This is a genomic window from Citrobacter sp. 506 (genome assembly GCF_050434985.1).
GTDB lineage: Bacteria > Pseudomonadota > Gammaproteobacteria > Enterobacterales > Enterobacteriaceae > Citrobacter > Citrobacter braakii.
Map to the genome: position 1 here is coordinate 1 of NZ_JBNDJN010000005.1, position 57671 is coordinate 57671.

Annotated in this window: 57 protein-coding genes and 2 pseudogenes (1 of these 59 running past the window's edge); 23 read left to right on the forward strand and 36 right to left on the reverse strand. The window is 53.0% G+C overall.

All coding sequences use genetic code 11. The features are described from left to right. The 9 genes from ABIE10_RS17745 to fkpA all read right to left on the reverse strand — a co-directional run. A partial coding sequence (locus ABIE10_RS17745) for an elongation factor Tu (RefSeq protein WP_143089777.1) occupies positions 1–698 on the reverse strand: 698 nt, incomplete at its 3' end. A 69-nt stretch (positions 699–767) separates the two neighbouring features. Next, positions 768–2882: an elongation factor G gene (gene fusA / locus ABIE10_RS17750; protein ID WP_016154762.1), complete on the reverse strand. Its 2115-nt coding sequence runs from the start codon at positions 2880–2882 to the stop codon at positions 768–770. A 96-nt stretch (positions 2883–2978) separates the two neighbouring features. Then, entirely contained in the window at positions 2979–3449 is a 471-nt protein-coding gene (gene rpsG, locus ABIE10_RS17755) for a 30S ribosomal protein S7 (protein WP_016154763.1), read from the reverse strand. Between the two features lie 95 nt (positions 3450–3544). Next, positions 3545–3919 (reverse strand): 30S ribosomal protein S12, encoded by a 375-nt coding sequence (gene rpsL / locus ABIE10_RS17760; RefSeq protein WP_003023654.1) that lies wholly within the window; start codon positions 3917–3919, stop codon positions 3545–3547. Positions 3920–4044: 125 nt separating this feature from the next. Then, positions 4045–4332 (reverse strand): sulfurtransferase complex subunit TusB, encoded by a 288-nt coding sequence (tusB, locus tag ABIE10_RS17765; RefSeq protein ID WP_016157620.1) that lies wholly within the window; start codon positions 4330–4332, stop codon positions 4045–4047. 7 nt (positions 4333–4339) lie between these two features. Further along, positions 4340–4699, reverse strand: a complete 360-nt coding sequence (gene tusC / locus ABIE10_RS17770; protein WP_049041316.1) for a sulfurtransferase complex subunit TusC — start codon at positions 4697–4699, stop codon at positions 4340–4342. Further along, the gene (gene tusD / locus ABIE10_RS17775; RefSeq protein WP_047501481.1) at positions 4699–5085 is read right to left on the reverse strand and encodes a sulfurtransferase complex subunit TusD; all 387 of its coding nucleotides are present in this window, start codon (positions 5083–5085) and stop codon (positions 4699–4701) included. Before tusD ends, tusC begins: the two co-directional genes overlap by 1 nt. Beyond that, on the reverse strand, positions 5085–5807 hold the full coding sequence (locus ABIE10_RS17780; protein WP_003023643.1) for a helix-turn-helix transcriptional regulator: 723 nt from the start codon (positions 5805–5807) through the stop codon (positions 5085–5087). Before ABIE10_RS17780 ends, tusD begins: the two co-directional genes overlap by 1 nt. A 167-nt stretch (positions 5808–5974) precedes the next feature. Next, complete coding sequence (gene fkpA / locus ABIE10_RS17785; RefSeq protein WP_016154767.1) at positions 5975–6793, reverse strand: FKBP-type peptidyl-prolyl cis-trans isomerase; 819 nt, start codon at positions 6791–6793, stop codon at positions 5975–5977. Positions 6794–7025: 232 nt separating this feature from the next. Here fkpA and ABIE10_RS17790 point away from each other — a divergent pair, with 232 nt between their 5' ends. Further along, positions 7026–7244, forward strand: a complete 219-nt coding sequence (locus ABIE10_RS17790; protein WP_003023639.1) for a protein SlyX — start codon at positions 7026–7028, stop codon at positions 7242–7244. A gap of 49 nt (positions 7245–7293) precedes the next feature. On the opposite strand, the gene slyD is transcribed toward ABIE10_RS17790, so the two are convergent. The 4 genes from slyD to kefG form a co-directional block, all read right to left on the reverse strand. Next, entirely contained in the window at positions 7294–7899 is a 606-nt protein-coding gene (gene slyD, locus ABIE10_RS17795) for a peptidylprolyl isomerase (protein WP_003023634.1), read from the reverse strand. 94 nt (positions 7900–7993) lie between these two features. Further along, positions 7994–8194, reverse strand: a complete 201-nt coding sequence (locus ABIE10_RS17800) for a YheV family putative zinc ribbon protein (RefSeq protein WP_016154768.1) — start codon at positions 8192–8194, stop codon at positions 7994–7996. 8 nt (positions 8195–8202) lie between these two features. Continuing rightward, positions 8203–10008, reverse strand: a complete 1806-nt coding sequence (gene kefB / locus ABIE10_RS17805; RefSeq protein ID WP_016154769.1) for a glutathione-regulated potassium-efflux system protein KefB — start codon at positions 10006–10008, stop codon at positions 8203–8205. After that, complete coding sequence (kefG, locus tag ABIE10_RS17810) at positions 10008–10559, reverse strand: glutathione-regulated potassium-efflux system ancillary protein KefG (RefSeq protein WP_181627430.1); 552 nt, start codon at positions 10557–10559, stop codon at positions 10008–10010. Before kefG ends, kefB begins: the two co-directional genes overlap by 1 nt. A gap of 132 nt (positions 10560–10691) precedes the next feature. Here kefG and ABIE10_RS17815 point away from each other — a divergent pair, with 132 nt between their 5' ends. The 4 genes and pseudogenes from ABIE10_RS17815 (at position 10692) to ABIE10_RS17830 (ending at position 14904) form a co-directional block, all read left to right on the forward strand. Continuing rightward, positions 10692–12593, forward strand: a complete 1902-nt coding sequence (locus ABIE10_RS17815; protein WP_053388946.1) for an ABC transporter ATP-binding protein — start codon at positions 10692–10694, stop codon at positions 12591–12593. Positions 12594–12697: 104 nt separating this feature from the next. Further along, positions 12698–13766 (forward strand): annotated as a pseudogene (locus tag ABIE10_RS17820) (hydrolase). Then, positions 13763–13981 carry a YheU family protein gene (locus ABIE10_RS17825; protein WP_003023615.1) on the forward strand — a complete coding sequence of 73 codons (219 nt, stop codon included), beginning with the start codon at positions 13763–13765 and terminating at the stop codon, positions 13979–13981. The pseudogene ABIE10_RS17820 and the gene ABIE10_RS17825 overlap by 4 nt, the downstream one beginning before the upstream one ends. Positions 13982–14034: 53 nt before the next feature. After that, positions 14035–14904: a phosphoribulokinase gene (locus tag ABIE10_RS17830; protein WP_003827751.1), complete on the forward strand. Its 870-nt coding sequence runs from the start codon at positions 14035–14037 to the stop codon at positions 14902–14904. A gap of 93 nt (positions 14905–14997) precedes the next feature. On the opposite strand, the gene ABIE10_RS17835 is transcribed toward ABIE10_RS17830, so the two are convergent. Next, positions 14998–15405, reverse strand: coding sequence for an OsmC family protein (locus tag ABIE10_RS17835; RefSeq protein ID WP_016154773.1), 408 nt, complete (start codon positions 15403–15405; stop codon positions 14998–15000). Between the two features lie 308 nt (positions 15406–15713). Here ABIE10_RS17835 and crp point away from each other — a divergent pair, with 308 nt between their 5' ends. Continuing rightward, a complete protein-coding gene (crp, locus tag ABIE10_RS17840; RefSeq protein ID WP_000242758.1) occupies positions 15714–16346 on the forward strand; it encodes a cAMP-activated global transcriptional regulator CRP in 633 nt (210 codons plus the stop codon). A 51-nt stretch (positions 16347–16397) separates the two neighbouring features. Further along, positions 16398–18485 carry a YccS/YhfK family putative transporter gene (locus tag ABIE10_RS17845; RefSeq protein ID WP_016154774.1) on the forward strand — a complete coding sequence of 696 codons (2088 nt, stop codon included), beginning with the start codon at positions 16398–16400 and terminating at the stop codon, positions 18483–18485. 42 nt (positions 18486–18527) lie between these two features. Here ABIE10_RS17845 and argD read toward each other — a convergent pair whose 3' ends face one another. The 5 genes from argD to ppiA form a co-directional block, all read right to left on the reverse strand. After that, positions 18528–19745 (reverse strand): bifunctional acetylornithine/succinyldiaminopimelate transaminase, encoded by a 1218-nt coding sequence (gene argD / locus ABIE10_RS17850; protein WP_429156468.1) that lies wholly within the window; start codon positions 19743–19745, stop codon positions 18528–18530. Between the two features lie 85 nt (positions 19746–19830). Beyond that, positions 19831–20394: an aminodeoxychorismate synthase component 2 gene (pabA, locus tag ABIE10_RS17855; RefSeq protein ID WP_047501474.1), complete on the reverse strand. Its 564-nt coding sequence runs from the start codon at positions 20392–20394 to the stop codon at positions 19831–19833. 31 nt (positions 20395–20425) lie between these two features. Continuing rightward, complete coding sequence (locus ABIE10_RS17860) at positions 20426–21028, reverse strand: putative adenosine monophosphate-protein transferase Fic (RefSeq protein ID WP_047501472.1); 603 nt, start codon at positions 21026–21028, stop codon at positions 20426–20428. Then, on the reverse strand, positions 21018–21185 hold the full coding sequence (locus ABIE10_RS17865; RefSeq protein WP_016157626.1) for a YhfG family protein: 168 nt from the start codon (positions 21183–21185) through the stop codon (positions 21018–21020). The genes ABIE10_RS17860 and ABIE10_RS17865 overlap by 11 nt, the downstream gene beginning before the upstream one ends. Positions 21186–21291: 106 nt before the next feature. Then, complete coding sequence (gene ppiA, locus ABIE10_RS17870; RefSeq protein ID WP_003023595.1) at positions 21292–21864, reverse strand: peptidylprolyl isomerase A; 573 nt, start codon at positions 21862–21864, stop codon at positions 21292–21294. Between the two features lie 264 nt (positions 21865–22128). On the opposite strand from ppiA, the gene tsgA reads away from it, so the two are divergent. The 6 genes from tsgA (at position 22129) to ABIE10_RS17900 (ending at position 29364) form a co-directional block, all read left to right on the forward strand. Then, positions 22129–23310 carry an MFS transporter TsgA gene (gene tsgA / locus ABIE10_RS17875; protein WP_016154778.1) on the forward strand — a complete coding sequence of 394 codons (1182 nt, stop codon included), beginning with the start codon at positions 22129–22131 and terminating at the stop codon, positions 23308–23310. A 327-nt stretch (positions 23311–23637) separates the two neighbouring features. Beyond that, positions 23638–26181, forward strand: a complete 2544-nt coding sequence (gene nirB, locus ABIE10_RS17880; RefSeq protein WP_016154779.1) for an NADPH-nitrite reductase large subunit — start codon at positions 23638–23640, stop codon at positions 26179–26181. Further along, positions 26178–26504 carry a nitrite reductase small subunit NirD gene (gene nirD, locus ABIE10_RS17885; RefSeq protein ID WP_016154780.1) on the forward strand — a complete coding sequence of 109 codons (327 nt, stop codon included), beginning with the start codon at positions 26178–26180 and terminating at the stop codon, positions 26502–26504. The genes nirB and nirD overlap by 4 nt, the downstream gene beginning before the upstream one ends. A 187-nt stretch (positions 26505–26691) precedes the next feature. Then, entirely contained in the window at positions 26692–27501 is an 810-nt protein-coding gene (gene nirC, locus ABIE10_RS17890) for a nitrite transporter NirC (protein WP_047501468.1), read from the forward strand. A gap of 11 nt (positions 27502–27512) precedes the next feature. Next, complete coding sequence (cysG, locus tag ABIE10_RS17895; protein WP_016157628.1) at positions 27513–28886, forward strand: siroheme synthase CysG; 1374 nt, start codon at positions 27513–27515, stop codon at positions 28884–28886. A gap of 307 nt (positions 28887–29193) precedes the next feature. Beyond that, entirely contained in the window at positions 29194–29364 is a 171-nt protein-coding gene (locus ABIE10_RS17900) for a YhfL family protein (protein ID WP_016154783.1), read from the forward strand. 77 nt (positions 29365–29441) lie between these two features. On the opposite strand, the pseudogene ABIE10_RS17905 reads toward ABIE10_RS17900, so the two are convergent. The 13 genes and pseudogenes from ABIE10_RS17905 to ABIE10_RS17965 all read right to left on the reverse strand — a co-directional run. Then, positions 29442–29519, reverse strand: a pseudogene (locus tag ABIE10_RS17905) (hypothetical protein); the annotation flags it as partial. A gap of 159 nt (positions 29520–29678) precedes the next feature. Next, on the reverse strand, positions 29679–30683 hold the full coding sequence (gene trpS, locus ABIE10_RS17910) for a tryptophan--tRNA ligase (protein WP_429156473.1): 1005 nt from the start codon (positions 30681–30683) through the stop codon (positions 29679–29681). Next, positions 30676–31434, reverse strand: a complete 759-nt coding sequence (gph, locus tag ABIE10_RS17915) for a phosphoglycolate phosphatase (protein ID WP_016154785.1) — start codon at positions 31432–31434, stop codon at positions 30676–30678. Before gph ends, trpS begins: the two co-directional genes overlap by 8 nt. Then, positions 31427–32104, reverse strand: a complete 678-nt coding sequence (rpe, locus tag ABIE10_RS17920) for a ribulose-phosphate 3-epimerase (RefSeq protein WP_003023561.1) — start codon at positions 32102–32104, stop codon at positions 31427–31429. The genes gph and rpe overlap by 8 nt, the downstream gene beginning before the upstream one ends. A gap of 17 nt (positions 32105–32121) precedes the next feature. Continuing rightward, the gene (gene dam / locus ABIE10_RS17925) at positions 32122–32958 is read right to left on the reverse strand and encodes an adenine-specific DNA-methyltransferase (protein ID WP_016154786.1); all 837 of its coding nucleotides are present in this window, start codon (positions 32956–32958) and stop codon (positions 32122–32124) included. 117 nt (positions 32959–33075) lie between these two features. Beyond that, on the reverse strand, positions 33076–34362 hold the full coding sequence (damX, locus tag ABIE10_RS17930; protein ID WP_235117021.1) for a cell division protein DamX: 1287 nt from the start codon (positions 34360–34362) through the stop codon (positions 33076–33078). A gap of 96 nt (positions 34363–34458) precedes the next feature. Beyond that, positions 34459–35547, reverse strand: a complete 1089-nt coding sequence (gene aroB, locus ABIE10_RS17935) for a 3-dehydroquinate synthase (RefSeq protein WP_235117020.1) — start codon at positions 35545–35547, stop codon at positions 34459–34461. 57 nt (positions 35548–35604) lie between these two features. Next, entirely contained in the window at positions 35605–36126 is a 522-nt protein-coding gene (gene aroK / locus ABIE10_RS17940; protein WP_003023552.1) for a shikimate kinase AroK, read from the reverse strand. Positions 36127–36530: 404 nt separating this feature from the next. Beyond that, entirely contained in the window at positions 36531–37778 is a 1248-nt protein-coding gene (gene hofQ, locus ABIE10_RS17945) for a DNA uptake porin HofQ (RefSeq protein WP_103766936.1), read from the reverse strand. Beyond that, complete coding sequence (locus ABIE10_RS17950) at positions 37681–38094, reverse strand: HofP DNA utilization family protein (RefSeq protein WP_049283087.1); 414 nt, start codon at positions 38092–38094, stop codon at positions 37681–37683. The genes hofQ and ABIE10_RS17950 overlap by 98 nt, the downstream gene beginning before the upstream one ends. Next, positions 38084–38539, reverse strand: a complete 456-nt coding sequence (locus tag ABIE10_RS17955; protein WP_049283088.1) for a hypothetical protein — start codon at positions 38537–38539, stop codon at positions 38084–38086. The genes ABIE10_RS17950 and ABIE10_RS17955 overlap by 11 nt, the downstream gene beginning before the upstream one ends. Next, on the reverse strand, positions 38523–39062 hold the full coding sequence (locus ABIE10_RS17960; RefSeq protein ID WP_429156789.1) for a PilN domain-containing protein: 540 nt from the start codon (positions 39060–39062) through the stop codon (positions 38523–38525). The genes ABIE10_RS17955 and ABIE10_RS17960 overlap by 17 nt, the downstream gene beginning before the upstream one ends. After that, the gene (locus ABIE10_RS17965; protein WP_235117019.1) at positions 39062–39841 is read right to left on the reverse strand and encodes a DNA utilization protein HofM; all 780 of its coding nucleotides are present in this window, start codon (positions 39839–39841) and stop codon (positions 39062–39064) included. Before ABIE10_RS17965 ends, ABIE10_RS17960 begins: the two co-directional genes overlap by 1 nt. 120 nt (positions 39842–39961) lie before the next feature. On the opposite strand from ABIE10_RS17965, the gene mrcA reads away from it, so the two are divergent. After that, positions 39962–42514 carry a peptidoglycan glycosyltransferase/peptidoglycan DD-transpeptidase MrcA gene (mrcA, locus tag ABIE10_RS17970; RefSeq protein ID WP_181220928.1) on the forward strand — a complete coding sequence of 851 codons (2553 nt, stop codon included), beginning with the start codon at positions 39962–39964 and terminating at the stop codon, positions 42512–42514. Between the two features lie 58 nt (positions 42515–42572). Here mrcA and nudE read toward each other — a convergent pair whose 3' ends face one another. Further along, a complete protein-coding gene (nudE, locus tag ABIE10_RS17975) occupies positions 42573–43133 on the reverse strand; it encodes an ADP compounds hydrolase NudE (protein WP_016157636.1) in 561 nt (186 codons plus the stop codon). Positions 43134–43455: 322 nt separating this feature from the next. On the opposite strand from nudE, the gene igaA reads away from it, so the two are divergent. The 4 genes from igaA to hslO all read left to right on the forward strand — a co-directional run bounded on the left by igaA (position 43456) and on the right by hslO (position 47637). Further along, complete coding sequence (gene igaA, locus ABIE10_RS17980; protein ID WP_279265449.1) at positions 43456–45591, forward strand: intracellular growth attenuator protein IgaA; 2136 nt, start codon at positions 43456–43458, stop codon at positions 45589–45591. Positions 45592–45653: 62 nt separating this feature from the next. Then, complete coding sequence (yrfG, locus tag ABIE10_RS17985; protein WP_429156482.1) at positions 45654–46322, forward strand: GMP/IMP nucleotidase; 669 nt, start codon at positions 45654–45656, stop codon at positions 46320–46322. 10 nt (positions 46323–46332) lie between these two features. Next, a complete protein-coding gene (gene hslR / locus ABIE10_RS17990) occupies positions 46333–46734 on the forward strand; it encodes a ribosome-associated heat shock protein Hsp15 (RefSeq protein WP_016157639.1) in 402 nt (133 codons plus the stop codon). 24 nt (positions 46735–46758) lie between these two features. Then, positions 46759–47637 (forward strand): Hsp33 family molecular chaperone HslO, encoded by an 879-nt coding sequence (gene hslO, locus ABIE10_RS17995; protein ID WP_016157640.1) that lies wholly within the window; start codon positions 46759–46761, stop codon positions 47635–47637. 82 nt (positions 47638–47719) lie between these two features. Here the strand turns inward: hslO and ABIE10_RS18000 are convergent, their stop codons facing one another. After that, a complete protein-coding gene (locus ABIE10_RS18000; RefSeq protein WP_141875801.1) occupies positions 47720–49438 on the reverse strand; it encodes a DUF4153 domain-containing protein in 1719 nt (572 codons plus the stop codon). A 378-nt stretch (positions 49439–49816) separates the two neighbouring features. Between ABIE10_RS18000 and pckA the strand changes: the two genes are divergently transcribed. Further along, positions 49817–51439 (forward strand): phosphoenolpyruvate carboxykinase (ATP), encoded by a 1623-nt coding sequence (gene pckA / locus ABIE10_RS18005; RefSeq protein WP_016154801.1) that lies wholly within the window; start codon positions 49817–49819, stop codon positions 51437–51439. Between the two features lie 74 nt (positions 51440–51513). Here pckA and envZ read toward each other — a convergent pair whose 3' ends face one another. Beyond that, on the reverse strand, positions 51514–52866 hold the full coding sequence (gene envZ / locus ABIE10_RS18010; protein ID WP_029139732.1) for a two-component system sensor histidine kinase EnvZ: 1353 nt from the start codon (positions 52864–52866) through the stop codon (positions 51514–51516). Beyond that, the gene (ompR, locus tag ABIE10_RS18015) at positions 52863–53582 is read right to left on the reverse strand and encodes a two-component system response regulator OmpR (protein WP_001157751.1); all 720 of its coding nucleotides are present in this window, start codon (positions 53580–53582) and stop codon (positions 52863–52865) included. The genes envZ and ompR overlap by 4 nt, the downstream gene beginning before the upstream one ends. Before the next feature lie 225 nt (positions 53583–53807). On the opposite strand from ompR, the gene greB reads away from it, so the two are divergent. The 4 genes from greB to feoB form a co-directional block, all read left to right on the forward strand. Next, positions 53808–54281 carry a transcription elongation factor GreB gene (gene greB, locus ABIE10_RS18020; protein ID WP_016154802.1) on the forward strand — a complete coding sequence of 158 codons (474 nt, stop codon included), beginning with the start codon at positions 53808–53810 and terminating at the stop codon, positions 54279–54281. Positions 54282–54379: 98 nt separating this feature from the next. After that, positions 54380–56713, forward strand: coding sequence for a Tex family protein (locus tag ABIE10_RS18025; RefSeq protein ID WP_429156485.1), 2334 nt, complete (start codon positions 54380–54382; stop codon positions 56711–56713). 431 nt (positions 56714–57144) lie between these two features. Continuing rightward, on the forward strand, positions 57145–57372 hold the full coding sequence (feoA, locus tag ABIE10_RS18030; RefSeq protein WP_003023519.1) for a ferrous iron transporter A: 228 nt from the start codon (positions 57145–57147) through the stop codon (positions 57370–57372). An 18-nt stretch (positions 57373–57390) separates the two neighbouring features. Continuing rightward, a protein-coding gene (feoB, locus tag ABIE10_RS18035) for a Fe(2+) transporter permease subunit FeoB (protein ID WP_016157644.1) crosses the window boundary here: on the forward strand, positions 57391–57671 show its 5' end (the start). 2038 nt of this gene lie beyond the right edge of the window; 281 of the gene's 2319 nt are visible here — the first part of the coding sequence; it begins with the start codon at positions 57391–57393; the stop codon falls past the right edge of the window.

Sequence of the window (57671 nt, forward strand, 5' to 3'; positions counted from 1 at the left end):
TCTACACGACCGGTAACAACGGTACCACGACCGGAGATGGAGAATACGTCTTCGATAGGCAGCAGGAACGGCTTGTCAATCGCACGCTCTGGTTCCGGGATGTAAGAATCCAGGAAGCCAGCCAGTTCGATGATTTTCGCTTCCCACTCTGCTTCGCCTTCCAGCGCTTTCAGAGCAGAACCACGAACGATTGGAGTGTCGTCGCCCGGGAAATCGTACTGAGACAGAAGTTCACGAACTTCCATTTCTACCAGTTCCAGCAGCTCTTCGTCATCAACCATGTCGCATTTGTTCAGGAACACGATGATGTACGGAACGCCTACCTGACGACCCAGCAGGATGTGCTCACGAGTCTGCGGCATCGGGCCGTCAGTCGCAGCAACAACCAGGATCGCGCCGTCCATCTGCGCAGCACCGGTGATCATGTTTTTAACATAGTCGGCGTGGCCCGGGCAGTCTACGTGTGCGTAGTGGCGAGTCGGGGTGTCATATTCAACGTGAGAAGTGTTGATGGTGATACCACGAGCTTTTTCTTCCGGCGCGTTATCGATCTGGTCGAATGCACGAGCAGCACCGCCGTAGGTTTTAGCCAGTACGGTGGTGATTGCAGCGGTCAGGGTAGTTTTACCGTGGTCAACGTGGCCGATGGTGCCGACGTTAACGTGCGGTTTTGTACGTTCAAATTTTTCTTTAGACACGGCTATATTCCTTACTATAGTGCTCTCCCCTGGGGAGAGAGCACGGGACTTAGGTTTTAATCCTGTGGTTTATTTACCACGGGCTTCAATAACGGCCTGAGCAACGTTGTTCGGCGCATCGTCGTACTTCAGGAACTCCATGGAGTAAGAAGCACGGCCTTTGGTCAGAGAACGCAGTTGGGTTGCATATCCGAACATTTCGGACAGCGGAACTTCAGCATGGATAACAACGCCAGTGACGTTGGATTCCTGACCACGAAGCATACCACGACGGCGGCTCAAGTCACCGATTACGTCACCGGTGTTCTCTTCCGGAGTCTCTACTTCAACCTTCATGATAGGCTCAAGCAGAACTGGTTTCGCTTTCTTAAAGCCATCTTTGAAGGCGATAGAAGCGGCCAGTTTAAACGCCAGCTCAGAGGAGTCAACGTCATGGTAAGAACCGAAGTGCAGACGCACGCCCAGATCAACAACCGGGTAACCAGCCAGCGGGCCAGATTTCAGCTGTTCCTGGATGCCTTTATCAACGGCCGGGATGTATTCGCCAGGAATTACACCACCTTTGATGTCGTTGATGAACTCGTAGCCTTTCGGGTTTGAACCCGGCTCCAGCGGGTACATGTCGATAACAACATGACCGTACTGACCGCGACCACCAGACTGCTTAGCGTGTTTACCTTCGATATCGGTAACTTTCGCGCGAATCGCTTCACGGTAAGCAACCTGAGGTTTACCGACGTTCGCTTCAACGTTGAATTCACGCTTCATACGGTCAACGATGATGTCGAGGTGCAGCTCACCCATACCGGCGATAATGGTCTGGTTAGATTCTTCGTCAGTCCAAACGCGGAATGACGGGTCTTCTTTAGCCAGACGGCCCAGAGCCAGACCCATTTTTTCCTGGTCAGCTTTGGTTTTCGGTTCTACCGCGATGGAGATTACCGGCTCAGGGAATTCCATACGCTCCAGAATGATCGGGTGATCCGGGTCACACAGAGTGTCACCAGTGGTCACGTCTTTCAGACCGATAGCAGCAGCGATATCGCCCGCGCGAACTTCTTTGATCTCTTCACGTTTGTTAGCGTGCATCTGTACGATACGGCCAAAACGCTCGCGTGCAGTTTTCACTGAGTTCAGGATGGTGTCACCGGAGTTAACCACACCAGAGTACACGCGGAAGAAGGTCAGGTTACCCACGAACGGGTCGGTAGCGATTTTGAATGCCAGAGCAGCAAACGGCTCTTCATCGCTAGCATGACGCTCAGCCGGAGTATCTTTACCGTCGTCCAGAATACCGTTGATCGCAGGTACGTCGACTGGGGATGGCAGGTAATCAATTACCGCATCCAGCATCGCCTGAACACCTTTGTTCTTGAACGCAGAACCACAGGTTACCAGGATGATTTCGTTGTTCAGAACGCGCTGACGCAGAGCTTTTTTGATCTCTTCTTCAGTCAGTTCTTCACCACCCAGGTATTTCTCCATCAGCTCTTCTGAAGCTTCCGCAGCGGACTCGATCAGGTTCTGGTGCCATTCTTCAGCCAGTTCCTGCATGTCAGCCGGGATATCTTCATAAGTGAAGGTTACGCCTGCATCTTCTTCGTTCCAGTTGATGGCTTTCATTTTCACCAGGTCAACAACACCGGTGAACGCTTCTTCAGCGCCAATCGCCAACTGCAGCGGAACAGGGTTCGCGCCCAGACGGGTTTTGATCTGACCAACAACTTTCAGGAAGTTCGCACCCATACGGTCCATTTTGTTAACGAACGCAATGCGTGGAACTTTATATTTGTTTGCCTGACGCCATACGGTTTCAGACTGAGGCTGAACACCACCAACTGCGCAGTAAACCATTACTGCACCATCAAGCACACGCATGGAACGTTCTACTTCGATAGTGAAGTCAACGTGCCCCGGGGTGTCGATGATGTTTACGCGATGCGGTTCATACTGCTTAGCCATACCAGACCAGAATGCAGTAGTCGCTGCGGAGGTGATAGTAATACCACGCTCCTGCTCCTGTTCCATCCAGTCCATGGTGGCTGCGCCGTCATGAACTTCACCGATTTTATGGTTTACACCGGTGTAGAACAGAATACGTTCGGTAGTAGTGGTTTTACCGGCGTCGATGTGCGCACTGATACCGATGTTACGGTAGCGCGCGATGGGTGTTGTACGAGCCATTTGATTCCTCGTTTATCTTTTAGGCGTTCAATTTAAGTAGCCCAAAGCGGGCTGCTTACTAGAAGCGCCCGCCTGGTGACTAAAACTCCGAAGGGATTACCAACGGTAGTGTGCGAACGCCTTGTTGGCTTCTGCCATACGGTGAACGTCTTCACGTTTCTTAACTGCAGTACCTTTGTTTTCTGCAGCATCAGAAAGTTCGTTCGCCAGGCGCAGAGCCATGGATTTATCACCGCGTTTACGAGCAGCTTCAACGATCCAACGCATTGCCAGGGCATTACGGCGAACCGGACGGACTTCAACTGGAACCTGATAAGTAGAACCACCAACGCGGCGAGACTTAACTTCGACAGTCGGACGCACGTTTTCAAGGGCTACTTCAAAAGCTTCCAGGCCATCTTTACCAGAACGCTGAGCCAGGGTCTCCAGCGCGCTGTATACGATGGTTTCTGCAGTAGATTTTTTACCATCTACCATCAGGATATTTACAAATTTAGCCAGCAGCTCTGATCCGAACTTAGGATCCGGCAGAATTTTACGCTGACCAATGACGCGACGACGTGGCATGGGAATACTCCGTTGTTAATTCAGGATTGTCCAAAACTCTACGAGTTTAGTTTGACATTAATATAAAACGTTTGGCCTTACTTAACGGAGAACCATTAAGCCTTAGGACGTTTCACGCCATACTTGGAGCGTGATTGCTTACGGTCTTTAACGCCGGAGCAGTCAAGCGCACCGCGAACGGTGTGGTAACGAACACCCGGGAGGTCTTTTACACGACCGCCACGGATCAGGATCACGGAGTGCTCCTGCAGGTTGTGACCTTCACCACCGATGTAGGAAGTCACTTCAAAACCGTTAGTCAAACGCACACGGCATACTTTACGCAGTGCGGAGTTTGGTTTTTTAGGAGTGGTAGTATATACACGAGTACATACGCCACGTTTCTGCGGGCATGCTTCCAGTGCAGGCACGTTGCTCTTTGCAACTTTGCGTGCGCGTGGTTTGCGTACCAGCTGGTTAACTGTTGCCATTAAATAGCTCCTGGTTGTAGCTTTCGCTTCGTAAACACGTAATAAAACGACCTCATACAATATGAGGACGCAGAATTTTAGGTCGGTGTCGAAAAGGTGTCAAGAAATATACAACGATCCCACAATTACCAGGACATCTGGCTGGGATGCTTCACCGTAAGTCTGACGAAGTCAGTATAGCTAACCCTGACGACACTGTCTGAAATTTGACCACCTAAGCCGCGAGCTTTAATGTCTTCTTCCAGTACATAGACCTTAATGGAGGCATTTTGCAGACTTTCAAGGAAACGGCTTCCTTCTATTGCCGCGGTCACGCCATCCTGAAGCAATAAAAGTTCATCGTCTTTATCAATCAGGCGAAGAAGAGAGGAGAAATCGGTAAGCCACGCGGAACGATGTAATGTGTGCAGCATGAGTATCTCAAAACCTTAAAATGACGTCATAGTTGCCTAGCTCACGGCGTAAATCTTCCGGCTCTAACGCTGTCGCATCGACCACAAAATTAACCCCCTGCTGGAGGCCCCGCTCGCGTAATGAGGCGGCACAAAGCCAACATTGATCGATATCGTACAACCCTAACAGCTTGAAGGTTGCGATATAGTCGCGAGCCAGCACGACATCCGGCTGTTGTCCCTGGAGGATTTGAAAAACGCCATCGCCGATAAAAAATACGCCGAGGTCTTCCGTTAATGCCGATGTCGCCAGTAAGGCATCTAACCCTTCGCGGCCAGACGAACTGCCATGCGGCACGGTAGAAAAGACAAAAGCAACACGTTTCATTAAAACTGCACCACGCGATCGCAGGTCAGGGATGCCTCAGCCAGCGAACCCAGTCCGCTGAGGTTAAAACCTGATTGTAAATTAGCCCCTGCCAGTCCCAGTCGCTTCGCTTCTGTTTCATCGACGACGCCGCGACGCAGCGCCGCAGCTACGCAGATATTCAGCGTCACGCCATGCTGCTGGTTCAGCTGTTGCCAGGCCCGCACCAGATCATATTCATCACTGGCAGGTGAAGTCAGGAAGTTGGCGTTATACACACCTTCACGATAGAAAAAGACGCTGCATAGGTCATGCCCTTCTTTGAGTAACGCATGAGCAAATTGCAACGCGCTGCTCGCCTGCTGCGTGCCATAAGCTGGCCCCGTCACCATAATGGCAAAACGCATTACTTGTCTTGCCCCTGGAAATCGCCGCTTTTGAACTGACGAATATAGAGGTAAACCGTGTGCTTGGAGATGTTCAGCCGATCGGCGACCTGGTTAATGGCATCTTTAATATCGAAGATACCTTTCTCATACAGATTCAGGACAATCTGGCGATTCTTGGCATTGTTGGAAACATTACGATCGGCATTCACTTCTTCAATCGTGAATTCCAACGTTTGGGTAACCAGGTCTTCCACCGAAGAAGCGAAGTTAACGGCAGAACCCACTTCCGGGGTTTCCGGTGGGATAAAGGTATTCATTATCTGCGAGAATGGAACATCAAGGTTCATGTTGATGCACAGCAGACCAATCACGCGATGCTCACGGTTGCGAATGGCAATCGTCACCGACTTCATCAAGACACCGCTTTTCGCACGTGTGAAGTAACACTTCGACACGCTGCTATCCGCACCCGTCATATCATGCAGCATACGCAACGCAAGGTCAGTAATCGGCGAGCCAATTTTGCGGCCCGTGTGTTCACCGTTAGCAATGCGGATGGCCGAGCATTTCAAATCCTGCAAAGAGTGCAATACGATTTCACAATGGGAACCAATGAGCATCGCCAACCCGTCCACAACCGCTTCGTAGGATTTGAGGATATCGAAATCGGTTTGATCGAAAGGACGTTGATCCAGTAAATCTAGCTCACTGGTTTCGTTGGTTAAAAGCGACCTGGACATGAAAAAAAGCACTCCTTTTCAGGAGCCTGTCGTTATGTTGTCAGGGCAGGCTCATCACTATTATAGGGGCATCTAAAGTAATACAGCGCACAAGGCGCTTTCCAGTATTAATTATATCCTGTCGATAATAAAAAACCGCCGCCCTGTGGGCGGCGGTGTCTGGTTACTTACTTTTTGCTGCTGTCCGCAGCTTTAGCAGCCGGTGCAGCATCTGGCTGCGCATCGGCTTTCGGTGCCGGTTTGATGTCTAACAGTTCAACATCAAAGACCAGCGTAGAGTTAGCCGGAATGCCCGGTACGCCGGTTTTGCCGTAAGCCAGATCCGGCGGGATAACCAGCTGGATTTTGCCGCCTTTCTTGATGTTTTTCAGGCCTTCGGTCCAGCCTGGGATAACACCGTCAAGACGGAAAGAGAGCGGCTCACCGCGGGTATAAGAGTTATCAAACTCTTTACCATCAATCAGCGTACCTTTGTAGTTGACTACCACGGTATCGCTATCTTTCGGTGCAGCGCCGGTACCTTCTTTCTCTACTTTATAGACCAGGCCAGTAGAAGAGGTTTTAACGCCCTTCTCTTTAGCAAATTTCTCGCGGTAAACTTTACCTTTGGCTTCATTGTCAGCCGCGTCTTTTTCCATTTTCGCCTGAGCGGAGCTCTTCACGCGTGCTTCAAACGCCTGCAGAGTTTGTTCGATTTCCTGGTCAGACAGTTTGCTCTTGTCTGCAAACGCATCCTGAACGCCAGCGATCAGCTGATCTTTATCCAGTTTGATGCCCAGTTTTTCCTGCTCTTTCAGAGAGTTTTCCATATAACGACCCAGGGACGCGCCCAGCGCGTAAGCGGCTTTTTGGTCGTCATTCTTGAATGCTGCTTTGCTGTCAGCAGTAGCGGCTGGTTTCGCAGCGTCAGCAGCGAAGGTGATCGGGGCATGCAGAGCAACAGCCATTGTGGTCGCCAGCAGCGTTACTTTAAACAGTGATTTCATCCATATCTCCAGGGCCGGGGCATCTCACCCCAAGGTTAGCTAACATAAAAATGTACTATAAAGCGTTGCAGAACAAATCAACATACGGGCACGCCCTATTATCACCACTTTTCAGACTCTTTTTGTTTAAATTAGTTTCGTGACCGAAGATTGAGTGCTGTGCAAACAGGCAAAGTTAAGTAGAATTCGCCGCAGTCCGCGATCTGCCGGAGAAAAAAGAAAGAGGTGAATCATGCAGGATACAACAATGGAAACTCGCCTGGCTGAACTGGAAAGTCGCCTGGCATTTCAGGAGATAACCATTGAAGAGCTCAACGTGACGGTGACCGCGCATGAACTGGAAATGGCAAAACTCCGCGACCATCTGCGTTTATTGACGGAGAAGCTCAAGGCCACGCAGCCGTCCCACATCGCGTCGCAGTCTGAAGAGACCCCGCCGCCACATTATTGAGACATAAAAAAAGCGGGATATTCCCGCTTTTTTTTATGCCGTATAACGATTAGTGGCAACCGCAACCGCCGCCGTTACCTTTACCGCCACCGCCGCAGCAGCCTTCGCCACCGTGCTCGTGACCATGGTCGTGACCGTGACCACCGCAGCAACCGTCATGACCGTGGTCATGATCGTGGTCGTGACCGTGCGCACCGTGAACGTGGCCGTGAGCCAGCTCTTCTTCGGTCGCTTCGCGGATAGCGACAACTTCTACGTTGAATTTCAGATTCTGGCCAGCCAGCATGTGGTTACCGTCAACCACCACGTGGTCGTCTTCCACTTCGGTAATTTCTACCGGTACTGGCCCCTGGTCAGTTTCAGCCAGGAAACGCATGCCAACCTGCAGTTCGTCAACGCCCATGAAGACGTCTTTAGGAACGCGCTGCACCAGGTTTTCGTCGTACTGACCGTATGCGTCGTTTGCGCCAACAGCAACATCGAATTTGTCGCCAACTTCATGACCGTCCAGCGCTGTTTCCAGGCCAGAAATCAGGGAACCGTGACCATGCAGGTAGTCCAGCGGTGCACTCACCGGAGACTCATCAACCAACACACCGTCTTCTGTACGTACCTGATAGGCCAGGCTGACCACCAGGTCCTTTGCTACTTTCATGATATCTCCTGAGCATGGAAAGAATAGTGGCGCAGATTGTAGCGGAATTCTGCACCCGTGTACCCTCTAGCTTAAAAAAAGCTGCGCCATATCGCTAGTCCGGATGAAAAATCCCGATCACTTGCTCTTCTTTGCGAACGTGCTCGCGCGCCTCTTTATCCGCTTCCCGCATCTGATGACCGCACTTAACACACTCAACAATATCGATATTATTTTCGCGCCACATCGCCAGCGTATCCTGCGCCTGGCAGGACGGACATTTTGCGCCTGCGATAAAACGTTTACGAATTGCCATGGTTTCCTCTACTCAAATTCATCCCAGCCATCCAGTTGACGTCGCTCTTGCTGCATCTCTCGTTGGAAAATCTCCTCAAGCTCGCGCCGGGCTTCCCTGGCTCGGGAGATTTGTACCGTATCCGTGTGCATGGGGATCAGTTCCCGCAACATGCGCATATCCAGCCGCCGAAAATGCAGCTGAGCGCGCTGAGCCTGGTGCGGATGCATCCCTAGCGTAACCAGCGTTTTTCGCCCTAACTCCAGCGCACTGGAAAACGTTTCGCGGGAAAACTGCGTCACACCAGCCTGTAATAACTCATGCGCCTCTACACGTCCGCGCGCACGCGCAAGAATATGCAAATGCGGAAAATACTGTTGGCACAGCTCCACCAGCTTCATGGTGTCTTCAGGTTCATTACAGGTAATAACAATAGACTGTGCGGCTTCTGCACCCGCGGAACGCAACAGATCCACCTGCGTGGCATCACCGTAATAGACCTTATAGCCATATTTGCGCATTAGATTCACTGCGCTGATATCTCTTTCCAGGACGGTAATACGCATTTTATTGGCCATCAACAGACGACCAATAACCTGACCAAAGCGCCCGAAACCCACCACAATTACCTGCGGTTTATCATCTTCCACCCAGGGTTTTTCATCTTCTTCATCCGTGCCATTAAACTGGCGGGAGAGCCATTTATCAATCAACTTCATCACCAGCGGCGTGGTCATCATCGACAGCGTGACGGTCACCAACAACAGCGCCATTTGGTCACCCTGGAACAGCCGTTGGGAAGAGGCCGTTGAAAACAGCACGAAAGCGAATTCACCGCCCTGACTTAAAACCCCGGCAAACTGCATCCGTTCTGAGCTTCTCATGCCGTTAAGACGCGCCAGTACATACAGCACCAGCATTTTTACGACCACCAGCACCATCACGCTCGCCGCCACCCATAAAATATGGGTATAGAGCACGCCAAGGTTAAGCGACATACCTACGGAGATAAAAAACAGGCCAAGCAACAAGCCTTTAAACGGATCGATTGCCGTTTCCAGCTCATGTCGGTATTCGCTTTCCGCCAGCAGAACGCCCGCGATAAAGGTCCCCAGCGCCATCGACAGACCCAGCGCATCCATAAATAAAGCAGAACCCAGCACTAACAGCAGCGTGGCGGCGGTGAACACTTCCCGCACGCCAGAATCCGCAATAAAGCGGAAAACCGGACGCAGCAAATAGCGCCCGCCAATCAGCATGCCGGCAAAGGCCAGCACCTTCATCCCTACTTTGATCCAGTCAAAATGTTCGTCAGCAGACCCCGCCAGCAGCGGAACCAGCGCCAATGCGGGGATCACCGCCAGATCCTGAAATAGCAGCACCGAAAAGCCCAGTTGTCCGGATTCACTGCGATTCATGCCTTTTTCGCGCATCAACTGTAGCGCCATAGCGGTGGATGACATCGCCAGACCAATGCCGCCAACCACTGCCGCCTGCCAGGAGAACGCTGTAAGCATCAGTAGCCCTGCCAGCACGACCGCACTTAGCATCACCTGCGCGGCGCCGACGCCAAAAATTGAACGCCGCAATTGCCACAATTTGGCTGGATTAAGTTCCAGCCCAATGATGAACATCAGAAAAACTACGCCCAGTTCGGAAAAGTGTAAGATTTCATCCACATCGCTGATGAACCCTAATCCCCATGGGCCAATAGCAATCCCCGCCAGCAAGTAACCCAGCACCGGACCGATACCCAGTTTTGAGGCCAGAGGAACTGCAGCCACCGCCGCGAAGAGGAACAACACGCCGGCTGTCAATAAATCAGAACCTTCCATCAGCGGCCTCCCACAGGGATCGGATTCGCCAGCCAGTCACCATACGCTTTCGCATGGCTGCCCAGCTCCTGCTTCGTTTGCCGTCTGGCCCAGTAGACAATGATAGGGCTCATCCAGTGCATGCGGCACATACCGGCCGTTAGCTCAAAAGGGCGCAGTACATCGCTCATTGGATAACGGTTTAGCGCGTCATAGCGGTAGGCGCTTTCCGGCTCGCCGGTAGTGATAACGCTCCGCCAGTACTTTCCCGCCAGTTGATTCCCCCCGGGGCCGCTGGCAAATCCTCGGCTCAGTACGCGGTCAAGCCACTCCTTTAACAAAGCCGGGCAGCTATAGGTGTAGAGCGGATGCTGAAAAACAATCACATCATGCTCGCGCAGCAGCGCCTGCTCATGCGGAATGTCGATAAAAAAGTCAGGATAGTGCGCGTACAGGTCGTGCACGGTAACATTGCTGAGCTGCATGGCCGGTTTAAGCAGTACCCGGTTCGCGACCGAGTCCTGAGATTCCGGATGGGCATACAGCAGCAAGACTTTCGCTGGCTGGAACATCATCCCCCTCCCGGTTTTGTCTTTTGTCTATTTTCGACGTTTTGGGCTACCATTGCGCCTCGGTGCGGCAAATGGCCCACACATTACATTATCATAATGATAAATTAACATAGTCTGAACATACGGCGCCTTATGATTGTTTTCTCATCGTTACAAATTCGTCGCGGCGTGCGCGTCTTGCTGGAAAATGCCACGGCCACCATTAATCCAGGGCAGAAAGTTGGCCTGGTAGGTAAAAATGGCTGCGGTAAATCTACCCTGCTGGCATTGCTGAAAAATGAACTCAGCGCCGACGCCGGAGGATTTACCTATCCGGGAAACTGGCAGCTCGCGTGGGTTAATCAGGAAACGCCTGCGTTGCCACAGCCGGCGTTGGAGTATGTGATTGACGGCGACCGCGAGTATCGTCAACTGGAAGCACAGTTGAACGATGCCAACGAACGTAACGATGGACACGCCATTGCCACCGTCCATGGCAAGCTGGATGCCATCGACGCCTGGACTGTGCGCTCACGCGCCGCCAGCCTGCTGCATGGCCTCGGCTTCTCCAACGAACAGCTTGAACGTCCCGTCAGCGATTTTTCCGGTGGCTGGCGTATGCGTCTCAACCTGGCTCAGGCGCTGATTTGCCGTTCAGACCTGCTGCTGCTCGATGAACCGACCAACCACCTCGATCTCGACGCGGTGATCTGGCTGGAAAGATGGCTGAAAAGCTATCAGGGCACGCTGATTTTGATCTCCCACGACCGCGACTTCCTCGACCCGGTGGTGGATAAAATTATTCATATCGAACAGCAAACGATGTTCGAGTACACCGGCAACTACAGCGCGTTTGAAATCCAGCGTGCGACCCGCCTCGCACAGCAACAGGCAATGTACGAAAGCCAGCAGGAGCGCGTGGCGCATCTGCAAAGCTATATCGATCGTTTCCGCGCTAAAGCCACCAAAGCAAAGCAGGCGCAGAGCCGTATCAAAATGCTGGAACGCATGGAGCTGATTGCCCCTGCGCACGTGGACAACCCGTTCCACTTCAGCTTCCGCGAGCCGGAAAGCCTGCCGAACCCGCTGTTAAAGATGGAAAAGGTCAGCGCCGGCTACGGCGACCGCGTCATTCTCGATTCGATCAAACTGAATCTGGTGCCGGGGTCTCGCATCGGCCTGCTCGGACGCAACGGCGCGGGTAAATCTACGTTGATTAAGCTGCTGGCCGGCGAACTGGCCCCCATCAGCGGCGAGATTGGCCTGGCAAAAGGCATCAAGCTGGGTTACTTCGCACAGCACCAGCTGGAGTTTTTACGCGCCGATGAATCACCTATTCAGCACCTGGCGCGCATGGCGCCGCAGGAGCTGGAGCAGAAACTGCGAGACTACCTCGGCGGATTCGGCTTCCAGGGCGATAAAGTCAGCGAAGAGACTCGCCGCTTCTCCGGAGGTGAAAAAGCGCGTCTGGTGCTGGCATTGATCGTCTGGCAGCGCCCGAACCTGCTGCTGCTTGATGAACCGACCAACCACCTGGATTTGGATATGCGTCAGGCGCTGACCGAAGCGCTGATCGATTTCGAAGGCGCACTGGTTGTGGTCTCGCACGACCGTCACCTGATTCGCTCCACTACCGATGACCTCTATCTGGTGCACGACAAGAAAGTCGAGCCGTTTGATGGCGATCTTGAGGATTATCAGCAGTGGCTGAGCGATGTGCAAAAACAGGAAAACCAGAGCGACGAACCGGTAAAAGAGAGCGTTAACAGCGCCCAGGCACGTAAAGACCAGAAGCGTCGCGAAGCTGAACTACGCACCCTGACGCAACCGCTACGTAAAGAGATTTCCCGCCTGGAAAAAGAGATGGAGAAACTGCACGCACAGCTGGCACAGGCGGAAGAAAAACTCGGCGATAGCGAACTGTACGACCAAAGCCGCAAAGCCGAACTCACGGCATGCTTGCAGCAGCAGGCCAGTGCGAAATCCGGACTGGAAGAGTGCGAGATGGCCTGGCTGGAGGCTCAGGAACAGCTTGAGCAGATGCTGGCCGAGTAATCATGAGTGCCGGATAAGGCGAAGCCGCCATCCGGCACTATAGCCGATGATTGCCTGCTGACTGACTCGCGACAAAATCACATATTGGCTAACCCACACGCGCTGTGCGCGGTATAGTTATTCTTTCCGATTATTAATTGCTCTGGTGTTATGGTTGAAATCACGTCCACAGAAATAACTCCACCTAACGACGATTCGCGAGAATTCCGCCCGATGCGCGGTATCAGTAACCGCCATCTGCAGACGATGCTGCCGCGTTTAATTCGCCGCAAGGTGAAGTTCGACGCCCACTGGCAGCGTCTGGAATTGCCCGACGGTGATTTTGTCGATCTGGCATGGAGTGAAGATCCGCAACAGGCGAAACACAAACCGCGCCTGGTGGTTTTTCACGGTCTGGAAGGCAGTCTGAACAGCCCGTACGCACATGGCCTGATTGAAGCAGCGCAAAAGCGCGGCTGGCTGGGCGTGGTGATGCATTTTCGCGGCTGCAGCGGCGAACCCAATCGTCTGAACCGTATTTATCACTCCGGTGAAACAGAAGATGGCACCTGGTTTTTACACTGGCTGGCACGTGAGTTCGGTCGCGTGCCGACCGCGGCGGTAGGCTATTCGCTCGGTGGAAACATGCTGGCCTGCCTGCTGGCAAAAGAAGGTACTGAGATTCCAATTGATGCCGCGGTTATCGTTTCCGCGCCTTTCGTGCTGGAAGCCTGTAGTTACCATATGGACAAGGGATTCTCCCGGGTCTATCAGCGCTACCTGCTAAACCTGTTGAAAGCCAATGCCTCGCGCAAGCTAGAGGCGTATCCAGGATCGCTGCCGGTGAGTCTGGGCCAGTTGAAATCTCTGCGTCGCATTCGCGATTTTGACGATCTGATCACCGCCAAAATCCATGGTTTCGCCGATGCTATAGACTATTACCGTCAGTGTAGCGCTATGCCGTTGCTCAACCAGATCGCCAAACCCACGCTGATTATCCATGCCAAGGACGATCCGTTTATGGATCATCACGTGATCCCTAAACCAGAAAATCTGCCCTCACAGGTAGAGTATCAACTGACGGAACACGGCGGCCACGTCGGATTCATTGGCGGCACGGTGCGCCGTCCTGAGATGTGGCTGGAATCCAGAATCCCGGACTGGCTGACAACGTATCTGGAGGCATCATCATGATCATCCCCTGGCAAGATATCTCCCCGGACGCGCTGGACAATCTGATTGAAAGCTTTGTCTTGCGCGAAGGCACCGATTATGGTGAACATGAACGCTCGCTCGAACAAAAAGTCGCCGACGTCAAACGCCAACTACAATCTGGTGAAGCCGTGCTGGTATGGTCCGAACTGCATGAAACGGTCAACATTATGCCGAGGAAGCAGATTCACGAGTAATCCGTAGCCGACGGCCGACTATAATAAAAATTCAACCTATTCATGGAGTTGTTATGTCTGCCAAACATCCGGTGATTGCGGTAACAGGGTCCAGCGGCGCGGGGACCACCACCACCAGCCTCGCGTTTCGTAAAATTTTCGCGCAGTTAAATCTGCGCGCCGCCGAGGTGGAAGGTGACAGTTTTCATCGTTATACCCGTCCGGAAATGGACATGGCGATTCGCAAAGCGCGCGATGCCGGGCGGCATATCAGCTATTTCGGCCCCGAAGCTAATGACTTCGGTCTGCTGGAGCAAACCTTCATCGAATACGGCCAGACGGGCAAAGGTCAGTCGCGAAAATATCTGCACACCTACGATGAGGCCGTACCGTGGAATCAGGTTCCGGGTACATTTACACCCTGGCAGCCGCTGCCTGAACCGACGGATGTCCTGTTCTATGAAGGACTACACGGCGGCGTCGTAACCCCACAGCAAAACGTGGCCCGGCATGTCGATCTGCTGGTTGGCGTAGTGCCGATCGTGAACCTGGAATGGATTCAGAAGCTGACCCGCGATACCAGCGAGCGGGGACACTCGCGCGAAGCGGTGATGGACTCAGTGGTGCGCTCAATGGACGATTACATCAATTACATTACGCCGCAGTTTTCCCGTACGCATATTAACTTCCAGCGCGTACCGACCGTTGATACCTCCAACCCCTTTGCCGCCAAAAGTATTCCATCACTGGATGAAAGCTTTGTCGTGATTCATTTTCGGAACCTGGAAGGGATCGACTTCCCGTGGCTACTGGCCATGCTGCAGGGATCATTCATTTCCCATATCAATACGTTGGTTGTTCCGGGCGGGAAAATGGGTCTGGCGATGGAATTGATTATGCTGCCGCTGGTCCAGCGACTGATGGAAGGCAAAAAGATAGAGTAAGGTGTTATTTTGCCGGATGGCGGCTGATGCCTTATCCGGCCTACGCGTTTATATCCTGTAGGCCTGATAAGTGAAACGCCATCAGGCATGACATCACGAAGCAGCAACCACTTCATAGGAGTGGGTAATGTTCACCGCCTTTTCCAGCATCAGCGCCACAGAGCAATATTTTTCCGCAGAGAGATCGACTGCGCGCGAAACGGACGCATCTTTCAGATCGTTACCCGTTACGATGAAATGCAGGTTGATGTGGGTAAACAGGCGCGGCGCTTCATCACGACGCTCTGAGGTCAGTTTCACTTCGCAGTTGGTCACATCCTGACGACCTTTTTGCAGGATCGAAACCACATCAATTGCGCTGCAACCACCCGCAGCCATTAATACCATTTCCATCGGGCTCGGCGCTTTATCACCGGAGTTACCGTCCATCAAAATTTGGTGACCAGAGGCGGACTCACCGAGGAAGGTTAACCCCTCAACCCACTTTACACGCGCTTGCATATTTCGTAACTCCAATGTTTCAATTTTCCTGACAGATTACGCGTACATAACAATTCTCGCAACGGAAGGCGACCTGCGTCATGCTGAAGCGAGACACCAGGAGACACACGGCGAAAGCTATGCTAAAACAGTCAGGATGCTACAGTAATACATTGACGTACTGCATGTATGCAGAGGACATCACATTACAGGCTGCAGTTAATTTTTGACAGCCCCTTTCCCAGGTAGCGGGAAGCATATTTTTGCAAACCCAGAGGCAGCGTCGTTTTCTGGCTCTGGAGACAGCTTATAACAGAGGATAACCGCGCATGGTGCTTGGCAAACCGCAAACAGACCCGACTCTCGAATGGTTCTTGTCTCATTGCCATATTCATAAGTACCCATCGAAGAGCACGCTGATTCACCAGGGTGAAAAAGCGGAAACGTTGTATTACATCGTTAAAGGCTCAGTGGCAGTGCTGATCAAAGATGAAGAAGGGAAAGAAATGATCCTTTCTTATCTGAATCAGGGCGATTTTATTGGTGAATTAGGCCTCTTCGAAGAAGGTCAGGAACGTAGCGCCTGGGTACGTGCCAAAACCGCATGTGAAGTCGCTGAAATTTCCTACAAAAAATTTCGCCAATTAATCCAGGTCAACCCGGATATTCTGATGCGCCTGTCTTCACAGATGGCTCGTCGCCTGCAGGTCACGTCTGAAAAAGTCGGCAACCTTGCCTTCCTCGACGTAACGGGTCGTATCGCGCAGACTCTGCTGAATCTGGCGAAACAGCCTGATGCGATGACCCACCCGGACGGCATGCAGATTAAAATCACCCGTCAGGAAATCGGCCAGATCGTTGGCTGCTCCCGTGAGACCGTTGGTCGTATTCTGAAGATGCTGGAAGATCAAAACCTGATCTCCGCACACGGTAAGACCATCGTCGTCTACGGCACCCGTTAACCCCATCGAAGTGGCGCGTTACTCAGTGATGCGCCACTTTTGTTTACACCGATGTGGCGAAGACTGATATACCACCCAGAGATCAACTACGCACTACGGCAGACGCTGGTGCTATGTTTACCTGTGGCTGTTGGTCTGATCATCGGTCAGCTTCATCTGGGACTCCTCTTCTCCCTGGTCCCTGCCTGCTGCAACATTGCCGGTCTTGATACCCCGCATAAGCGCTTTTTCAAACGTTTAGCTATTGGCGCGTCTTTGTTTGCCGGTTGCAGTCTGATCATGCAGTTGCTGCTGGCACAGGCCATACCGCTGCCGCTTATCCTCACCGGACTGACGCTGATTCTTGGCGTAACCGCCGAGCTCAGCCCTCTGCATGCCCGACTGTTACCGGCCTCACTTATCGCCGCGATTTTCACGCTAAGCCTGGTCGGGAACATGCCCGTCTGGGAACCGTTGCTGATCTATGCGCTGGGCACGTTATGGTACGGCCTGTTCAACTGGTTCTGGTTCTGGATGTGGCGCGAGCAGCCGCTCCGTGAATCGCTCAGCTTGTTGTACCGTGAATTAGCAGATTACTGTGAGGCCAAGTACAGCCTGCTGACCCAGCATGCCGATCCGGAAAAAGCGTTGCCTCCCCTACTGGTTCGCCAGCAGAAAGCGGTGGATCTGATTACCCAGTGCTACCAGCAAATGCATATGCTGTCGGCGCATCGCAACAACGATTACAAGCGCCTGCTGCGTGCCTTTCAGGAGGCACTGGACTTGCAGGAGCATATTTCCGTCAGCCTCCACCAGCCGGAAGAGGTGCAAAAGCTGGTCGAACGTAGCCACGCCGAACAGGTGATTCGCTGGAATGCGCGCACCGTCGCCGAACGCCTTCGGGTACTGGCCGATGATATTTTGTATCACCGCTTGCCGACCCGTTTCTCGATGGACAAGCAGATTGGCACGCTGGAGAAAATCGCCAACCAGCATCCGGACAATCCGGTGGGACAATTTTGCTACTGGCACTTCAGCCGTATTGCCCGCGTGCTACGCACCCAGCGACCGCTGTACGCCCGAGATTTAATGGCAGACAAGCAGCGTCGGTTGCCGCTGATCCCGGCCCTGAAAAACTATCTGTCGTTGAAATCGCCGGCGCTACGTAATGCCGGGCGCATCAGCGTCATGCTGAGTATCGCCAGCCTGATGGGCAGCGCTTTACACCTGCCAAAGCCTTACTGGATTTTGATGACGATCCTGTTCGTCACGCAAAATGGCTACGGAGCAACCCGGGTACGTATTTTACACCGTTCAGCAGGAACGCTCGTTGGACTGGTCATTGCCGGGGTCACCCTGCACTTCCATATTCAGGAAGGTTACACGCTGGCAGGCATGCTGCTGATTACCCTGGGTAGCTATCTGATCATGCGCAAAAACTACGGCTGGGCTACCGTCGGCTTTACGGTCACGGCGGTATACACCCTGCAACTGCTGACGCTGAACGGAGAACAGTTTATCGTGCCGCGGTTTGTCGATACGGTTATTGGCTGCTTAATCGCCTTTGGCGGTACACTCTGGCTGTGGCCGCAGTGGCAGAGCGGCCTGCTGCGTAAGAACGCCCATGATGCGTTAGAAGCCGATCAGGAAGCCATTCGCCTGATCCTCAGCAACGATCCGCAGGCCACGCCGCTGGCGTATCAACGCATGCGGGTCAATCAGGCGCATAACACGTTGTTCAACTCACTGAACCAGGCGATGCAGGAGCCAGGATTCAACTCGCACTACCTGGCGGACATGAAACTGTGGGTCACGCACAGCCAGTTCATCGTCGAGCACATCAACGCGATGACCACACTGGCAAGGGAACATACAATGCTGACGCCGGATTTAGCGCAGCGGTATCTGGAATCCTGTGAAATTGCGCTCCAGCGCTGTCAGCAGCGGCTGGAATATGACGGACCGGGAAGCTCAGGCGATGTGAATATTCTCGAAGCGCCAGAGATGCTGTCCCACGGTCCGTTAAGCACTCTTGAGCAGCATCTGCAACGGATACTGGGGCATCTGAACACCATGCACACCATTTCGTCGGTAGCATGGCGTCAGCGACCGCACCACGGAATCTGGCTGAGCCGCCGTCTGCGGGACATGAAAGGTTAAGATCGACTGCCGGATGCGCTGTGCTTATCCGGCAACAGGTAATCAGGCAACGACTTTCGCTACCGCTTGTGCGAAACGCTGCATCCCTTCATCGATATCCGCCTGCTCAACTACCAGCGACGGCGCGAAACGCATCACGTCCGGTCCGGCGTTGAGTACCATCACCCCTTCGTGCGCGGCGGCATACAGGAAATCGCGCGCCCGGCCTTTAAACTGCGGCTTCAGCTCGGCGCCAATCAGCAGCCCCATCCCGCGAATATCGCTAAAAATGTCGAACTGTTGATCAATTTTGTGCAAATGCTGGACAAACGTCTGACGTTTGGCCTGAATACCTTCCAACACTTCCGGCGTGTTGATGATATCAAACGCGGCCCCCGCAACTGCGCAGGCCAGCGGATTACCACCGTAAGTGGAACCGTGCGAACCCACATGAAATGCGGAGGCAATCTCTTGGGTGGTCAGCACCGCGCTCACCGGGAAGCCGCCGCCGAGGGCCTTCGCGCTGGTGAGGATATCCGGCGTCACGCCGTAGTGAATATAGGCAAACAGATCGCCGGTACGGCCCATCCCGCTCTGCACTTCATCCAATACCAATAGCGCCTGGTGTTGGTCGCAAAGTTCACGCAAACCTTGCAGGAATTCCGGCGTTGCCGCAGTGACGCCACCCTCCCCCTGAATAGGCTCAACCACCACTGCACAGGTGTGATCGTCCATCACCGCTTTGACCGCATGCAGATCGTTAAACGGTACATGGATGATATCTGCTGGTTTTGGTCCAAAGCCGTCAGAGTATTTCGGCTGCCCGCCGACGGACACGGTAAACAGCGAACGACCGTGAAACGCATTATGGAAGGCAATGATTTTGGTTTTGAACGGGCTATGGCGCACGCAGGCATAGTGGCGCGCCAGCTTAAAGGCGGTTTCGTTAGCTTCGGTACCCGAGTTCATGAACAGCACGCGCTCGGCGAAGGTCGCATCAATGATTTTACGGCCCAGGCGCAACGCCGGTTCGTTGGTGAAAACGTTGCTGGTATGCCACAGGGTTTCACCCTGGGTTTTTAACGCCTCCACCAGGGCCGGATGGCAATGCCCTAGTGCAGTAACTGCAATGCCGCCCGCGAAATCAACATACTCTTTGCCCTGTTGATCCCAGACTCGACTCCCTTTCCCTTTTACCGGGATAAACTCAGCCGGTGCATAAATCGGCAGAATCACTTCATCGAATGTCGCGCGCGTAATTGCAGTTTGTTCAGTTGCCATGTCATTGCCACCCTGTTAAGCAGAAATGTTAGTGAAATTATAATCACAAAATATGAATAAAAAATCACTGAATAGCAACCACAAATCACCGGTTGAGGAAATTAGCCAGCAGTTGATGCCCCTGTTCGCTGAGAATACTCTCCGGGTGAAACTGCACCCCTTCCATATCCCACTCGCGGTGACGAATGCCCATAATCTCCTGCGTTTCACTCCAGGCCGTCACCTCAAAGCAGTCAGGAAGCGTCGCGGGGGCAACCACCAGAGAATGGTAGCGCGTCACCGTTAATGGGTTGGCGAGCCCCTGAAAAACACCCTGCCCGTTATGCGTAATTGGCGAGGTTTTACCGTGCATCACTTGAGCTGCCCGAACCACTGTCGCGCCAAAGGCCTGCGCCATAGCCTGATGTCCCAGACAAACACCCAGCAGGGGTGTCTTGCCCGCGAAATGACGAATAACATCCAATGAGATCCCAGCGTCATCCGGCGTGCAGGGGCCTGGGGATATTACGATTTTTTGCGGGCTTAGCGCGTCGATTTGCGCCAGCGTCAGTTCGTCGTTGCGCCTGACAAGGACATCAGCGCCCAGTTCGCAGAAGTATTGGTACAGGTTCCAGGTAAAAGAATCATAGTTATCGATAAGCAGGATCATGGCGGCTCCGGTACATAAGAACCGCGCTATTCTACTCAGTTTCCGGGGCTTCGCTTACCACTTTACGAAATATCGCCCGAAGCGCAGACAGGTCACCCATCGCCCCACTCTGATTAGCCAGGTTCCACTCCTCAACCGGAATGTCATCCCAGCTCAATATATACCCAGCATGAATCGCTAACTGTTCGAAGAAAATTCGCTGCGCCAGACCGCTGCCAATACGAAACGGATGCAGCACGTTGATTTCGCAATAATAGTGCGCAAGACGATCCACAAACTTATCTTCCGGTAACCCCACCAACCAGGACTCGTCTTCCAGGTCCTGCATCAACACATTGCCCTCTTTCTCGATATAAGCGAAATGACAAAAGCGGGTCTCGCCCTGGTAAATATCCACTTCTCGCAGATGTCCCGCCCAGTCAAAAATATCCCGATACAGTTGGCGATGAATGGCGCACAGATGCGGCAAGCCCCGTTTAAGCGGGCCTAATTCGATAGTGGCCGCACGCAGCGCCGTCAGTTCATACGCCGCCTGCGCCAGGCGCTGTGCCTGATGAATCCCCAGACGGTTACGCATGACATTCAGGCCCGGATACAAATAGGGATCGCGTCCATCACCGAATTTATCGCTCATAGTGCCCCCTCAACTCTTCAAGACGCGCCAGGGCGTCTTCCGTGCTCAGAGTCACCCGTGGAATATCCACGCCTTCCAGCCGCCGACTGGCCTGGAAATTGGCATTTCGCCGTTGTTCCCAGAGTCTGGACTTTTGTTTATCGGTGAGTTTTTTCACGTGACCTCCCTGAATGAGCCGACACTTGCCACAAGTATAAGCGGCAATTTCAGGTTACGCAGAGAAGGGAAAGAACGCGGACAGGAACTGCCCGCGCAAAAGACGTTTATGGCAGGACTTTGGCAGACAGGATAACAATCGGTTTTGACGGGACATTCTGGTAAGGACCAACATCATGGGTCTGCACTTGAGAGATCTTATCCGCGACATCCATACCTTTCACAACTTTACCGAAGACCGCGTACCCAAAGTCGCGCTGGCCGTGATCGAGGAACGCATTGTCTGCAATGTTGATAAAGAACTGGCTGGTCGCGCTGTCTTTATCTGCTGTACGCGCCATGGCAATCGTGCCGCGGGTATTACGCAGTCCGTTATCGGCTTCATTCTTGATTGGCGGGTTAGGTTTCTTCTGCTGCATCTGCTCGGTAAAACCGCCGCCCTGCACCATGAAGCCAGGGATCACGCGGTGGAACGTGGTGTTGTTATAGAAACCGCTGTTGACATAATCGACAAAGTTTTGCACTGAAACCGGGGCTTTCTGACTGTTCAGCTCCAGCTCAATGTTACCGGCAGAGGTTGTCAGCAGGACATGCGGGTCACCTTTTGCTGCCAGTGCTGCGGGAGAGAGAGCAGAAAGAGCGAGAACAGCTGCAACAGCCGCCAGAGTCGATTTGAGCATGAGAATTCCTTAACAAGAGCAGAAATGAAGCAAGTGAATTGATTCTAAAGAGCCTTCAAGAACAAGGCCATCCCTTTACTTAATTTTACGTACTTGAAACAAATGTAACCTTATAGCCTCAAGATTCAATGCGATCTAGATCACATAAAAAAATGTAACGCAGCAAGTAATTACCAATAAACATTTAAATGCATCACTAAAGCGCCTAAAATCTGCCCGCTCACGGCGCAGTCAATGCGCCTAACACTTCTATACAGGCCAGTCATGACTAACAGCAATCGCATCAAGCTCACATGGATTAGCTTTCTCTCCTACGCCCTGACAGGCGCGTTGGTAATTGTCACCGGGATGGTGATGGGAAACATCGCAGATTACTTCCATTTGCCCGTTTCCAGTATGAGTAACACCTTCACCTTTCTGAATGCCGGCATTCTGATCTCTATTTTTCTGAATGCATGGCTGATGGAAATTGTGCCACTGAAAACCCAGTTGCGCTTTGGCTTTATCCTGATGGTTCTGGCGGTCGCCGGACTGATGCTCAGCCATAGCCTGGCCTTGTTCTCAGCCGCCATGTTTGTACTGGGTCTGGTGAGCGGTATCACCATGTCGATTGGTACGTTCCTGGTGACTCAGATGTACGAAGGTCGCCAGCGCGGTTCCCGCCTGCTGTTTACTGACTCCTTCTTCAGCATGGCCGGCATGATTTTCCCGATGGTGGCAGCATTCCTGTTAGCGCGCAGCATCGAATGGTATTGGGTTTATGCCTGCATCGGCCTGGTATACGTCGCCATTTTCCTGCTGACCTTCGGCTGCGAATTCCCGGCGCTGGGTAAACACGCACAGCAACCGGACGCGCCTGTGGTAAAAGAAAAATGGGGCATTGGCGTGCTGTTCCTGGCGATCGCCGCGCTGTGCTACATCCTCGGTCAGTTGGGCTTTATCTCCTGGGTGCCGGAATACGCCAAAAGTCTGGGCATGAGCCTGAACGACGCAGGTAAACTGGTCAGCGACTTCTGGATGTCTTACATGGTTGGCATGTGGGCATTTAGCTTTATCCTGCGTTTCTTCGATTTGCAGCGCATCCTGACCGTACTGGCGGGGGTGGCCACCGTCCTGATGTATCTGTTTATCACCGGTACGCCGGAGCATATGCCGTGGTTCATTCTGACGTTGGGCTTCTTCTCCAGCGCGATTTATACCACCATCATTACCCTCGGCTCCCAGCAGACGAAGGTCGCATCACCTAAACTGGTTAACTTCGTTCTGACCTGTGGCACCATCGGTACTATGCTCACCTTCGTGGTCACTGGCCCTATCGTGGCGCACAGCGGTCCGCTGGCGGCATTGCAGACGGCTAACGGCTTGTATGCGGTCGTATTCGTGATGTGCTTTATTCTTGGGTTCGTCACGCGTCATCGCCAGCATAACGCACCCGCAACGCATTAATCTGAGTGCCGGATGGCGATGCTAACGCATCTTATCCGGCCTACAAGACAAGCTGTTCGTAGGCCGGATAAGGCGCAGACGCCCTCCGGCCTATTCCCGCGCCCTCTTCTTTCTCTGGTGCTGTAGGCCAATTCTTACAAAAACCCCTTAATTTGTACGCTATTTATACAAACACGAAAAGCCTGTTAATTCCGTAACTTATAAAAATGCAGTTAAATCAGCCATATACCTCTTAAGGAGTATATAAAGGCGAATTTGATTTGCATCAATAAGCGGGGTTGCTGAATCGTTAAGGTAGGCAGTAATAGAAAAGAAATCGAGGCAAAAATGAGCAAAGTCAGACTCGCTATTATCGGTAATGGTATGGTCGGCCATCGCTTTATTGAGGATCTTCTTGATAAATCCGACGCTGCCAATTTTGATATTACCGTCTTCTGTGAAGAACCCCGCAAAGCGTACGACCGAGTCCACCTGTCGTCCTACTTCTCCCACCACACCGCCGAAGAACTTTCTCTGGTGCGTGAAGGATTCTACGAGAAGCATGGCGTTAAGGTGTTAGTGGGCGAGCGCGCAATCACCATCAACCGCCAGGAGAAGGTGATCCACTCCAGCGCGGGTCGTACGGTCTATTACGATAAGCTGATCATGGCGACAGGCTCTTATCCGTGGATCCCACCGATTAAAGGTTCGGAAACCCAAGACTGCTTCGTTTACCGCACCATCGAAGACCTCAACGCCATTGAGTCTTGCGCGCGCCGTAGCAAACGTGGTGCCGTCGTCGGCGGTGGCCTGCTGGGTCTGGAAGCCGCCGGTGCGCTGAAAAGCCTCGGCGTTGAAACCCACGTGATTGAATTTGCCCCGATGCTGATGGCCGAACAGCTGGATCACATGGGTGGCGAGCAGTTACGTCGCAAAATTGAAAGCATGGGCGTGCGTGTCCACACCAGCAAAAACACTAAAGAGATCGTCCAGGAAGGCACCGAAGCGCGCAAAACCATGCGTTTTGCCGACGGTAGCGAACTGGAAGTCGATTTCATCGTCTTTTCTACCGGTATTCGCCCACGCGACAAACTGGCCACCCAATGCGGCCTCGACGTTGCGCCGCGCGGTGGTATTGTGATTAACGATACTTGCCAGACTTCTGATCCGGACATCTATGCCATCGGCGAATGCGCCAGTTGGAACAACCGCGTGTATGGCCTGGTCGCTCCAGGCTACAAAATGGCGCAGGTTGCCGTTGACCATATTCTCGAAACCGAAAACGCCTTTGAAGGCGCGGATCTGAGCGCCAAGCTGAAGCTGCTTGGTGTTGACGTCGGCGGGATTGGCGACGCGCATGCGCGCACGCCGGGCGCCCGTAGCTACGTCTATCTCGACGAAAGCAAAGAAGTCTACAAACGCCTCATCGTTAGCGAAGATAACAAAACCCTGCTCGGGGCGGTTTTAGTCGGTGACACCAGCGATTACGGCAACCTGCTGCAGCTGGTGCTGAACGCCATCGAACTGCCGGAAAACCCAGACTCACTGATTCTGCCAGCTCACGCGGGCAGCGGTAAGCCGTCTATCGGTGTCGATAAACTGCCGGACAGCGCGCAGATTTGCTCCTGCTTCGACGTCACCAAAGGCATGCTGATCGCCGCTATTAACAAAGGCTGCCACACCGTTGCGGCGCTGAAAGCTGAAACCAAAGCTGGTACCGGCTGCGGCGGGTGTATCCCGTTGGTAACGCAGGTCCTGAACGCTGAACTGGCGAAACAGGGGATCGAAGTCAACAACAACCTGTGTGAACACTTCCCGTACTCGCGTCAGGAATTGTTCCATCTGATCCGTGTAGAAGGAATTAAAACCTTCGAAGAGCTGCTGGCAAAACACGGGAAAGGCTACGGCTGTGAAGTGTGTAAACCAACCGTAGGTTCCCTGTTGGCCTCCTGCTGGAATGAGTACATCCTCAAACCACAGCACACGCCGCTGCAGGACACTAACGACAACTTCCTGGCGAACATCCAGAAAGACGGTACTTACTCCGTGATCCCGCGCTCCGCGGGCGGAGAAATAACTCCTGAAGGCCTGGTGGCCGTGGGCCGTATCGCGCGTGAATTTAACCTGTATACCAAAATCACCGGTTCTCAGCGTATCGGCCTGTTCGGCGCGCAAAAAGATGACCTGCCGGAAATCTGGCGTCAGCTGATTGAAGCGGGCTTTGAAACCGGTCACGCATACGCCAAAGCGCTGCGGATGGCGAAAACCTGCGTAGGCAGCACCTGGTGCCGTTATGGCGTCGGCGATAGCGTCGGATTCGGCGTGGAGCTGGAAAACCGCTACAAGGGCATTCGTACCCCGCACAAAATGAAATTCGGCGTCTCCGGCTGTACCCGTGAATGTGCGGAAGCACAGGGCAAAGACGTGGGTATCATCGCCACTGAGAAAGGCTGGAACTTGTACGTTTGCGGTAACGGCGGGATGAAACCTCGTCATGCAGACCTGCTGGCAGCGGATATCGACCGCGAAACGCTGCTCAAATACCTTGATCGTTTCATGATGTTCTACATCCGTACCGCTGACAAACTGACCCGAACCGCACCATGGTTAGACAACCTGGAAGGCGGTATCGAATATCTGAAATCGGTCATCATCGACGACAAACTGGGGCTGAACCAGCACCTGGAAGAAGAGATGGCCCGTCTGCGTGAAGCGGTGGTCTGCGAGTGGACAGAGACGGTTAACACCCCATCCGCACAGGTTCGCTTCAAACACTTTATCAACAGCGATCAACGCGATCCGAATGTCCAGGTTGTGCCTGAACGTGAACAACATCGTCCGGCCACGCCCTATGAGCGTATCCCGGTGACTCTGGTGGAGGAAAACGCATGAGCCAGTGGAAAAACATCTGCAAAATCGATGACATTCTGCCTGCAACAGGCGTCTGCGCCCTGTTAGGTAGCGAGCAAGTTGCGATTTTCCGCCCGTATCACAGCGACCAGGTGTTTGCGATCAGCAACATCGACCCATTCTTTGAATCCAGCGTGCTTTCTCGTGGGCTGATTGCTGAGCATCAGGGCGAATTGTGGGTCGCCAGCCCGCTGAAAAAACAGCGCTTTCGCTTAAGCGACGGTCTGTGCATGGAAGACGAACAGTTCTCCGTGAAACATTACGAAGCGCGAGTGAAAGACGGCACGGTGCAACTGCGCGGTTAATAACTTTTTGGGAGGCGCAACGCCTCCCCTTTTTTGACGTATTTGTAGGTCTTTTATTTGTAGGCCTGATAAGCGTAGCGCCATCAGGCAATTGCACAAGCACATTGCCGGATGGCGGCATAAATGCCTTATCAGGCCTACGGTTACGATTTCTTTTTATTGTTTGTACTTCAAGGATAATCAACACATGTTCACAGACACTATTAATAAGTGTGCGGCTAACGCTGCGCGCATCGCACGACTGTCGGCTAATAACCCGCTCGGATTCTGGGTCAGTTCGGCAATGGCGGGGGCCTACGTCGGTCTCGGCATCATTCTTATTTTCACCCTCGGTAATCTGCTCGACCCGTCCGTTCGTCCTCTGGTAATGGGTGCAACCTTTGGTATTGCTTTAACGCTGGTCATTATTGCCGGTTCGGAACTGTTTACCGGTCACACCATGTTCCTGACGCTCGGCGTCAAAGCGGGCACCATCAGTCACGGTCAGATGTGGGCTATTCTGCCGCAAACCTGGCTGGGTAATCTGGTCGGATCCGTGTTTGTCGCTCTGCTTTACAGTTGGGGCGGCGGTAGCCTGCTGCCGGTCGATACCAGCATCGTCCATTCGGTGGCGTTGGCGAAAACTACCGCGCCAGCAACGGTGCTGTTCTTTAAAGGCGCACTGTGTAACTGGTTGGTTTGTCTGGCAATCTGGATGGCAATTCGTACCGAGGGCGCAGCAAAATTCCTCGCTATCTGGTGGTGTCTACTGGCGTTTATCGCTTCCGGCTACGAGCACTCGGTTGCCAACATGACGCTGTTTGCCCTCTCCTGGTTCGGCCACCACAGCGAAGCCTATACCCTGTCAGGAATTGGTCATAACCTGTTGTGGGTGACACTCGGTAATACTTTGTCCGGTGTCGTATTCATGGGATTGGGTTATTGGTATGCTACGCCAAAATCGGAGCGTCCTGCTCCGGCAAAAATCAACCAGCCAGAGGCTACTGCCAATAATTAAGGGGTAATGTCGTGGATCATTTGCCTATATTTTGTCAACTACGTGACCGCGACTGCTTGATCGTCGGCGGTGGTGATGTCGCAGAACGCAAAGCGCGGTTACTGCTGGAAGCGGGCGCCCGTATAACGGTTAATGCGCTGGCGTTTATTCCGCAGTTCACCGTATGGGCAGATGAAGGCATGCTGACGCTGGTTGAGGGACCGTTCGACGAGTCCCTGCTCGACACCTGCTGGCTGGCTATTGCCGCCACCGATGACGATGCCGTCAACCAAAGCGTCAGCACCGCCGCAGAATCACGTCGTATTTTCTGCAACGTGGTCGATGCGCCAAAAGCAGCCAGTTTTATCATGCCCTCCATTATCGACCGTTCGCCGCTGATGGTGGCGGTCTCCTCCGGCGGTACATCGCCAGTGCTTGCCCGTCTGCTACGTGAAAGACTTGAATCTGTGCTGCCTCAGCATCTGGGCCAGGTCGCGCAATATGCAGGCAAGTTACGCGCCCGAGTGAAAGAACAGTTTGCCAGCATGGGTGAACGTCGCCGCTTCTGGGAAAAATTGTTCGTGAATGACCGCCTGGCGCAATCGCTGGCGAACAGTGACCAGAAAGCAGTCGAGGAAACCACCGAGCAGTTGCTCAGCGAACCGTTGGACCATCGAGGCGAAGTAGTGCTGGTTGGCGCCGGTCCTGGCGATGCCGGGCTGCTGACGCTGAAAGGTCTACAGCAGATCCAGCAAGCGGATGTCGTGGTTTATGACCGTCTGGTATCCGACGACATCATGAACCTTGTACGCCGCGATGCCGACCGGGTGTTCGTCGGTAAACGCGCGGGCTACCACTGTGTACCGCAGGAAGAAATTAACCAGATCCTGCTGCGTGAAGCGCAACAGGGCAAACGCGTCGTGCGCCTGAAAGGTGGCGACCCGTTCATCTTTGGCCGTGGTGGCGAAGAGCTGGAAACCCTGTGCCATGCCGGTATTCCATTCTCCGTTGTGCCAGGTATTACCGCAGCATCCGGTTGTTCCGCCTATTCCGGCATTCCACTGACCCATCGAGATTACGCCCAGAGTGTACGTCTGGTCACCGGGCACCTGAAAACCGGCGGCGAGCTGGACTGGGAAAACCTGGCGGCAGAGAAACAGACGCTGGTGTTCTACATGGGCCTCAATCAGGCGGCGACTATCCAGGAAAAACTGATCGAATTCGGCATGCAACCCGATATGTCTGTCGCGCTGGTAGAAAACGGTACCTCCGTGAAGCAACGCGTTGTTAACGGGGTGCTTTCGCAACTCGGAGAACTGGCGCAGCAGGTTGAAAGCCCAGCGCTGATTATCGTCGGCCGCGTGGTTGGACTACGCGATAAGCTGAACTGGTTCTCGAACCATTAATTGAACGCTGAAAAATGCCCTGATATTGGACTGCCCCCATAAAGTCGGACAGTTCGTATTCAGGGCATTTATTTATCTTCCTATAGAAATAAATAACCGATATACGCTATATACTCGCCTCAGTAGCCCAACCGTTAATCATTAATTAAATGTATTTTTAAAACATTTAAATTCATTGAAAGCATATTTTATATAAAACTTGTTATGTCCTAATCCGGACTACTTTAAGTTTATTTTAGTTGATATCTTAACCGCCGAGAAATGGATTTCATCCATTTAAAAATAGATATCTTACAAGGATTTTAACATGCTGAAATTTGCAAAAATCACTATCGTTGCTGGTGTTCTGGCTACGCTGACCGCGTGTACTGGTCATGTTGATAACAAAAAAGATAACTGCACCTACGATTACTTCCTGCATCCGGCAATTTCTATTTCTAAAATTATTGGTGGCTGTGGCCCGGCTGCAGATCTGTAACAGAAGCGATTGCGCAGATACAAAAAAACCGGGAAACCCCCGGTTTTTATATTTATAGGTTAGATACTCATTCACACGCTACCGCACTTCTCGCCGAGCAGGTAGCGGGCCAGGGTTGTCAGTCCCTCCTCTCTCTTGATAAATATCCGACGCATTTTATATTCTCAGTAAATTGAATATTTATATCTTCATTAAATTGATTGATATAAGGAAATATGCAAACGGCGAGGCGCTTCATATTTTTTTGAGATTCGCCAGCGAACAGGCGAAAAAAAACCGGGTAGAACCCGGTTTCTTCAGCAACGCAGAGCGCATTACGGCTTGGCGACAAAACCAATCGCTTCGTAAACCGCTTTCAGCGTAACAGACGCGCGTGCGCTGGCTTTTTCAGCGCCATCTTTCATCACCTGCTGCAGGAAAGCTTCATCGTTACGGAAACGGTGATAACGCTCCTGAAGCTCGGTCAGCATGCCGGAAACGGCCTCTGCGACTTCACCTTTCAGATGACCATACATCTTGCCTTCAAAGTGTTGTTCCAGCTCCGGAATGCTCTGGCCGGTAACGGCAGAGAGGATATCCAGCAGGTTGGAAACACCCGCTTTATTCTGCACGTCGTAGCGTACAACAGGCGGCTCTTCGGAGTCGGTCATCGCACGTTTGATTTTCTTAACCACGGATTTCGGATCTTCCAGCAGGCCGATCACGTTGTTGCGGTTGTCATCCGACTTGGACATTTTCTTCGTCGGCTCCAGCAGCGACATCACGCGCGCACCGGATTTAGGAATGAACGGCTCAGGCACTTTGAAGATGTCGCCATACAGGGCGTTGAAGCGCTGGGCGATATCGCGGCTTAGTTCCAGATGCTGTTTCTGATCTTCGCCAACCGGTACCTGGTTGGTCTGATACAGCAGGATGTCTGCCGCCATCAGCACCGGATAATCAAACAGACCGGCGTTGATGTTCTCCGCATAGCGTGCGGATTTGTCTTTGAACTGGGTCATACGGCTCAGCTCGCCGAAATAGGTGTAGCAGTTCAGCGCCCAACCTAACTGTGCGTGTTCCGGTACATGAGACTGGACGAAAATGGTGCTTTTTTCAGGATCGATACCGCATGCCAGATACAGCGCCAGCGTATCGAGCGTTGCTTTACGCAACTGCTGAGCATCCTGACGAACGGTGATGGCATGTTGGTCAACGATGCAGTAGATGCAATAGTAGTCATCCTGCATGCTCACCCACTGACGCAGCGCACCCATATAGTTGCCAATGGTCAATTCACCTGAGGGCTGTGCGCCACTAAAAACGATGGGCTTAGTCATTTTTTGATTCCTGATTTTCGCTATGCGGAAGCCCGAGAACGGGCAGTAGTTCATTAATACGGTCGTAAATAACGTCGGGTTGGCTCAGCGCGATCGACTCGCCGTAGTTGTAGCCATAAGTCAGACCAACGGACGGACAGCCAGCAGCTTTTGCCGCCTGAATATCATTACGTGAATCCCCTACGAAGAGCAATTGCTCAGGCTTGATGCCAAGCTTGCTTGCTACCAGCAGTAGCGGATCCGGATGCGGTTTTTTATTCTGCACGTCGTCACCACCGATGACCACGCTAAAGTATTTGGCGATATCTAACGCCTCAAGCAATGGCGCGACAAACGGGGTCGGTTTGTTGGTCACCAGACCCAGCGGCAATCCTTTCGCATGCATCGCGCCCAGCGTGTCGGCAACATCAGGGAACAGGAATGTCCCCTCTTCTGCGACATCGCCGTAGTATCTGTCGAACAGCTTACGCAAAATACGCACCTGTTCTTCGGCTGGGATATCATCATCAACGGGCGGTTTACCCATTGTCTTACGTAGTGTGGCGCGCTCCTGACGCGACCACGCCAGCGCGCGCTCCATCAGTACATCTGCACCGTTGCCAATCCAGGTGATAACGCGTTCTTCACCGGCAATCGGCAGTTCCAGCGCATACAGCGCCATATCCACCGCTGCGGTTAATCCCGGCGCGCTGTCGACCAGCGTACCGTCGAGGTCAAATGCAACGCCCCGAATATCCTGAAACTTATCCATGACTTACCTTCGCCAGTTCATTGCGCATTTCATCAATGACTTTTTTGTAGTCTGGTTGGTCGAAAATAGCAGAGCCTGCGACAAACATATCTGCCCCCGCCGCCGCGATTTCACCAATGTTGTTCACCTTGACGCCGCCGTCCACTTCAAGGCGGATATCGTAGCCAGATTCATCAATACGACGACGCACTTCGCGCAGCTTATCCAGCGTTTGTGGGATGAAGGATTGCCCGCCAAAGCCTGGGTTAACGGACATCAGCAGGATCACATCGAGCTTATCCATGACGTAGTCCAGATAGCTCAGCGGTGTTGCCGGGTTAAACACCAGGCCCGCTTTACAGCCATGCTCTTTGATCAGCTGTAAAGTGCGATCGACATGCTCGGAGGCTTCCGGGTGAAAAGTAATGATGCTCGCGCCGGCGGCGGCGAAGTCCGGGACAATACGATCGACCGGTTTCACCATCAGATGAACGTCAATCGGAGCGGTAATGCCATATTTACGCAGCGATTTCAGTACCATCGGGCCGATGGTCAGGTTCGGTACGTAGTGATTGTCCATGACATCGAAGTGTACGACATCGGCACCGGCAGTCAGCGCTCTCGCGGTGTCCTCACCCAGGCGGGCAAAATCAGCCGACAGAATTGAGGGGGCGATCAAATACTGTTTCATCCGCTTCTCCTTGAGAATTATTTCTTCGCAGGCGTTACAACTCCTGGTTTATACAGTGCCAGCAGTTCGTTCACCTTTTTACGCGTGCCGCCATTGCTGCTAATGCTGCGCCGCACTTTGACCTGAAAATGTTTCGCCGATCGGTACCATTCGCGGGTATCGGGCGTGTCATGGTTCGAAATTAACACCGGGATCTGCTTACTGACCAGCTTTTCTGCCATCTCGGCCAGATGCGCCTGCTCTTTTGGGCTAAAGCTGTTGGTATGATACGCGGTGAAATTTGCCGTCGCCGAAAGCGGTGCATAAGGCGGGTCACAATAGACCACAGAGTTGCTATCCGCACGGTCCATGCACTCTTCATAGGAGAGACAATGGAACTCCGCATTCTGCGCTTTTTCAGCAAAATGGTACAACTCGGCTTCCGGGAAGTAAGGTTTTTTATAACGACCAAACGGTACATTAAACTCGCCGCGCAGGTTATAACGGCACAATCCGTTGTAACCAAAGCGGTTCAGATACAAGAACAGTACTGCACGGCGGAACGGATCCTGACTGGCATTAAATTCTTCTCTGAACCGATAGTACACCTCAGCCTGATTAGTTTCAGGCATAAACAGCTCACGCGAAGCCTGCACATACTCATCGGTACGTGTCTTCACGATGTTATAGAGACTGATGAGGTCGCTGTTGATATCGGCAAGAATATAACGAGAAAAGTCGGTGTTGAGAAACACCGACCCGGCACCCACGAAAGGTTCAATCAGGCATTCACCCTGAGGTAAATGCCGTTTGATATCATCAAGCAGGGGGTATTTTCCCCCTGCCCATTTCAAAAAAGCGCGATTTTTTTTCATGCTGACTAACTAATTACACCTTCTCCGGCTGTGGAGAAAGCTCCGACAGCATCCTGCGCTTTAGTCTTTGTCCCGCAATTGGGCGAAACAGCAAACCATTGCAGAACATATCCTATCTTACTTCAAATCGGCCTGAACCTGGTGCAGCGGTTTTGCCCACGGATTTTTCGCCTGAATATCGGCGGGTAGCGTAGACACTGCACGTTTCGCATCTTCTTTAGACGCATACACGCCTGTTACCAGAACATACCACGGTTGACCGTTACGCGTCGTCTGATACACCACGTAGTTCTTTAGGTTTTCTTTCTTCGCCCAACCGTTAAGGTTGTCGTAGTTAGAAGAACTGCTGAGTTGCAGCGTGTAATGGCTGGACGGCGCAGATTTTAACGCTCCGACATTTCCTGCACTTTTCGCTCCACCAGCAACAGGTGTTGACGTTGTTGCCGTCGCAGTTGGCGCAGGCGTTGTAGTCGCGGTTGCTTTCGGCTCAACGGTCGCCTTCGGCGTAGCGGTAACCACAGGTGCCTTGGTTGTGGTCGTCGGCGCAGTTGCAGTTGGTTTTGCCTGAGCAACAGGTTTCGGCTCTGTCTGCGTCGCTTTCACCGTAGTTTGCGGTTTGCTCTTCGGCTCAATAACGGCCTGTTTACGTTCCTGGTGTGTCGCAGCAGGGCGTTCAGCCGTTTCCGTTTTCGCAGTCTGGCGCACAGCATTACTATTACGAACTGGCGCAACGGTCGCAGGTTCGGTCGGCAGCGTAGAGTTAACCACTACATTGTTAACCTGCTCCTGGCCTTGCGGTTGCGTCAGAGCGTTGTTCAGATCGCCCTGCACTTCAACACGCTGCTGGCCTTCAGTTGCCGCAGGTGTCTGACCTTGAGTTGGGGTAGAGGAAATCGGCGGTAGGGAAACATCCTGCTGGGTACTGCCAGCGGTCTGCTCAGCGCCTGTTGCAGGCGTAGTCGTGCTCGCCTGATCCGTCGCGTTGTTGCCAGAAAGATCGATGCTCTTCTCGCCAGATCCTGCCTGCTCACTGGGAGATGATGAGGGGGCTTTCAGCGCAGAACCGATACCGATGATCAGCAGCAACAGCACCAGGACACCGACACCCATCATCATATACTGACGAGAGGCAGGCTTGCTGGCGGGTTTCTTACGCTTGCGCGGACGGCGTTCTACACGCTCTTCATCCACGTCATCGTCATCAGATTCATACTCTTCTTCAATGTCCCGTTCTTCTTCACGCTCTTTACGTGCGCGCGCAGGACGGCGATCGTCAGCATCCAGATCAACATCATCAAAATTGATTTGCGGCTCATTATCGCGTTCAGACGATTGACGAGAACGACCAGTACGACGATCGCTGGGATCGGGTTTCAGCTCGTCTTCTGGTTTGAATTCATCCATTTAACACCCCACTCAAAGGTTAATGCTTACGACTTTGCACATAACCTGAAGCTAAAAGACCTACGTTTCGCAACGCAAGCCAGACCTTTCTTGTTGTTACGCCGGCTGGCAATCAGCAATAGCGTTAAGAACCACCTCGTGCGACACTCCGCCGCGCACTTCACTCTTCCCTATAGCCCGCGGAAGCACTAAACGAATCTCTCCCGCTAACACTTTTTTATCTCGCAGCATGTGCGGCAGATAAGCCTCGCTGGACATTTCACGCGGTCCATTGACCGGCAAGCCCGCTCGCTGCAGCAGCGTAATGATGCGCTGCGTATCAGCGGAGGTAAACTGTCCAAGACGTTCTGACGTACGAGCAGCCATTACCATACCTGCTGCAACGGCTTCACCATGTAACCAATTGCCATAACCCATTTCAGCTTCGATCGCATGGCCAAACGTGTGTCCCAGATTCAGTAAAGCACGTAAGCCCATTTCACGCTCGTCCGCTGCGACAACTTCTGCTTTCAGCTCACAACAACGACGAATACAGTACGCCATCGCCGGACCATCCAGACGCAATAACGCATCCAGATTTTCTTCCAGCCAACTGAAAAATTCACCGTCAAGGATGATGCCGTATTTGATCACTTCCGCCAGCCCCGATGCCAGCTCACGCGCAGGAAGCGTTTTCAGACAATCGAGATCCACCACCACGGACGCCGGTTGGTAAAACGCGCCAATCATGTTTTTACCGAGGGGATGGTTTACGGCGGTTTTGCCGCCAACGGAGGAGTCGACCTGCGACAACAGGGTTGTCGGGACTTGAATAAAACGAACACCACGCTGATAGCTGGCTGCCGCAAAACCGGTCAGATCGCCTATCACGCCGCCGCCAAGTGCGACTAACGTGGTATCACGACCGTGCGGTTTTTGCAGTAACGCAGTGAAAACCGTATCCAGAACCGTCAGGCTTTTATACTGCTCGCCATCGGGAAGGATAACGCTATCAACGTTAACACCCGCCTGTTCAAGTACGCCGCGAACCTTATCGAGATAAAGGGGAGCCAGGGTTTCGTTGGTTACCAACATAACCTGATCGCCCAATTTCAGCGGTAAGAATGAAGCTGGCTCATTAAACAAACCAGCCGCGATGGTGATAGGGTAACTACGTTCCCCGAGAGTGACTGTGATCCTCTCCATTACGCGACATCCACCTTAGTTACTTGTACCCGCAGACGAGTGTGTATTCAGCCAGAATTAGTTGCTTTCCAACATATGAATAATCTGGTTTGCTACGACTTTTGCGCTCTGATCGTCGGTGCGAATGGTCACGTCAGCAATCTCTTCGTACAGAGGATTGCGTTCGTCAGCCAACGCTTCCAGAACTTCACGAGGCGGCGATTCTACCTGCAGCAGCGGGCGTTTCTTGTCACGTTGAGTTCGCGCAAGTTGTTTTTCAATTGTCGTTTCAAGATAGACCACGACGCCACGCGCGGAAAGACGGTTACGTGTTTCACGTGATTTAACAGAGCCACCGCCAGTTGCCAGCACAATACCCTGTTTTTCCGTCAACTCGTTGATGACTTTTTCTTCGCGATCACGGAAGCCGTCTTCACCTTCTACATCGAAGACCCAGCCCACATCAGCTCCGGTTCGTTTCTCAATCTCTTGATCAGAATCGTAAAATTCCATATTGAGTTGTTGAGCTAACTGGCGCCCAATAGTGCTTTTTCCGGCACCCATAGGCCCAACCAGAAAGATATTGCGTTTCTCTGCCATTTTTTCGGTACTACTAAGACTATTCGTTAATGGTAAACCCGCTTCGCAGACACTCAGCGCAGCAGGACATGAACTGAAACCTCATAAGATATTGCGAGAGTCAGACTGAAAATTATCTCAATACTCAAGCGGGTTTGGCAACTGAATAAATCACCAAACCTTACGCATTTCTGGTCGTGGCAGGCATGCTACCCTGCAAACATCAGACCTGGCGACGTATCGCGCAGCCAAATGACACCAAATAAGCCTATGACACACCACCAGAAAGGCAAAGCGTATTTACTGCCGCATAAGTAAAGAAAAGTACCGACACTCAAATCGGTACTCCTTGTATGCTAAATACACCCGCACGTCAAATCTCTGAAACGTGTTCAGTGCAAAAACAACGGCTTTTCATGCATAAGTTATTGCGTTGAAACCAGTCTGGGCGTAATAAAAACCACTAATTCACGCCGTTCATCTTCTTTACCATCATGACGAAAGAGAGAGCCAAGCCAGGGGATGTCGCCTAACAGCGGCACGCTGTCGGCTGCGGATTTATTCTTATGTGAAAAAATCCCGCCCAGCGCAATCGTCTCGCCGCTTTTTACCTCGACCTGCGTTTCAATCTCCTGCTTATCAATAGCCAGAACTTCGCCATCCGCCTGCTGTAGCACCTGCCCGGGAACATTCTGGCTGATATGCAGTTTTAGTCTGATTCGTCCTTTCTGCAATACGGTGGGCGTGACTTCCATCCCTAATACAGCTTCCTTGAACTCGACGGATGTCGCGCCGCTTTCACCGCTGGAGACCTGATAAGGGATCTCACTACCCTGCTTAATACTGGCAGGTTGCAGGTGAGAAGCCAGTAAGCGTGGACTGGCGATGATGTCCAACTGCTGTTTTTGCTCCAGCGCAGACAGCTCCAGCTCGAGTAAACGACCGTTAATACGGCCAATGTTAAATCCCACACGGGATGTGGCTGTGGATACAGAAAGATCGCTGGCAAGCGTTGTGACGTTCCCCACAGCCCCCGATTGCTGTGCGTCAGCCAGCGACCACTTCACCCCCAGCTCACGCAAGCTTTTTTCATTAATCGTCACGATATGCGCCGCCAGTTCGACTTGTGCAACCGGCAGATCCATTTGCGCCACCCACGTTTCCAGTGCGTTAAGCGCAACGCTATTATCACGCAGCAGTAAGCGGTTGGTGCGTTTATCCACCGTCATGCTTCCTTTGGCGCTGAGCAGCTTTTCTCCGGCTTTTGCCAGCTCGGAGGCATCAGCATATTGCAAAATGATACTGCGATGTTCCAACGGCAGGCTGGCCTGAAGCCGTGCCTGCTCATTGTCCTGACGAGCCGCATTTTCACTCTGCCATTGAACAGAATGCACATGCAGAATGTTGCCTTCCTGGCGTAATACCAGCCCGGCGCTTTTCACCACCGTTTGCAATGCCCGCTTCCAGGGCACATCCGTCAAATGCAGTGACAGCACACCGCTGACATCCGGTGAAACTACCAGGTTTTTCTTTTCCTGTTCGGCCAGCGCCTGCAATACCTGCACCACCGGCACATCATCGACCACCAGCGTCACGTTTTGTGATTTCGCCGCCAGTACGCTCTGAATCCCGACCACCAGTACGAGTACTATCCATGCCATCCATCGCTTCATTTATCGCTCCTTGTCGTTGCCACTGCCACTGCGACGGCTCGCAGTTTTTCCCTGTGTCGAGGGTTACGCTCTGGGCCGTTATCTGCGTAACCGTCCAACCGTTTTTCAGGACATCATTTCGCTCAACCCGCTGCCATTTTTTCTGGCTATCCTGAACAATGCCAATAGGTCGCGCGCCCTGGCTCAATATTCCCTGATAGCGCCATGTCGACAGCTCAGCAATTTGGCAACGGTCCTCCGGCGGCAGGAAGGGATTACGCATACCGGTGAGTATCAGTACGCTTACGCACGCCAACAGCCAGCGTTCAACCATCATTCAGACGCTCCAGTTGTAGTGTTAACAGCAGCTCCGCACCTTCTGCGTAAAGAGAAAACCGGCTGACGTTCATCCCTTGCTCCGCTAATTGGCCAAACATCGGCGGGATGACATCCCAGCCTGGCTTCAGCGTCATTTCTCCGCCCTGTGCGGAGGGTTGCCAGTGGATAAGATGTGCAAGAGGAGTCTGAAACAGCAGTGGGGAGAACGGAATCAGCGTCTCTTCAGGCTCTTCTGGCGATGCCGCCAGCAGATATAAATTTCGCCATTGTGCCTGAGTGGCCGCTCGTTGCTGGTTTAGCGCCTCTTGTTGCATAACCCGTTTCTGCGCGGTGGAGCTGAGGTATAACATGACGACGATGAGCAGTCCCAGCATCCAGCCACAGCCGCAGATGAGCCGAAAGCGCGGCGACTGCGCTAACCAGCTATCACAAAGCATTTTCATGCGCACCGCTCCGCATCAGTCGATAGTGGAATTGCCAGCGTCCCTGCACATCCTGCTGCGTTTTGCCAGGGCTACCCAATTTAAATAGCGGCAGTTGGCGTAATTGCGCTTCCAGAGCCTTCAGCGCGGCAAAGCTCAGCGTGTTTCCCGTCAGTTCCAGCGTATCCTGCTGCCAGGTTATTTTTGTTAACCACGCCTGCTCTGGCAGTAATTCCGCCAGCCCTTGCAAAACCCGCTGCCAGCTTCGGGTCTGCTCCCGCTGTTTGTTCCGCGCTTGAACCTGTTGCCATCGTTGCTGGCGCTGCTGCACACGCGGCTTTAGCGCCATTAAAGCCACGGCCCGCGTCTTTTCGGCATCCGCTAACAACAATTCGACCTGGTTTTCTACGCTCAAAACGCTGTAATAGCGCAACAACACGCCAATACTAAGCAGTAGCGAAGCGCCAAATAAAACACTCCAGAAGCGTAGGCAGGCGCGACGTCGCGTCTGGCGCCAGGGCAGAAGATTGATGGTCGCTATCATCAACATGTGCCTCCCATAGCGAGTCCCAGTGCAATGGTGAAGCGATGGCTTTGCGTTGGAATTGGCGGCTGGCGTACAGACACCACGCTTAAAGGATCGAAGCCGCTGGGATCGCATAGCGCAATGGCTGTCGTGGAAAGCGATAATGTCGCGGCAAGCTCGTCGATACAGCCAATATCGCCCGTTGATTTACGCCCCCATGCCGAACGGGTCGCCCATAGCCACTGGGTGTCATCACGCCATACCAGACACTGATGACGTTCTGGCAGGTAAGGTATAAATCGCTGTAACGCGCTGGCATCCGGCGTAATCGCCATAACCTGAACCTTCAACGTTTGGATAAGCGTCAGAAGCGCTGAAATCTCTTTGCTTTGCGCTGCAGTGACGTTAAACGCCGGGCTTAACGTGTCTTCGCTATAATCAAAATGCAGCGCATCCGGCGCCATATCCAGCTCACGCGCCATCGAACCGGATAACCATGCGGCTTGCTCCGGCTCGCGCAGCATCATTTCCGGACGAGGATACTTTTTTTGTAACGTCCTGTTGGCAGGAAAAGAGAGATGAATATGGTGTCGGCGAGGAAGCTCCCGGCTCCACGGCAGTAGCGCTGCGACAAGCTGTTCAGGCTCGCGAATGTGGCCATCGACGATAACCTGAGGCGTCAGCGGTATACGCCACCAGCGCTGGAGAAACCAACCGGATGCGTCCTGAACTACGGCGACAGCCAGCGCTTCATGTTGCTGAATATGCAGACCAATTTTCCAGATATTGAAAGCCATTGCTGATGATCTCCTTATCACCCGTTGCTTTAACGAGTATATCAATGCGTCTGGCTTGCCTTTATACTACCGCGCGTTTGTTTATAAACTGCCCAAATGCCACTAAATGGGAAATCTCCAGTGAAGTTCGTAAAGTATTTATTAATCCTTGCAGTATGTTGCATCCTGCTGGGAGCAGGCTCGATTTATGGCCTCTATCGCTATATTGAGCCGCAATTACCTGACGTCGCGACGCTCAAAGATGTGCGTTTACAGATCCCGATGCAGGTTTACAGCGCTGATGGCGAGCTTATCGCGCAATATGGCGAGAAACGTCGAATCCCGGTCACCCTGGATCAGATGCCGCCGGTAATGGTTAAAGCCTTTATCGCTACCGAAGACAGTCGTTTTTATGAGCACCACGGGGTAGACCCGGTGGGGATCTTCCGTGCTGCCAGCGTCGCGCTATTCTCCGGCCATGCATCGCAAGGGGCCAGCACCATTACCCAACAGTTGGCGAGAAACTTCTTCCTGAGCCCGGAACGTACGCTGATGCGTAAGATCAAAGAAGTGTTCCTGGCGATCCGCATTGAACAACTGCTGAGTAAAGATGAGATCCTCGAACTGTATCTGAACAAGATTTACCTGGGGTATCGCGCTTATGGCGTAGGTGCTGCCGCGCAGGTCTATTTCGGTAAGACGGTTGATCAGCTCAGCTTAAGTGAAATTGCGGTGATTGCCGGTCTGCCAAAAGCGCCGTCAACCTTCAACCCCCTCTATTCGATGGAAAGGGCTACCGCGCGACGTAATGTCGTACTGTCGCGTATGTTGAGCGAAAACTACATCACGCAGGCCCAGTACGATCAGGCGCGTGGCGAAGCCATTGACGCCAACTACCACGCGCCGGAAATCGCCTTCTCCGCGCCGTATCTCTCTGAGATGGTGCGCCAGGAGATGTATAACCGTTATGGCGAGAAAGCCTATGAGGACGGGTATCGCATCACCACCACCATTACGCGCAAAGTACAGCAGGCTGCTCAGCAGGCAGTACGTAACAACGTGATGGATTACGACATGCGCCACGGTTACCGCGGCCCGTCGAACGTGCTGTGGAAAGTGGGCGAAAGCAGTTGGGACAGCAAGAAAATCACCGATACGCTGAAAGCGCTACCGACTTATGGTCCCCTGCTACCGGCGGTTGTTACCAGCGCCAATCCGCAGGAAGCCATTGCCGCGCTGGCGGATGGTACGTCAGTGTCATTACGGATGGATGGCATGCGCTGGGCGCGTCCTTACCGCTCGGATACCCAGCAAGGCCCGACGCCGCGCAAAGTGACTGATGTGGTGCAAACCGGGCAGCAAATCTGGGTACGCCAGGTTGGCGATTCCTGGTGGCTGGCGCAAGTACCGGACGTCAACTCCGCACTGGTCTCCATCAATCCGCAAAACGGCGCGGTGCTGGCGCTGGTCGGTGGTTTTGACTTCAACCAGAGCAAGTTTAACCGTGCAACCCAGGCGTTACGCCAGGTGGGTTCCAACATCAAACCATTCCTGTATACCGCCGCGATGGATAAAGGTCTGACGCTGGCGAGCATGCTCAACGACGTGCCGATCTCCCGCTGGGATGCCGGCGCGGGTTCCGACTGGCAGCCGAAGAACTCACCGCCGCAATACGCCGGTCCTATCCGCTTACGTCAGGGGCTGGGTCAGTCGAAAAACGTGGTGATGGTACGCGCCATGCGCGCGATGGGCGTGGATTACGCGGCAGAGTATCTGCAACGTTTCGGCTTCCCGGCACAGAACATTGTGCACACCGAGTCGCTGGCGCTGGGTTCTGCCTCGTTCACGCCGTTGCAGGTGGCGCGCGGTTATGCAGTGATGTCTAACGGCGGCTTCCTGGTCGATCCGTATTTCATCAGTAAAATCGAAAGCGATATGGGCGGCGTTATCTTCGAGGCGAAGCCGAAAATTGCCTGTCCGGAATGCGATATTCCGGTGATTTATGGTGATACCCAGAAATCTAACGTGCTGGAAAACAGTAACGTCGAAGATGTCGCCGTCTCGCAGGAACAGCAGAATGCCTCCGTGCCTATGCCTCAGCTTGAGCAGGCAAACCAGGCGCTGGTCGCGCAAAGCGGAACGCAGGAGTACGCTCCACACGTGATCAACACGCCGCTGGCCTTCCTGATTAAAAGCGCCCTGAATACCAATATCTTTGGTGAGCCGGGCTGGATGGGAACCGGTTGGCGTGCAGGTCGCGATTTACAGCGCCATGATATCGGCGGGAAAACCGGGACCACCAACAGCTCTAAAGATGCATGGTTCTCCGGCTACGGGCCAGGCGTGGTGACGTCGGTATGGATCGGGTTTGATGACCATCGCCGCAATCTCGGACACACGACGGCTTCTGGGGCGATCAAAGACCAGATCTCCGGCTACGAAGGCGGCGCAAAGAGCGCACAGCCTGCCTGGGATGCCTATATGAAGTCCGTGCTGGAAGGCGTGCCTGAGCAGCCGCTGACGCCGCCGCCGGGTATCGTGACGGTCAATATCGATCGCAGCACCGGTCAACTGGCAAGCGGTGGCAACAGCCGCGCAGAATACTTCATTGAAGGCACTCAGCCGACGCAACAGGCGGTGCATGAGGTGGGGACGACCATTATCGATAATGGTGAGACACACGAACTGTTCTGATCCCTGACCGTTCAAAAAAAGGCGCTTCGGCGCCTTTTTTATTATTCGTGAAGAGAAATTAAAGCCGCCCTTGTCCTTTCAGCCATTCGCGCACGAGGAACAGCGCACTCACATTACGCGCTTCGTGAAAATCAGGATCTTCCAGCAGGTCCATCATATGCGCCAGCGGCCAGCGCACCTGCGGTAATGGTTCAGGCTCATCACCTTCCAGCGATTCAGGATATAAGTCCTCCGCCACCACGATGTTCATTTTGCTGGAGAAATAGGACGGCGCCATGCTGAGTTTCTTTAAAAACGTCAGATCTTTTGCGCCAAACCCCACCTCTTCTTTCAGCTCCCGATTCGCCGCTTCATACACGCTTTCGCCAGGATCGATTAACCCCTTGGAAAAACCCAGTTCGTAAGATTCGGTCCCGACGGCGTATTCGCGGATGAGGATCAGGTGGTCGTCCACAATCGGCACAATCATTACCGCTTCACGCGTGGACGGGCGCATACGTTCATAAACGCGGCGTACGCCATTGCTGAACTCAAGGTCCACGCTTTCGACTTTAAACAGCCGGGATTGGGCGACGGTTTCCACTTTCAAAATCGTGGGTTTCTGTAATGATTTGCTCATTGTGAGGATCTTTGCTGTGAAATCTGGGGTTATTGTGCGATATACCGCACGGTTTCGGCAATGTGAATTGCCGTTTATTTACATTTATGTAACGTACTAAAAGTTAATCCCTATTTCAAATTAAAAGTCAATAGGTTGAAATAACTCCAGGAATTTGCTGATATTCCATTTTTAGTGATTTTGCTATGATTCGCATTTACTGGGCTGTACTTAAAGATGCTCAAGTTCGACTCCACACTTGCCGATAGCCAACCACAGAATCACGAATATTGAACAGGGTGCGACTGACCACGCCTGACAGACTAAGTAAGATGGGGAAAGCATGAGCACCATTCTGATTTTTTTAGCTGCTTTGCTGGCCTGCTCATTGCTTGCAGGATGGCTACTCAGAACGAAATCCAGACGGAAAAATTTACCCTTGAGCAACGTCTTCTCAGACGCCTCGAAGCGTAAACTCACGCCTGAAGAGCGCAGTGCAGTCGAAAACTATCTCGAAAGCCTTAGTCAAATTCAACAGGTACCTGGTCCAACGGGCGCCAGCTCCGCGCCGGTGTCATTAACGCTGAATGCCCAAAGTAATAGCGTCATCGTACTTACGCACGCGATTACACGTTACGGCATTACTACCGACGATCCTAACAAATGGCGTTACTATCTTGATTCCGTTGAGGTACATCTTCCCCCTTTCTGGGAACAATACATCAATGACGAAAACAGCGTTGAGCTAATCCACACCAATACGATACCGCTAGTTATCTCCCTGAACGGCCATACGCTGCAGGAATATATGCAGGAAGCGCGTGGCTATGCGTTACAGCACACCGCCTCTACCCAGGCGTCCATTCGCGGTGAAGAAAGCGAGCAGATTGAACTGCTGAATATTCGCCAGGAAACCCATGAAGAATATGCGCTCAGCCGCCCATCGGGATTGCGCGAGGCGTTACTGATTGCTGCATCGTTCCTGCTGTTCTTTTTCTGTTTGATAATCCCGGATACGTTTGTTCCGTGGACAGTTGGTAGCGCGGTGCTGCTACTGGCTGCGGGTCTGTGGGGGCTGTTTGCCCCACCGTCTAAAACCGCCCTGCGGGAAATTCATTGTCTGCGCGGTACGCCGCGTCGCTGGGGGCTGTTTGGCGAAAACGACCAGGAGCAAATTAATAATATCTCGCTAGGTATTATTGATCTGATTTATCCACCGCACTGGCAGCCTTACATCGCACAAGATCTTGGCCAGCAAACGGATATCGATATTTATCTCGATCGCCACGTTGTTCGCCAGGGACGTTTTTTATCGCTGCATGACGAAGTCAAAAACTTCCCGTTACAGCACTGGCTGCGCAACGCCGTCATCGCGGGCGGCTCGTTGCTGGTGCTGCTGATGCTGCTGTTTTGGATCCCGCTGGATATGCCGATAAAGCTTACGCTTTCCTGGATGAAGGGCGCACAAACTATCGAAGCCACCAGCGTTAAACAGCTTGAAAACGCGGGCGTTCGCGTGGGTGACACGCTGCATCTGAGCGGTACGGGTATGTGTAACATTCATACCCAGGGGAGCTGGAATGCGCAGCCTTCCGCGCCGTTTATGCCTTTCGATTGCACGCAAATTATCTGGAATGACGCGCGCGCATTACCGCTGCCTGAGTCCGATCTGGTGAATAAAGCCACCGCGCTCACGCAGGCGGTAAACCGCCAACTGCACCCCAAAGCGGATGATGACTCTCGCGTCAGCGCATCGTTACGCTCGGCAATCCAAAAGTCCGGAATGGTGTTACTGGACGATTTTGGCGAGATCGTCCTGAAAACGGCTGATCTGTGCGCGGCCAAAGATGAATGTGTACGTTTAAAAAATGCACTGGTTAACCTTGGTAACAGTAAAGACTGGACGGCACTGGTGAAACGGGCGAACGCAGGCAAACTGGATGGCGTGAACGTGCTGCTGCGTCCGGTAAGCGCGGAGTCGTTGGATAATCTGGTGAATACCTCTACGGCGCCGTTTATTTCACGCGAGACTGCGCGAGCGGCCCAGACGCTGAATAGCCCAGCCCCTGGCGGTTTCCTGATTATCAGCGACGAAGGCAGCGATCTGGTCGATCAGCCGTGGCCGACAACCTCGCTATATGACTATCCCCCACAGGAACAGTGGAACGCCTTCCAGCGTCTGGCGCAGATGCTGATGCAGACGCCGTTTCGCGCGGAGGGGATCGTCACCAATATCTCGACCGACGCCAATGGCACCCAGCACATTGGCCTGCACCGTATCCCGGATCGTTCAGGATTATGGCGCTACCTTGGCACGACGCTGCTGATGTTCTCCATGCTCGGATGCGCTGTCTACAACAGTATACAGGCTTTCAGACGCTACCAGCGTCACCGCTCCCGCATCACGGAAATTCAGAGCTACTACGAAAGCTGCCTGAATCCAACGCTGATTGACAACCCTGAAAGCCTGATTCGATAACACGCTCGCGCGACAGGATATGCTACCCTGTCGCGCATCATGTTTTCTTCTGGGGAGTTTCCATGCAGATCAATATTGCCTGGCAGGATGTCGATACCGTGTTGTTAGATATGGACGGCACGCTGCTCGACCTGGCATTCGATAACTATTTCTGGCAAAAACTGGTGCCGGAAACCTATGGCGCGAAACAGGGTATCTCTCCCCAGGAAGCCCAGGACTATATTCGTCAGCAGTATCATGCCGTGCAGCATACGCTAAACTGGTACTGCCTGGATTACTGGAGCGAATGCCTGGATCTTGATATTTGCGCCATGACAACGGAACAGGGACCGCGCGCCGTTTTGCGTGAAGATACCGTACCGTTTCTTGATGCCTTAAAAGTCAGCGGCAAGCGCCGTATTTTGCTCACCAACGCGCATCCCCATAACCTGGCGGTGAAGTTGGAGCATACCGGTCTGGCCTCACACCTTGATTTATTACTTTCCACCCACACATTTGGTTATCCCAAAGAGGATCAGCGGTTATGGCACGCTGTGGCTGAAGAAACGGGAATGAGTGCAGAGAAGACGCTGTTTATTGACGACAGCGAACCCATTCTCGACGCCGCTGCTCTGTACGGTATTCGTTACTGCCTCGGCGTGACCAATCCCGACTCAGGCATCGCGGAAAAACAGTACGCACGCCATCCGTCACTGAATGACTACCGCCGACTGATCCCCTCACTGATGTGAAGGAGACGCCATGAAAGAAAAGCCCTCTGCTGAAGTCAGGCTGGATAAATGGCTGTGGGCTGCACGCTTTTACAAAACGCGTGCGCTAGCCCGCGAAATGGTTGAAGGCGGTAAGGTGCATTACAACGGCCAGCGCAGCAAACCGAGCAAGATTGTCGAGCTGAACGCCACCCTCACCCTGCGCCAGGGAAATGACGAGCGAACGGTCATTATCAAGGCTATTACCGAGCAGCGTCGCCCGGCCACGGAAGCCGTTACGCTGTATGAAGAAACCGCGGAAAGCGTAGAAAAACGCGAAAAAGTGGCGCTGGCGCGTAAACTTAACGCGTTAACCATGCCGCACCCGGACAGGCGACCGGACAAGAAAGAGCGCCGCGACCTGTTACGATTTAAACATGGCGACAGCGAGTGACTGTCACCTGCAAGAGAGATGATTATGCCGCAACATGACCAATTACATCGTTATCTGTTTGAAAACTTTGCCGTGCGCGGCGAGCTGGTGACCGTTTCGGAAACCCTGCAACAGATCCTCGAAAATCATACTTACCCGCAGCCGGTCAAGAACGTGCTGGCTGAACTGCTGGTCGCCACCAGCCTGCTCACCGCCACGCTGAAGTTTGCCGGTGATATCACCGTACAGCTGCAGGGCGATGGTCCGCTGAGCCTGGCCGTCATTAACGGCAACAACAATCAGCAGATGCGCGGCGTGGCCCGTATGCAGGGCGATATCCCTGAAGGCGCTGATCTCAAAACGCTGGTAGGTAACGGCTACCTGGTGATCACCATTACCCCAGAAGAAGGCGAGCGCTATCAGGGCGTGGTTGGTCTGGAAGGCGACACGCTGGCCGCCTGTCTGGAAGATTACTTCATGCGTTCTGAACAGCTGCCGACACGTCTGTTTATCCGTACTGGCGACGTCGATGGCAAACCCGCTGCTGGCGGGATGCTTCTGCAGGTAATGCCGGCGCAAAACGCGCAGGCAGATGATTTCGATCACCTGACAGCCCTGACCGAAACCATCAAAACTGAAGAGCTGTTAACGCTCCCGGCCAACGAAGTGCTATGGCGCTTGTACCACGAAGAAGAGGTTACTCTCTACGATCCGCAGGACGTTGAGTTCAAATGCACCTGTTCACGCGAACGCTGCGCTGGCGCACTGAAAACGCTGCCGGACGAAGAAGTGGACAGCATTCTGGCGGAAGAAGGCGAGATCGATATGCACTGCGATTACTGCGGGAGCCACTATCTGTTTAATGCCATGGACATTGCTGAGATCCGCAGCAACGCTTCCCCGGCGGACCCGCAGGTACATTAATCACCACTGCCTATCCGGCCCACAATCGTCGACCGGATAGGCGTTCGCACCGCCATCCATCAAAACGCTATCCGCAACACGCTCACTCGTTGTAATAATTCATCGGCAATCGGGTGCCATCAATAGTGATATCACGCCAAACTCTGGGGGCTGAATCCAGTTGATGATTCGCCACCGCCTGCAGCAGTTTATCCTTATTAAATCCTGCAGGTAGCTGACCTGATGCGATGAGTTCCCATTTATCCTCTTTCCTGGCAAAGACCAGACTCTCACCATCGCCAAAAGCATACAGCACCTGCTCAGGCTTACCATCAGCATTGAGGTCCTGATCGACCAGGACGCATGCATCCTGCTCAACGCAGGATGTAATGCGGTAGCTCTGCCCTTTGACAAACGCCCAGAAGGTCTCATCGGGTTGCCTGCTACCTGGAGCAATCATCACTTTCGGCGCTAGTTGAGTGGTAGTCAGGTTCTGAATGGGATCGCGACGTCCTTGCAGCAGAGAATTTAAGTCGCGCCGGCGCTTACTGTCTTGGTTAAACGCCGCATCTTTTTGTAATGCCTCCAACGCCGCACGTCCCGGTTTTCCGCTATTACTCAACATATACAGGCTGACCTGATCCGGCTTAATTTTCCCGCTGTGATACCGCCCCATATGGCTGTTGACGCTGATGCGCCAGGCATCAATAACCGGCGACGACAGCAAAATCAACAGCCCCAACGCCAGCAACGAAACGCTAAGAATCACCTTCCCCTGAAGCTCAAGCGGATTGCGCCCACGGCGTAAAATACTCGCCAGATAGCCAAACGACCAGAGCAGCAGCACGCAGACCACCAGCACGCCATATAAGCGCTCGGGCGTCCAACCGTACTGTTGAATTCGCACCCACAGTGACCAACCGGCAATCAGCATATAGATGGGCGCGACAACCAGGGCGCATTTGATCAGGTAGCGTAACGCGACCGGATAGGGAAGCGCCTCTTTCTGCGGCTCGCGAACGATAGCCATCAACAGCAGCAGGAGCAGCGCCAGCGTTGACATCAACCCGGCCGCAGACACCCGCTGCGAGATAGCCTCCAGGCCGGTGAAGGGCAAGGTCAGCACAAACATCAGCGCCAGCAGCGCGACCAGGGGTAACAGACCGGTGGCGATCAAAGTCAGTAACTTTTGGACCGCCGCAACCAGACGCGACTGCGTGCGGGTCAGTACCACCGCCAGTGCGGTAACCAGGCCAAAGGCCACGTAGCCAAACCAGTCGGTATCAAAGAAAAGCGTGTCGAAGAAGGTAATACCAACGAGCTTAAACATCTCGCTCCATAGCAGGAGCACCATCCAGAACAGACCGTTGGCGACAAAGACAATCAGTAACGTCAGCGCGTTAAGCCACAAACTCGTATAAAACTGCGCATAGCGCGCCTGCTGGCGGGATGCGTGGAGCGAGTACTGAATCCATGGCAATGCCAGCATCGCCATCAGCAGTAAGCGCCAGCCGTACAACATAAAAATATCATTTTGCCGCCACTTATCGCTGCCCTCGACTTGCCACTTTAGCCAGACGCTCATCGCCAGCACGACAACAAAGATCAGCGCCATCCAGTACCACAGCGCACGTTGTTTGAAAGAGACAACGGTGAGTAAAAGCGCCGAGGAGAGAGCAATTGTCGCGGGCATGCCATAGAACAGCCAGCCGTCATTATGCGGCACCAGATATGTCATCAGCAGGTAGCACAATATCCCCTGTAACAGGCCGATAGATATCATGCCCCAGCGAGTAGTACGTGAAAGTTCAACACTATCCATGTCGTCACCCAGAATGAAGAGAAAAGGTAATTATCGCATCAACTTCACAATTTTGAGCATTGATAGGCCGATCCCGGACCACTGCGGCGGGAAGTGAATCGATATTGTTTATGTATGAGTTACGTTATTTTCTTACGTGAATGCGATTACACTCACAAGTTTCCCGCCAAAAACACTCTCTATTAACGTTTTAAGAACATTTTCCACAACAAAAAAGGGTTTCCTGCCATAATATCCGCCTCTTTGTGACAGGAGTCGCAGCGCATTCGGTTATCCGTGATTTTCCCGGATGCGTAAATCTATGAGCCTTGTCGCGGTTAGCAATCCCTAAAAAACCTTACTATTCCAGGTAATACATATTGGCTAAGGAGCAGTGAAATGCGTGTGAACAACAGTTTAACCCCGCAAGATCTCAAGGCTTATGGTATCAATGACGTTCAGGATATCGTTTACAATCCAGACTACGACACGCTTTTCCAGGAGGAACTTGATCCAAACCTGGAAGGTTATGAGCGTGGCGTGTTAACAAACCTGGGCGCCGTTGCCGTTGATACCGGTATCTTTACCGGACGTTCGCCAAAGGATAAGTATATTGTCCGTGACGACACCACGCGCGACACGCTCTGGTGGTCCGACAAAGGTAAAGGTAAGAACGACAACAAACCGCTCTCCCCGGAAACCTGGCAGCATCTGAAAGGATTAGTCACCCAGCAGCTTTCCGGTAAGCGTCTGTTTATCATTGATGCATTCTGCGGCGCTAACGCCGATACCCGCCTTTCCGTACGCTTCATTACCGAAGTAGCCTGGCAGGCGCATTTTGTTAAAAACATGTTCATCCGCCCAAGCGACGAAGAGCTGGTTGATTTCAAACCTGATTTCATCGTGATGAACGGCGCTAAATGCACTAACCCGCAGTGGAAAGAGCAGGGTCTGAACTCCGAAAACTTCGTGGCTTTCAACCTGACTGAGCGTATCCAGTTGATTGGTGGCACCTGGTACGGCGGCGAAATGAAGAAAGGTATGTTCTCCGTAATGAACTACCTGCTGCCGCTGAAAGGCATTGCCTCCATGCACTGCTCGGCAAACGTCGGGGAAAAAGGTGATGTGGCAGTCTTCTTTGGCCTGTCCGGTACGGGTAAAACAACGCTGTCCACCGATCCGAAACGCCGCCTGATTGGCGATGACGAACACGGCTGGGATGACGACGGCGTGTTTAACTTTGAAGGCGGTTGCTACGCGAAGACCATCAAACTGTCTAAAGATGCCGAGCCGGAAATCTACAACGCAATCCGTCGTGACGCGCTGCTGGAAAACGTCACCGTGCGCGCAGATGGTTCCATCGACTTCGACGACGGTTCCAAAACCGAAAACACCCGCGTGTCCTACCCGATTTATCACATCGATAACATCGTTAAGCCGGTGTCAAAAGCGGGTCACGCCACTAAAGTGATCTTCCTGACCGCCGATGCGTTTGGCGTGCTGCCGCCGGTCTCTCGTCTGACGGCAGACCAAACCCAGTACCACTTCCTGTCTGGCTTCACCGCCAAACTGGCCGGTACCGAACGTGGCGTCACCGAACCAACCCCAACCTTCTCAGCCTGCTTTGGCGCAGCATTCCTGTCACTGCACCCAACGCAGTACGCAGAAGTACTGGTGAAACGTATGCAGGCGGCAGGTGCGCAGGCATATCTGGTTAACACCGGCTGGAACGGTACCGGCAAGCGTATCTCTATCAAAGATACCCGCGCGATTATCGACGCTATCCTGAACGGTTCGCTGGATGACGCAGAAACGTTCCGTCTGCCGATGTTTGACCTGGCTATCCCAACCGAGCTGCCGGGCGTGGATACTCGCATTCTCGATCCGCGTAATACCTATGCTTCTCCGGAGCAGTGGCAGGAAAAAGCCAACGCACTGGCGAAACTGTTTATCGAGAACTTCGAGAAATACACCGATACCCCTGCGGGTGAAGCGCTGGTTAGCGCCGGACCGAAGCTGTAACGAAGAGTGCCGGATGGCGGTTTCGCCTTATCCGGCCTACAGCAACAAAAAGGGAGGCATTTCGCCTCCCTTTCTTATGCGTCTTTCGTGATGCCCTGCGCGCGAGTGAAGGGAACCGGAAGCCAGGCGCGGATCGACAACCCTCCTCGTTCACTGGTGCCAATTTCCAGCATACCGTTATGGTTATCGATAATACGCTGCACAATCGCCAGACCCAGGCCCGTGCCGCTGGTACTACGCGCGCTGTCGCCGCGGACAAACGGCTGGAACAGGTGTTTACGCTGCTCCGGCTTGATGCCCGGACCATCATCTTCTACCTGGAACCAGGCGCGATGCGTCTCCGTACCGCTGCTGACCTTAATCCAGCCGTTGCCGTAACGGGCGGCGTTAACCACCATATTGGCAACCGCACGCTTGATCGACAGCGGGTGCATTTTCACCTGAATGCTGCCCGGCAGCAGCGCAGTTTCGATTTCACGTTCATAGCCGCTTTCCGCTGCGACCACTTCGCCTAACACCGAGTTCAGATCCGCCATCTCCATCGGCATCTCCTGACCGGTACGCAGATAATCGATGAACTGCTCGATAATGGCATTACACTCTTCGATGTCCTTATTGATGGATTCCGCGAGATAACCATCCTCTTCGCCCATCATTTCGGTCGCCAGACGAATACGCGTCAGCGGAGTACGTAAATCGTGGCTCACGCCCGCCATTAACAGCGTACGGTCATCGGCCAGTTGCTTCACACCCGCGGCCATATGGTTAAAGGCTCGGGTAACGGAGCGCACCTCTGAAGCGCCATACTCACGCAGCGGCGGCGGAATGATACCTTTCCCCACCTGCAGCGCCGCATGTTCAAGATCCACCAGCGGTCGGTTCTGGATACGGATAAACAGCCACGCACCACCGATAGCCAACAGCATAATCGCCAGCGTATAGCGGAACAGCGGTGAGAAATCGCCCTGATGGATCTCCGTCAGCGGCACGCGTACCCAGATATTGGGCGACAGCCAGGTTTTCAGCCATACGACCGGCGAGCTTTTGTTCACCTCAACGCGGACTTCCGTCGGACCGCCCAGCTGCTGCGCCATCTGATGGCTTAAGAATTCATAGTGTTGCGCCCAACGCAGTCCAGCTTCTTCAGCGGCCTCGTTGGAATAGAGGGAAATACCCAGCTCACGATAAATTTCCCGGCGGAATGCGGGCGGCACCACCAGTTGCGTACCGTCCTCCAGCTGCAGTTTATCGGTCATCAGCATACGAACTTCGTAGGCCAGGACCTTATTAAACTGCTGGAGGCTCGGCAGTATCGCGAAGTTCAGCACTACCAGGTAAGTTGTCACCAGGCTGGCAAACAGCAAGGTGACGATGAGCAATAACGTGCGGGCAAACGAACTTCGTGGCGAGAAGCGCATTCGCCTCATGCTTTAGAACCGTCCGGAACAAAGACGTAGCCGAGACCCCACACGGTCTGAATATAGCGCGGATGCGCCGGGTCCTCTTCCACCATACGACGCAGGCGAGAAATCTGGACGTCGATAGAACGCTCCATCGCCGAATATTCACGACCACGGGCCAGGTTCATCAGCTTGTCGCGGGACAGCGGCTCGCGCGGGTGGCTTACCAGCGCTTTCAGTACCGCAAATTCCCCACTGGTGAGCGGCATTGGCTCATCTTCACGGAACATTTCACGCGTACCGAGGTTCAGTTTAAACTTACCAAAAGCAATGACCGCTTCTTCCTGAGAAGGCGCGCCCGGCAGTTCGTTCGCCTGACGACGCAGTACAGCGCGAATACGCGCCAGCAGTTCTCGCGGGTTAAACGGTTTCGGAATGTAATCGTCAGCGCCAATTTCCAGTCCAACGATACGATCGACTTCTTCACCCTTCGCCGTGACCATAATGATCGGCATCGGGTTGCTTTGACTGCGCAGGCGACGGCAAATAGACAGGCCATCTTCTCCCGGCAGCATTAAATCCAGAACCATCAGGTGAAAGGACTCACGGGTCAGCAGACGATCCATCTGCTCAGCGTTAGCGACGCTTCGAACCTGGAAGCCCTGCTCGGTCAGATAACGCTCCAGAAGCGCACGCAAGCGCATGTCGTCATCGACCACCAGAATCTTATAGTTCTCTTGCATTGTTATTACTCCCAAAGGTTCGCAACAATTAAGTGTATATTCTTAAGAAAGCTAACGTGAGTCACCAGCGAATTCTGGTATGAATTCCAGGCTAAATTGTTACAAAGCATATTAAACAGCAGCTTAAGTATACAATGTTTCTCGCAATACATTATTTATTCTGTTGATATGCTCGCGTAATACTAATTGTGCGCATCATCACAGAGTCGAAGGTAAAACAATAAGATGAAAACGCCCCTGATAACCCGCGAAGGGTATGAAAAACTCAAACAAGAGCTGAATTACCTCTGGCGTGAAGAGCGCCCGGAAGTCACCAAAAAGGTTACCTGGGCCGCAAGTCTGGGTGACCGCAGCGAAAATGCCGACTACCAGTATAATAAAAAGCGTCTGCGTGAGATCGACCGCCGTGTCCGTTATTTGACCAAGTGCATGGAGAATTTGAAAATCGTCGATTACTCCCCGCAGCAAGAGGGCAAAGTCTTCTTTGGCGCGTGGGTCGAGATTGAAAATGACGATGGCGACATCCGTAAATTCCGTATTGTCGGCTACGATGAGATCTTCGGTCGTAAAGATTACATTTCTATCGACTCACCGATGGCGCGGGCGCTGCTGAAAAAAGAGGTCGGCGATCTCGCGATAGTCAACACCCCTGGTGGTGAAGCCAGTTGGTACGTGAACGAGATTGAATACGTTAAGTGAGACCGGAACAATCCGAAGCCCCGGTAGATGACTGGCATTTTTGCCAGTCAATCCGTATAACTATCCCCTGATTTTTTATCCTATAGACGAAGCTATCCATGATGAATGATTCTTTCTGCCGCATTATCGCAGGTGAAATTCAGGCTCGTGCTGAACAGGTAGAAGCTGCCGTTCGCCTGCTTGACGAAGGGAACACCGTGCCGTTTATCGCACGTTATCGTAAGGAAATCACCGGCGGTCTGGACGATACGCAACTGCGTAATCTGGAGACCCGTCTGGGATATCTGCGTGAACTGGAAGACCGCCGTCAGGCAATCCTGAAATCTATCGGCGAGCAAGGCAAACTGACCGACGATTTGGCGAACGCGATCAACGGCACGTTAAGTAAGACCGAACTCGAAGATCTCTATCTGCCGTACAAACCTAAGCGCCGCACCCGTGGGCAGATAGCCATTGAGGCCGGACTGGAGCCGCTGGCAGATCTGCTGTGGAACGAACCGTCCCATGACCCGGAAACCGAAGCTGCAAAATATCTCAACGCCGAAAACGGCGTGGCCGATACCAAAGCCGCCCTCGATGGCGCACGCTACATTCTGATGGAGCGCTTCGCCGAAGACGCTGCGCTGCTGGCAAAAGTGCGTGATTATTTGTGGAAAAACGCCCATCTGGTTGCTGCCGTGGTTAGTGGTAAAGAAGAGGAAGGCGCTAAGTTCCGCGACTACTTCGATCACCACGAACCTATTTCTACCGTTCCATCCCACCGTGCGCTGGCCATGTTCCGTGGTCGTAACGAAGGCGTGTTGCAGCTTTCACTAAATGCCGATCCGCAATTCGACGAGCCGCCAAAAGAGAGCCACGGCGAGCAGATTATCCAGGATCACCTGGGACTGCGCCTGAACAACGCCCCCGCTGACAGCTGGCGTAAAGGCGTTGTTAGCTGGACGTGGCGCATCAAAGTGCTGATGCACCTTGAAACTGAGCTGATGGGTACCGTGCGTGAACGTGCGGAAGATGAAGCAATCAACGTCTTTGCCCGTAACCTGCATGACCTGCTGATGGCCGCCCCGGCCGGGCTGCGCGCCACAATGGGTCTCGATCCGGGTCTGCGTACCGGTGTAAAAGTGGCGGTGGTTGACAGTACCGGCAAGCTGGTCGCGACCGACACTATTTATCCGCATACCGGCCAGGCAGCCAAAGCCGCCGTTGCCGTGGCGGCGTTGTGTGAAAAATACAACGTTGAGCTGGTCGCGATTGGTAACGGCACGGCGTCGCGCGAAACCGAGCGTTTCTTCCTCGACGTACAGAAGCAGTTCCCGAAAGTGACCGCGCAGAAAGTGATTGTCAGCGAAGCCGGGGCATCGGTTTACTCTGCTTCCGAGCTGGCGGCGCTGGAGTTCCCTGATCTCGATGTTTCGCTGCGTGGCGCGGTGTCTATCGCCCGTCGTTTGCAGGATCCGTTGGCGGAGCTGGTGAAAATCGATCCGAAATCTATCGGCGTGGGCCAGTATCAGCACGATGTAAGCCAGACGCAGCTGGCGCGCAAGCTGGATGCGGTGGTGGAAGACTGCGTGAACGCCGTCGGCGTCGATCTGAATACCGCTTCCGTGCCGCTGCTGACCCGCGTTGCTGGCCTGACGCGCATGATGGCGCAAAACATCGTCGCCTGGCGCGATGAGAACGGTCAGTTTCAGAACCGTCAGCAACTGCTAAAAGTTAGCCGCCTGGGGCCAAAAGCCTTTGAACAGTGCGCGGGCTTCCTGCGTATCAACCATGGCGATAACCCACTGGATGCATCTACCGTTCACCCGGAAGCTTATCCGATTGTGGAACGCATTCTGGCCACAACCGAGCAATCGCTGCGTGACCTGATGGGCAACAGCAACGAACTGCGCAATCTGAAAGCAGCCGATTTTACCGACGAACGCTTCGGGGTGCCGACCGTCACCGACATCATCAAAGAGCTGGAAAAACCGGGCCGCGACCCGCGTCCTGAATTTAAAACCGCGCAGTTTGCTGATGGCGTAGAAACCATGAACGATCTGCTGCCGGGAATGATTCTGGAAGGGGCAGTCACTAACGTCACGAACTTCGGCGCGTTTGTTGATATTGGCGTTCATCAGGATGGTCTGGTGCATATCTCTTCATTGTCGAATAAGTTCGTCGAAGATCCACACACCGTGGTGAAAGCGGGCGACATTGTGAAAGTGAAAGTGCTGGAAGTTGACCTGCAACGTAAGCGTATCGCACTGACCATGCGTCTGGACGAGCAGCCAGGTGAAACCAATGCGCGTCGCGGCGGCGGGAATAACGATCGCACTCAAAGCAATCGCCCGGCGCCAAAAGCCGCGAAACCTCGTGGTCGTGACGCACAGCCTGCGGGTAACAGCGCCATGATGGATGCGCTGGCGGCGGCAATGGGTAAAAAACGCTAGTATGGCTTTTGTGCCGGATGGGGGTGTAACCTCCTTATCCGGCTGACTTGTCGCAATTAATTTGTAAGCCGGATAACACGCGTGAGCGTCGCCATCCGGCATATTTAGTCTATTTCCCGCTTTCCACCGCCATATATTTATCACTTCATTAACAGATGAAACCTTAATTAAACATTAAGATCCTCACTAATTATTTCCGTGAATCATTCGTTCTCAACCAGAATAAATATTGAGGAATATCAAAATTGGCGCAAATTATTATCCAATTGTACATTCCGTCACATTTATTCTATTGATGATAGAAACCATTCTCATTATCATTGATCTGTTGATTATTTACTCTTTCCTTACGTTGGCTAATCATCTGGCCTCATGCCGCCTTGCCGCCCCATGAGGTAATCATCCAGTTAGCGAGATATAAGTAGGTCCCTATGCAATTCACTCCTGACAGTGCGTGGAAAATTACCGGTTTTGCCCGTGAAATCAGCCCGGCTTATCGTCAGAAACTGTTGTCACTTGGCATGCTACCCGGCTCCTCTTTCAACGTGGTACGCGTCGCCCCACTCGGCGATCCTATCCATATCGAAACGCGTCGCGTAAGTCTGGTATTGCGTAAGAAAGATCTGGCGTTATTAGAAGTGGAAGCGGTTTCCTGTTAATACAGTGAGTCTATAAAAATGAAAAAACTAACCATTGGTTTAATTGGCAATCCTAATTCCGGCAAGACTACTTTATTCAACCAGCTTACCGGCGCACGCCAGCGTGTAGGCAACTGGGCTGGCGTTACCGTTGAGCGTAAAGAAGGTCATTTCGCAACGACGGACCACCAGGTCACACTGGTTGATTTACCCGGCACCTATTCTCTGACGACAATCTCATCCCAGACCTCTCTCGATGAGCAGATCGCCTGTCACTATATTTTAAGCGGCGACGCGGATCTCTTGATCAACGTGGTCGA

Excerpts from the sequence above, each read along its gene's own strand:
- kefG (WP_181627430.1), bottom strand. The coding sequence starts at position 10,559 with ATGTTCCAGCCAGCGAAAGTCTTGCTGCTGTATGCCCATCCGGAATCT.
- nirC (WP_047501468.1), top strand. The coding sequence starts at position 26,692 with ATGTTCACAGACACTATTAATAAGTGTGCGGCTAACGCTGCGCGCATC.
- igaA (WP_279265449.1), top strand. The coding sequence starts at position 43,456 with ATGAGCACCATTCTGATTTTTTTAGCTGCTTTGCTGGCCTGCTCATTG.
- envZ (WP_029139732.1), bottom strand. The coding sequence starts at position 52,866 with ATGAGGCGAATGCGCTTCTCGCCACGAAGTTCGTTTGCCCGCACGTTA.
- rpsL (WP_003023654.1), bottom strand. The coding sequence starts at position 3,919 with ATGGCAACAGTTAACCAGCTGGTACGCAAACCACGCGCACGCAAAGTT.
- ABIE10_RS17965 (WP_235117019.1), bottom strand. The coding sequence starts at position 39,841 with ATGGCTTTCAATATCTGGAAAATTGGTCTGCATATTCAGCAACATGAA.
- damX (WP_235117021.1), bottom strand. The coding sequence starts at position 34,362 with ATGGATGAATTCAAACCAGAAGACGAGCTGAAACCCGATCCCAGCGAT.
- ABIE10_RS17830 (WP_003827751.1), top strand. The coding sequence starts at position 14,035 with ATGTCTGCCAAACATCCGGTGATTGCGGTAACAGGGTCCAGCGGCGCG.
- fkpA (WP_016154767.1), bottom strand. The coding sequence starts at position 6,793 with ATGAAATCACTGTTTAAAGTAACGCTGCTGGCGACCACAATGGCTGTT.
- gph (WP_016154785.1), bottom strand. The coding sequence starts at position 31,434 with ATGGATAAGTTTCAGGATATTCGGGGCGTTGCATTTGACCTCGACGGT.
- tusB (WP_016157620.1), bottom strand. The coding sequence starts at position 4,332 with ATGCTGCACACATTACATCGTTCCGCGTGGCTTACCGATTTCTCCTCT.
- ABIE10_RS18000 (WP_141875801.1), bottom strand. The coding sequence starts at position 49,438 with ATGGATAGTGTTGAACTTTCACGTACTACTCGCTGGGGCATGATATCT.
- tusD (WP_047501481.1), bottom strand. The coding sequence starts at position 5,085 with ATGCGTTTTGCCATTATGGTGACGGGGCCAGCTTATGGCACGCAGCAG.
- ABIE10_RS17960 (WP_429156789.1), bottom strand. The coding sequence starts at position 39,062 with ATGATAGCGACCATCAATCTTCTGCCCTGGCGCCAGACGCGACGTCGC.
- rpe (WP_003023561.1), bottom strand. The coding sequence starts at position 32,104 with ATGAAACAGTATTTGATCGCCCCCTCAATTCTGTCGGCTGATTTTGCC.
- crp (WP_000242758.1), top strand. The coding sequence starts at position 15,714 with ATGGTGCTTGGCAAACCGCAAACAGACCCGACTCTCGAATGGTTCTTG.
- hofQ (WP_103766936.1), bottom strand. The coding sequence starts at position 37,778 with ATGAAGCGATGGATGGCATGGATAGTACTCGTACTGGTGGTCGGGATT.
- nirB (WP_016154779.1), top strand. The coding sequence starts at position 23,638 with ATGAGCAAAGTCAGACTCGCTATTATCGGTAATGGTATGGTCGGCCAT.
- yrfG (WP_429156482.1), top strand. The coding sequence starts at position 45,654 with ATGCAGATCAATATTGCCTGGCAGGATGTCGATACCGTGTTGTTAGAT.
- fusA (WP_016154762.1), bottom strand. The coding sequence starts at position 2,882 with ATGGCTCGTACAACACCCATCGCGCGCTACCGTAACATCGGTATCAGT.
- pckA (WP_016154801.1), top strand. The coding sequence starts at position 49,817 with ATGCGTGTGAACAACAGTTTAACCCCGCAAGATCTCAAGGCTTATGGT.
- ABIE10_RS17955 (WP_049283088.1), bottom strand. The coding sequence starts at position 38,539 with ATGAAAATGCTTTGTGATAGCTGGTTAGCGCAGTCGCCGCGCTTTCGG.
- hslO (WP_016157640.1), top strand. The coding sequence starts at position 46,759 with ATGCCGCAACATGACCAATTACATCGTTATCTGTTTGAAAACTTTGCC.
- tsgA (WP_016154778.1), top strand. The coding sequence starts at position 22,129 with ATGACTAACAGCAATCGCATCAAGCTCACATGGATTAGCTTTCTCTCC.
- ABIE10_RS17860 (WP_047501472.1), bottom strand. The coding sequence starts at position 21,028 with ATGAGCGATAAATTCGGTGATGGACGCGATCCCTATTTGTATCCGGGC.
- aroB (WP_235117020.1), bottom strand. The coding sequence starts at position 35,547 with ATGGAGAGGATCACAGTCACTCTCGGGGAACGTAGTTACCCTATCACC.
- greB (WP_016154802.1), top strand. The coding sequence starts at position 53,808 with ATGAAAACGCCCCTGATAACCCGCGAAGGGTATGAAAAACTCAAACAA.
- nudE (WP_016157636.1), bottom strand. The coding sequence starts at position 43,133 with ATGAGCAAATCATTACAGAAACCCACGATTTTGAAAGTGGAAACCGTC.
- ABIE10_RS17780 (WP_003023643.1), bottom strand. The coding sequence starts at position 5,807 with ATGTCCAGGTCGCTTTTAACCAACGAAACCAGTGAGCTAGATTTACTG.
- aroK (WP_003023552.1), bottom strand. The coding sequence starts at position 36,126 with ATGGCAGAGAAACGCAATATCTTTCTGGTTGGGCCTATGGGTGCCGGA.
- tusC (WP_049041316.1), bottom strand. The coding sequence starts at position 4,699 with ATGAAACGTGTTGCTTTTGTCTTTTCTACCGTGCCGCATGGCAGTTCG.
- ABIE10_RS17815 (WP_053388946.1), top strand. The coding sequence starts at position 10,692 with ATGATTGTTTTCTCATCGTTACAAATTCGTCGCGGCGTGCGCGTCTTG.
- rpsG (WP_016154763.1), bottom strand. The coding sequence starts at position 3,449 with ATGCCACGTCGTCGCGTCATTGGTCAGCGTAAAATTCTGCCGGATCCT.
- ompR (WP_001157751.1), bottom strand. The coding sequence starts at position 53,582 with ATGCAAGAGAACTATAAGATTCTGGTGGTCGATGACGACATGCGCTTG.
- ppiA (WP_003023595.1), bottom strand. The coding sequence starts at position 21,864 with ATGCTCAAATCGACTCTGGCGGCTGTTGCAGCTGTTCTCGCTCTTTCT.
- slyD (WP_003023634.1), bottom strand. The coding sequence starts at position 7,899 with ATGAAAGTAGCAAAGGACCTGGTGGTCAGCCTGGCCTATCAGGTACGT.
- ABIE10_RS17900 (WP_016154783.1), top strand. The coding sequence starts at position 29,194 with ATGCTGAAATTTGCAAAAATCACTATCGTTGCTGGTGTTCTGGCTACG.
- ABIE10_RS17845 (WP_016154774.1), top strand. The coding sequence starts at position 16,398 with ATGTGGCGAAGACTGATATACCACCCAGAGATCAACTACGCACTACGG.
- ABIE10_RS17790 (WP_003023639.1), top strand. The coding sequence starts at position 7,026 with ATGCAGGATACAACAATGGAAACTCGCCTGGCTGAACTGGAAAGTCGC.
- trpS (WP_429156473.1), bottom strand. The coding sequence starts at position 30,683 with ATGACTAAGCCCATCGTTTTTAGTGGCGCACAGCCCTCAGGTGAATTG.
- nirD (WP_016154780.1), top strand. The coding sequence starts at position 26,178 with ATGAGCCAGTGGAAAAACATCTGCAAAATCGATGACATTCTGCCTGCA.
- argD (WP_429156468.1), bottom strand. The coding sequence starts at position 19,745 with ATGGCAACTGAACAAACTGCAATTACGCGCGCGACATTCGATGAAGTG.
- ABIE10_RS17950 (WP_049283087.1), bottom strand. The coding sequence starts at position 38,094 with ATGATGGTTGAACGCTGGCTGTTGGCGTGCGTAAGCGTACTGATACTC.
- pabA (WP_047501474.1), bottom strand. The coding sequence starts at position 20,394 with ATGATCCTGCTTATCGATAACTATGATTCTTTTACCTGGAACCTGTAC.
- feoA (WP_003023519.1), top strand. The coding sequence starts at position 57,145 with ATGCAATTCACTCCTGACAGTGCGTGGAAAATTACCGGTTTTGCCCGT.
- ABIE10_RS17835 (WP_016154773.1), bottom strand. The coding sequence starts at position 15,405 with ATGCAAGCGCGTGTAAAGTGGGTTGAGGGGTTAACCTTCCTCGGTGAG.
- ABIE10_RS17800 (WP_016154768.1), bottom strand. The coding sequence starts at position 8,194 with ATGGCAATTCGTAAACGTTTTATCGCAGGCGCAAAATGTCCGTCCTGC.
- ABIE10_RS17825 (WP_003023615.1), top strand. The coding sequence starts at position 13,763 with ATGATCATCCCCTGGCAAGATATCTCCCCGGACGCGCTGGACAATCTG.
- hslR (WP_016157639.1), top strand. The coding sequence starts at position 46,333 with ATGAAAGAAAAGCCCTCTGCTGAAGTCAGGCTGGATAAATGGCTGTGG.
- dam (WP_016154786.1), bottom strand. The coding sequence starts at position 32,958 with ATGAAAAAAAATCGCGCTTTTTTGAAATGGGCAGGGGGAAAATACCCC.
- kefB (WP_016154769.1), bottom strand. The coding sequence starts at position 10,008 with ATGGAAGGTTCTGATTTATTGACAGCCGGCGTGTTGTTCCTCTTCGCG.
- ABIE10_RS18025 (WP_429156485.1), top strand. The coding sequence starts at position 54,380 with ATGATGAATGATTCTTTCTGCCGCATTATCGCAGGTGAAATTCAGGCT.